The sequence below is a fragment of the Streptomyces yokosukanensis genome (genome assembly GCF_001514035.1).
GTDB classification, from domain to species: Bacteria; Actinomycetota; Actinomycetes; order Streptomycetales; family Streptomycetaceae; genus Streptomyces; species Streptomyces yokosukanensis.
This window is the reverse complement of the sequence record NZ_KQ948214.1, coordinates 1-55,683: the sequence shown is the minus strand read 5'-3', so window position 1 is coordinate 55,683 and position 55,683 is coordinate 1. Positions and strand designations below refer to the sequence as shown.

The 55,683-nt window shown below is 72.7% G+C and carries 50 protein-coding genes (1 of these 50 only partly in view); 23 read left to right on the top strand and 27 right to left on the bottom strand.

Features of this window, described 5'->3' with window-relative positions; genetic code table 11:
* Positions 1 to 166, top strand: partial view of a TetR/AcrR family transcriptional regulator gene (locus AQI95_RS22485; RefSeq protein WP_067126516.1) — the 3' end only. Its footprint begins 449 nt before the window's first position; 166 of the gene's 615 nt are visible here — the last part of the coding sequence; its start codon lies off the left edge, out of view; it ends in the stop codon at positions 164 to 166.
* Positions 167 to 349: 183 nt separating this feature from the next.
* On the opposite strand, the gene AQI95_RS22480 is transcribed toward AQI95_RS22485, so the two are convergent.
* From AQI95_RS22480 to AQI95_RS22470, 3 genes are all read right to left on the bottom strand, one after another.
* On the bottom strand, positions 350 to 1,447 hold the full coding sequence (locus AQI95_RS22480) for a DUF2510 domain-containing protein (RefSeq protein ID WP_067126514.1): 1,098 nt from the start codon (positions 1,445 to 1,447) through the stop codon (positions 350 to 352).
* Positions 1,448 to 1,607: 160 nt separating this feature from the next.
* A complete protein-coding gene (locus AQI95_RS22475) occupies positions 1,608 to 2,801 on the bottom strand; it encodes an anhydro-N-acetylmuramic acid kinase (RefSeq protein WP_067126511.1) in 1,194 nt (397 codons plus the stop codon).
* A 3-nt stretch (positions 2,802 to 2,804) separates the two neighbouring features.
* Positions 2,805 to 4,094 carry an MFS transporter gene (locus AQI95_RS22470; RefSeq protein ID WP_067126508.1) on the bottom strand — a complete coding sequence of 430 codons (1,290 nt, stop codon included), beginning with the start codon at positions 4,092 to 4,094 and terminating at the stop codon, positions 2,805 to 2,807.
* A 172-nt stretch (positions 4,095 to 4,266) separates the two neighbouring features.
* Between AQI95_RS22470 and AQI95_RS22465 the strand changes: the two genes are divergently transcribed.
* The gene (locus AQI95_RS22465) at positions 4,267 to 6,951 is read left to right on the top strand and encodes an ATP-binding protein (protein ID WP_067126505.1); all 2,685 of its coding nucleotides are present in this window, start codon (positions 4,267 to 4,269) and stop codon (positions 6,949 to 6,951) included.
* Positions 6,952 to 7,054: 103 nt separating this feature from the next.
* Here AQI95_RS22465 and pcaDC read toward each other — a convergent pair whose 3' ends face one another.
* The 6 genes from pcaDC to AQI95_RS22435 form a co-directional block, all read right to left on the bottom strand.
* The gene (pcaDC, locus tag AQI95_RS22460; protein ID WP_067126502.1) at positions 7,055 to 8,197 is read right to left on the bottom strand and encodes a bifunctional 3-oxoadipate enol-lactonase/4-carboxymuconolactone decarboxylase PcaDC; all 1,143 of its coding nucleotides are present in this window, start codon (positions 8,195 to 8,197) and stop codon (positions 7,055 to 7,057) included.
* Positions 8,194 to 9,504 carry a 3-carboxy-cis,cis-muconate cycloisomerase gene (pcaB, locus tag AQI95_RS22455; RefSeq protein ID WP_067127443.1) on the bottom strand — a complete coding sequence of 437 codons (1,311 nt, stop codon included), beginning with the start codon at positions 9,502 to 9,504 and terminating at the stop codon, positions 8,194 to 8,196. Before pcaB ends, pcaDC begins: the two co-directional genes overlap by 4 nt.
* 68 nt (positions 9,505 to 9,572) lie before the next feature.
* Complete coding sequence (gene pcaG / locus AQI95_RS22450) at positions 9,573 to 10,175, bottom strand: protocatechuate 3,4-dioxygenase subunit alpha (protein ID WP_067126499.1); 603 nt, start codon at positions 10,173 to 10,175, stop codon at positions 9,573 to 9,575.
* A 6-nt stretch (positions 10,176 to 10,181) separates the two neighbouring features.
* Positions 10,182 to 10,955 (bottom strand): protocatechuate 3,4-dioxygenase subunit beta, encoded by a 774-nt coding sequence (gene pcaH, locus AQI95_RS22445; RefSeq protein WP_067126496.1) that lies wholly within the window; start codon positions 10,953 to 10,955, stop codon positions 10,182 to 10,184.
* 116 nt (positions 10,956 to 11,071) lie between these two features.
* Positions 11,072 to 11,716: a CoA transferase subunit B gene (locus AQI95_RS22440; RefSeq protein ID WP_067126493.1), complete on the bottom strand. Its 645-nt coding sequence runs from the start codon at positions 11,714 to 11,716 to the stop codon at positions 11,072 to 11,074.
* Entirely contained in the window at positions 11,716 to 12,471 is a 756-nt protein-coding gene (locus tag AQI95_RS22435; RefSeq protein WP_067126490.1) for a CoA transferase subunit A, read from the bottom strand. Before AQI95_RS22435 ends, AQI95_RS22440 begins: the two co-directional genes overlap by 1 nt.
* Before the next feature lie 210 nt (positions 12,472 to 12,681).
* On the opposite strand from AQI95_RS22435, the gene AQI95_RS22430 reads away from it, so the two are divergent.
* The gene (locus AQI95_RS22430; RefSeq protein ID WP_067126487.1) at positions 12,682 to 13,146 is read left to right on the top strand and encodes a MarR family winged helix-turn-helix transcriptional regulator; all 465 of its coding nucleotides are present in this window, start codon (positions 12,682 to 12,684) and stop codon (positions 13,144 to 13,146) included.
* Positions 13,147 to 13,155: 9 nt separating this feature from the next.
* Here AQI95_RS22430 and AQI95_RS22425 read toward each other — a convergent pair whose 3' ends face one another.
* Together AQI95_RS22425 and AQI95_RS22420 are read right to left on the bottom strand one after the other, a co-directional pair.
* A complete protein-coding gene (locus tag AQI95_RS22425; RefSeq protein WP_244188812.1) occupies positions 13,156 to 14,127 on the bottom strand; it encodes a DUF3048 domain-containing protein in 972 nt (323 codons plus the stop codon).
* Between the two features lie 194 nt (positions 14,128 to 14,321).
* Positions 14,322 to 15,398 carry an ATP-dependent DNA ligase gene (locus AQI95_RS22420; RefSeq protein ID WP_067126485.1) on the bottom strand — a complete coding sequence of 359 codons (1,077 nt, stop codon included), beginning with the start codon at positions 15,396 to 15,398 and terminating at the stop codon, positions 14,322 to 14,324.
* A 73-nt stretch (positions 15,399 to 15,471) separates the two neighbouring features.
* Between AQI95_RS22420 and ligD the strand changes: the two genes are divergently transcribed.
* Positions 15,472 to 16,491 (top strand): non-homologous end-joining DNA ligase, encoded by a 1,020-nt coding sequence (gene ligD, locus AQI95_RS22415; RefSeq protein WP_208614239.1) that lies wholly within the window; start codon positions 15,472 to 15,474, stop codon positions 16,489 to 16,491.
* Positions 16,492 to 16,726: 235 nt separating this feature from the next.
* Positions 16,727 to 17,665, top strand: coding sequence for an ornithine cyclodeaminase family protein (locus AQI95_RS22410; RefSeq protein WP_067126482.1), 939 nt, complete (start codon positions 16,727 to 16,729; stop codon positions 17,663 to 17,665).
* A 48-nt stretch (positions 17,666 to 17,713) separates the two neighbouring features.
* Here AQI95_RS22410 and AQI95_RS22405 read toward each other — a convergent pair whose 3' ends face one another.
* Positions 17,714 to 18,637: a hypothetical protein gene (locus AQI95_RS22405; RefSeq protein WP_067126479.1), complete on the bottom strand. Its 924-nt coding sequence runs from the start codon at positions 18,635 to 18,637 to the stop codon at positions 17,714 to 17,716.
* Between the two features lie 214 nt (positions 18,638 to 18,851).
* Here AQI95_RS22405 and AQI95_RS22400 point away from each other — a divergent pair, with 214 nt between their 5' ends.
* Positions 18,852 to 19,946, top strand: a complete 1,095-nt coding sequence (locus AQI95_RS22400) for a LacI family DNA-binding transcriptional regulator (protein WP_067126475.1) — start codon at positions 18,852 to 18,854, stop codon at positions 19,944 to 19,946.
* Positions 19,947 to 19,972: 26 nt separating this feature from the next.
* On the opposite strand, the gene AQI95_RS22395 is transcribed toward AQI95_RS22400, so the two are convergent.
* On the bottom strand, positions 19,973 to 20,764 hold the full coding sequence (locus tag AQI95_RS22395; RefSeq protein WP_067126471.1) for a VOC family protein: 792 nt from the start codon (positions 20,762 to 20,764) through the stop codon (positions 19,973 to 19,975).
* Between the two features lie 269 nt (positions 20,765 to 21,033).
* On the opposite strand from AQI95_RS22395, the gene AQI95_RS22390 reads away from it, so the two are divergent.
* On the top strand, positions 21,034 to 21,279 hold the full coding sequence (locus tag AQI95_RS22390; RefSeq protein WP_067127435.1) for a WhiB family transcriptional regulator: 246 nt from the start codon (positions 21,034 to 21,036) through the stop codon (positions 21,277 to 21,279).
* A 46-nt stretch (positions 21,280 to 21,325) separates the two neighbouring features.
* Here AQI95_RS22390 and AQI95_RS22385 read toward each other — a convergent pair whose 3' ends face one another.
* From AQI95_RS22385 to ssgD, 4 genes are all read right to left on the bottom strand, one after another.
* Positions 21,326 to 22,300 carry an acyl-ACP desaturase gene (locus tag AQI95_RS22385; protein ID WP_067126468.1) on the bottom strand — a complete coding sequence of 325 codons (975 nt, stop codon included), beginning with the start codon at positions 22,298 to 22,300 and terminating at the stop codon, positions 21,326 to 21,328.
* Between the two features lie 272 nt (positions 22,301 to 22,572).
* On the bottom strand, positions 22,573 to 23,349 hold the full coding sequence (ddaH, locus tag AQI95_RS22380; protein ID WP_067126465.1) for a dimethylargininase: 777 nt from the start codon (positions 23,347 to 23,349) through the stop codon (positions 22,573 to 22,575).
* 177 nt (positions 23,350 to 23,526) lie between these two features.
* Positions 23,527 to 25,143 (bottom strand): ABC-F family ATP-binding cassette domain-containing protein, encoded by a 1,617-nt coding sequence (locus AQI95_RS22375; protein ID WP_067126462.1) that lies wholly within the window; start codon positions 25,141 to 25,143, stop codon positions 23,527 to 23,529.
* 332 nt (positions 25,144 to 25,475) lie between these two features.
* A complete protein-coding gene (ssgD, locus tag AQI95_RS22370; protein ID WP_067126459.1) occupies positions 25,476 to 25,892 on the bottom strand; it encodes a spore wall synthesis regulator SsgD in 417 nt (138 codons plus the stop codon).
* Between the two features lie 209 nt (positions 25,893 to 26,101).
* Here ssgD and AQI95_RS22365 point away from each other — a divergent pair, with 209 nt between their 5' ends.
* Complete coding sequence (locus AQI95_RS22365) at positions 26,102 to 27,205, top strand: WD40/YVTN/BNR-like repeat-containing protein (protein WP_208614238.1); 1,104 nt, start codon at positions 26,102 to 26,104, stop codon at positions 27,203 to 27,205.
* Between the two features lie 89 nt (positions 27,206 to 27,294).
* Here AQI95_RS22365 and AQI95_RS22360 read toward each other — a convergent pair whose 3' ends face one another.
* Positions 27,295 to 27,591 carry a YciI family protein gene (locus AQI95_RS22360; protein WP_067126456.1) on the bottom strand — a complete coding sequence of 99 codons (297 nt, stop codon included), beginning with the start codon at positions 27,589 to 27,591 and terminating at the stop codon, positions 27,295 to 27,297.
* A gap of 61 nt (positions 27,592 to 27,652) precedes the next feature.
* Between AQI95_RS22360 and AQI95_RS22355 the strand changes: the two genes are divergently transcribed.
* Positions 27,653 to 28,393: an endonuclease V gene (locus AQI95_RS22355; RefSeq protein ID WP_067126453.1), complete on the top strand. Its 741-nt coding sequence runs from the start codon at positions 27,653 to 27,655 to the stop codon at positions 28,391 to 28,393.
* Between the two features lie 97 nt (positions 28,394 to 28,490).
* On the opposite strand, the gene AQI95_RS22350 is transcribed toward AQI95_RS22355, so the two are convergent.
* Positions 28,491 to 29,690 (bottom strand): saccharopine dehydrogenase family protein, encoded by a 1,200-nt coding sequence (locus AQI95_RS22350; protein ID WP_067126450.1) that lies wholly within the window; start codon positions 29,688 to 29,690, stop codon positions 28,491 to 28,493.
* A 63-nt stretch (positions 29,691 to 29,753) separates the two neighbouring features.
* Between AQI95_RS22350 and AQI95_RS49860 the strand changes: the two genes are divergently transcribed.
* From AQI95_RS49860 to AQI95_RS22335, 4 genes are all read left to right on the top strand, one after another.
* Positions 29,754 to 29,882 carry a hypothetical protein gene (locus AQI95_RS49860; protein ID WP_279617017.1) on the top strand — a complete coding sequence of 43 codons (129 nt, stop codon included), beginning with the start codon at positions 29,754 to 29,756 and terminating at the stop codon, positions 29,880 to 29,882.
* Positions 29,883 to 30,043: 161 nt separating this feature from the next.
* Positions 30,044 to 31,204: a CaiB/BaiF CoA transferase family protein gene (locus AQI95_RS22345; RefSeq protein WP_067126447.1), complete on the top strand. Its 1,161-nt coding sequence runs from the start codon at positions 30,044 to 30,046 to the stop codon at positions 31,202 to 31,204.
* A 43-nt stretch (positions 31,205 to 31,247) separates the two neighbouring features.
* A complete protein-coding gene (locus tag AQI95_RS22340; protein ID WP_067126444.1) occupies positions 31,248 to 32,462 on the top strand; it encodes an acetyl-CoA C-acetyltransferase in 1,215 nt (404 codons plus the stop codon).
* A 50-nt stretch (positions 32,463 to 32,512) separates the two neighbouring features.
* Positions 32,513 to 34,696: a 3-hydroxyacyl-CoA dehydrogenase NAD-binding domain-containing protein gene (locus tag AQI95_RS22335; protein WP_067126441.1), complete on the top strand. Its 2,184-nt coding sequence runs from the start codon at positions 32,513 to 32,515 to the stop codon at positions 34,694 to 34,696.
* Here AQI95_RS22335 and AQI95_RS22330 read toward each other — a convergent pair.
* Complete coding sequence (locus AQI95_RS22330; RefSeq protein ID WP_067126438.1) at positions 34,682 to 35,455, bottom strand: MerR family transcriptional regulator; 774 nt, start codon at positions 35,453 to 35,455, stop codon at positions 34,682 to 34,684. The genes AQI95_RS22335 and AQI95_RS22330 overlap by 15 nt on opposite strands.
* A 236-nt stretch (positions 35,456 to 35,691) precedes the next feature.
* Between AQI95_RS22330 and AQI95_RS22325 the strand changes: the two genes are divergently transcribed.
* From AQI95_RS22325 to AQI95_RS22315, 3 genes are read left to right on the top strand one after another with little or no spacing between them, the layout of a single operon-like run.
* Entirely contained in the window at positions 35,692 to 37,155 is a 1,464-nt protein-coding gene (locus tag AQI95_RS22325; protein WP_067126435.1) for an amino acid permease, read from the top strand.
* Positions 37,156 to 37,208: 53 nt separating this feature from the next.
* Positions 37,209 to 37,697 (top strand): macro domain-containing protein, encoded by a 489-nt coding sequence (locus tag AQI95_RS22320; protein ID WP_067126432.1) that lies wholly within the window; start codon positions 37,209 to 37,211, stop codon positions 37,695 to 37,697.
* Positions 37,694 to 38,671, top strand: coding sequence for a PfkB family carbohydrate kinase (locus tag AQI95_RS22315; RefSeq protein ID WP_079071398.1), 978 nt, complete (start codon positions 37,694 to 37,696; stop codon positions 38,669 to 38,671). Before AQI95_RS22320 ends, AQI95_RS22315 begins: the two co-directional genes overlap by 4 nt.
* A gap of 20 nt (positions 38,672 to 38,691) precedes the next feature.
* Here the strand turns inward: AQI95_RS22315 and AQI95_RS22310 are convergent, their stop codons facing one another.
* The gene (locus AQI95_RS22310) at positions 38,692 to 40,197 is read right to left on the bottom strand and encodes a M1 family metallopeptidase (RefSeq protein WP_067126429.1); all 1,506 of its coding nucleotides are present in this window, start codon (positions 40,195 to 40,197) and stop codon (positions 38,692 to 38,694) included.
* Positions 40,198 to 40,383: 186 nt separating this feature from the next.
* Between AQI95_RS22310 and AQI95_RS22305 the strand changes: the two genes are divergently transcribed.
* A complete protein-coding gene (locus AQI95_RS22305; protein WP_067126426.1) occupies positions 40,384 to 42,366 on the top strand; it encodes a Xaa-Pro dipeptidyl-peptidase in 1,983 nt (660 codons plus the stop codon).
* Between the two features lie 50 nt (positions 42,367 to 42,416).
* On the opposite strand, the gene AQI95_RS22300 is transcribed toward AQI95_RS22305, so the two are convergent.
* On the bottom strand, positions 42,417 to 43,331 hold the full coding sequence (locus AQI95_RS22300) for an FAD-dependent oxidoreductase (protein ID WP_067127417.1): 915 nt from the start codon (positions 43,329 to 43,331) through the stop codon (positions 42,417 to 42,419).
* A gap of 101 nt (positions 43,332 to 43,432) precedes the next feature.
* Here AQI95_RS22300 and AQI95_RS22295 point away from each other — a divergent pair, with 101 nt between their 5' ends.
* Both AQI95_RS22295 and AQI95_RS22290 read left to right on the top strand, forming a co-directional pair.
* Complete coding sequence (locus AQI95_RS22295) at positions 43,433 to 44,497, top strand: oxidoreductase (protein WP_067126423.1); 1,065 nt, start codon at positions 43,433 to 43,435, stop codon at positions 44,495 to 44,497.
* Between the two features lie 35 nt (positions 44,498 to 44,532).
* Positions 44,533 to 46,173, top strand: coding sequence for an ABC-F family ATP-binding cassette domain-containing protein (locus tag AQI95_RS22290; protein ID WP_067126420.1), 1,641 nt, complete (start codon positions 44,533 to 44,535; stop codon positions 46,171 to 46,173).
* Between the two features lie 144 nt (positions 46,174 to 46,317).
* Here AQI95_RS22290 and AQI95_RS22285 read toward each other — a convergent pair whose 3' ends face one another.
* Positions 46,318 to 48,756 carry a Tex family protein gene (locus AQI95_RS22285; RefSeq protein ID WP_067126417.1) on the bottom strand — a complete coding sequence of 813 codons (2,439 nt, stop codon included), beginning with the start codon at positions 48,754 to 48,756 and terminating at the stop codon, positions 46,318 to 46,320.
* A gap of 201 nt (positions 48,757 to 48,957) precedes the next feature.
* Here AQI95_RS22285 and AQI95_RS22280 point away from each other — a divergent pair, with 201 nt between their 5' ends.
* Both AQI95_RS22280 and AQI95_RS22275 read left to right on the top strand, forming a co-directional pair.
* Complete coding sequence (locus tag AQI95_RS22280) at positions 48,958 to 49,917, top strand: GlxA family transcriptional regulator (protein ID WP_067126415.1); 960 nt, start codon at positions 48,958 to 48,960, stop codon at positions 49,915 to 49,917.
* 77 nt (positions 49,918 to 49,994) lie between these two features.
* Positions 49,995 to 50,630 carry a DJ-1/PfpI family protein gene (locus AQI95_RS22275; protein ID WP_067126413.1) on the top strand — a complete coding sequence of 212 codons (636 nt, stop codon included), beginning with the start codon at positions 49,995 to 49,997 and terminating at the stop codon, positions 50,628 to 50,630.
* Here the strand turns inward: AQI95_RS22275 and AQI95_RS22270 are convergent.
* On the bottom strand, positions 50,617 to 51,372 hold the full coding sequence (locus tag AQI95_RS22270) for an enoyl-CoA hydratase/isomerase family protein (protein ID WP_067126410.1): 756 nt from the start codon (positions 51,370 to 51,372) through the stop codon (positions 50,617 to 50,619). The genes AQI95_RS22275 and AQI95_RS22270 overlap by 14 nt on opposite strands.
* Before the next feature lie 117 nt (positions 51,373 to 51,489).
* Here AQI95_RS22270 and AQI95_RS22265 point away from each other — a divergent pair, with 117 nt between their 5' ends.
* Complete coding sequence (locus tag AQI95_RS22265) at positions 51,490 to 52,089, top strand: HdeD family acid-resistance protein (protein ID WP_067126407.1); 600 nt, start codon at positions 51,490 to 51,492, stop codon at positions 52,087 to 52,089.
* Positions 52,090 to 52,263: 174 nt separating this feature from the next.
* A complete protein-coding gene (locus AQI95_RS22260) occupies positions 52,264 to 52,752 on the top strand; it encodes an ATP-binding protein (RefSeq protein ID WP_067127414.1) in 489 nt (162 codons plus the stop codon).
* 86 nt (positions 52,753 to 52,838) lie between these two features.
* On the opposite strand, the gene idi is transcribed toward AQI95_RS22260, so the two are convergent.
* The 3 genes from idi to galE form a co-directional block, all read right to left on the bottom strand.
* Positions 52,839 to 53,432, bottom strand: a complete 594-nt coding sequence (gene idi / locus AQI95_RS22255; RefSeq protein WP_067126404.1) for an isopentenyl-diphosphate Delta-isomerase — start codon at positions 53,430 to 53,432, stop codon at positions 52,839 to 52,841.
* Positions 53,433 to 53,607: 175 nt separating this feature from the next.
* Entirely contained in the window at positions 53,608 to 54,549 is a 942-nt protein-coding gene (locus AQI95_RS22250; RefSeq protein ID WP_067126400.1) for a cation diffusion facilitator family transporter, read from the bottom strand.
* A 150-nt stretch (positions 54,550 to 54,699) separates the two neighbouring features.
* Complete coding sequence (gene galE / locus AQI95_RS22245) at positions 54,700 to 55,671, bottom strand: UDP-glucose 4-epimerase GalE (protein WP_067126394.1); 972 nt, start codon at positions 55,669 to 55,671, stop codon at positions 54,700 to 54,702.
* Between the last annotated feature and the right edge of the window lie 12 nt (positions 55,672 to 55,683).

Sequence of the window (55,683 nt, the reverse complement as noted above, 5' to 3'; positions counted from 1 at the left end):
GGCCCGGGGCGAGGTCCGGGCGGACCATCCGGCGCTGGAGTACATCCCCGCGATGATGTTCGGCGTGCTGCGCATCCGGCCGGTGCTCAGCGGTCAGTACGCCGACGCCGACTACCTCGCCCGGTTCGTGGAGGCCACCGTGCTGCCCGCGCTCGGGCTGACATGAGAGCCGGCACAAGACCCAGGCCGCCGTTCACGGGATGACTGAACGGCGACCTGCCGGCGCCGCACCGTGGGGACGGGAGCGGCGCGCACCCCGGCCGGGTGGGGCTCCTCTTGAGCGGAGGGGAGCCCCACCCGGCCGCAGCATGCCGGGGCCGCGGGACGCGCGTCGTGCCGGGGACTCCGGTCAGACGTCCTGGCCGTTCCCACCGCCGGAGGAGACCTTGATCCCCTTCAGGATCTGGTCGACGACCGACGTCTGCTGCCCGACGTCGATGCCGAAGCGCACCACCACGATCCGCTTGGCGTCGTCCGGGGAAGGGAAGGCGACCGACTCGACATAGCCGTCGGCTCCCTTGCTGGTGACCGCCTTCCAGCGCACCATGTACCCCTTCTGGCCGGCCACCGTCACCGCCCCGGAGCCCAGCACCTGGTGCGAGCTGATGCTGCCGTACGTGCTGCCGCCGTAGGACTCCTTCGCATTGGCCGCGATGTCCGCCTTGGCGACCTCCTCGGCCGTGGTGCCGTGGGTGCCGAGCGCCTCGGCCGGAGCCGAGTAGGCGCCCCCCGAGGTGCAGGTCTGCGCGGAGTTGCCGGGGCACTTGTAGGAGTCGTCGGAGGTCACCTGCGCGCCGACGCTGATCGTCTGCCCGGTCCAGCCCTTCGGCACCGGCAGGCTGATGCCGCTGACCGGGTCGGGTACCGTGCCGCCGCCCTGGATCTTGGGCGCCTGCGACTGGTCCGGCGACGGCGAGGCCCCACCGGACCCGCCCGGCCCGCCGAAACCGCCCGAGCCCCCGGAGCCGCCCGAATCCCCCGGCCCTGCGGACCCCCCTGAACCGCCGGGGCCGCCGAAGCCGCCGTCCGGTCCGCCGTTCTGTCCGCCGGTTGCCCCCTGCCGGGACGCGGCCCGGTCGCCGTCGCTGCCGCCGTCGCCCTTGGCGAGGGCGTACACACCGACCCCGATGCAGGCCAGGACCGCGGCCGCCACCGTGACGGCGATGCCGTTGCGCAGCCCGCGCCGGGACCCGGTCTGCGGCGGGGCGGGGTAGCCCGGATACGCCGGATACCCGGGCTGCGCGCCGTACGCGGTGGGCGCGCCCAGGTGCGGCTGCTGCGGGCCGCCGGTCGTCGGCGGCTGCGCCGGGGCACCCCACGGGGCGGCCGTCCCGGCGGGGCGGGTCCGGTCCGTCCACGCCTTGCCGTCCCACCAGCGCTCGGTGGGAGGAGCGTCGTTCGTCTGCCCGGGGTCGGGGTACCACCCGGGGGGAGTCACCTGCGTCATGCCCCCACCGTATGAGGCGACGGTGAAAGGGGGATGAGAGGATCCGCCGCCAATCCGTCGGAACGGACATTTCGGTGCCGGGAATTCCCGTCGGCACCCGTCGGCACCCGACGGCGACCGGGCGCCCTCGCACACCGGTGCACCGGACCACCCCCGAGTCCTACCCCTCCACCACCATCCGCGCCGGGGCGCACGCCCCGGCCGGTGGCAGTCGGAATCCATCCCTCCCCGGTGTCAGCGACCCCAGCACGCTCGGGTGCCGGGCGCCCGTGCTGCGCGGATCGGTGCCCGGCAGACCGTGCACGGTCAGGAAACCGAGCACCGCGAAGGCGTACGCCTCCTTCGCGGCGGCGGGCAGCCCCAGCGCGTCCGAGACGCGCACCGGGACGGGTGCGAGCCGCTCCCGGAGCATCCCGGTCAGCACCGGGTTCCGCACGCCCCCGCCGGACGCGATCACCTCGGTGGCGCCCACGGACCGCACCGCGTCCGCGATCGTCCGGGCCGTCAGCTGGGCGAGCGTCGCCAGCGCGTCCTCGGGACGGATGCCGTCGAACAGCCCGGCCGTGCGCAGATACCCGGCGTGGAAGACCTCCTTGCCGGTCGTCTTCGGCGGCGCCAGCGCGTAGTACGGGTCCGCGAGCAGCCGGTCCAGCAGCCGCCGCACCGGCCGCCCGCGCCCGGCCAGCGCGCCGTCCACGTCGTACGCCGCGCGTCCGCCGCTGAACTCCCGGACCGCGGCGTCCAGCAGCGCACAGCCCGGCCCGGTGTCGAACGCCGTCCCGTCCGGCGCGGTCACATTGGCGACACCGCCGATGTTCAGGGCCACCACCCGGCCCGGTCTGCCGCGCAGCCACAGCAGGTCGACCAGGCTGACCAGCGGCGCGCCCTGGCCGCCGGCCGCGACGTCGCGGGCCCGGAAGTCGGCGACCACCGGCAGCCCGCTCGCCTCCGCGATCCATGCCGGCCGGCCCAGCTGCAGCGTGCCGTGCACCCGGTTGCCCTCCGCCCAGTGGTAGACGGTCTGCCCGTGCGAGGCCACCAACTCGGCCTGTCCGCCACAGAGTTCACGGTCCGCCCGGACGGCCGCCGCCGCGAACGCCCGCCCGATGCCGGTGTCCAGCCGGCACACCTCGGCGAGCGAAGCGAGCGGAGGGCACCCCTGGCCGGAGGCCGGGGCCGGGGCGGCGGCCGGCGACAGCGCGCGGGTCAGCGCCGCACGCAGACCGTCGTCGTAAGGGGTGCTCACCATCCCCAGGGGGCGCAGCAGCAGCGTGTCGCCGTCGAGCCGGAGCACGGCTGCCGCGGCGTCGACCGCGTCGTACGACGTCCCCGACATCAGTCCGATCACCCGCACCGCTCAACCCACCTCCGTCCGGGGTCGTTTCAGCAGGGCCAGGGCGCTGACCGCACAGGCCGCCGCCGCGTAGTACGCGGGGATGTCGGGATCGCCGGTGCGGCGTACCGCCTCCGTGATGATCAGGCCCGCGCAGCCGGAGAACACCGCGTTCGCCAGGGCGTAGGCGAGGCCGAGGCCGGTCCAGCGCACCCGGGTCGGGAACGTCTCGGCCAGCAGCGCGGGCCCCGGCCCCGCCATCAGGCCCACGACCGCCCCCGCGCCGACGAGAGCCGCCCCCTTCGCGACGCCCGAAGCGCCCTGGTCCTGCAGCAGATCGAGGACGGGGACGGCGGTCACCGTCACCAGCACGGCGCCCGCGAGCAGCACCGGTCGTCGGCCGACCCGGTCGCTGAGCAGCCCCGCCGGCAGGATCGCCGCCGCGAAACCGGCGTTGGCCAAGGCCGCCGAGAGCAACGCCTGCCGGACGTCCGCGTGCAGCGTGACCTGCAGGTACGACGGCAGCACCACGAGGAAGGTGTAGCCGGCCGCCGCCCAGCCCGTCACCCGCGCCGCCGCGAGCAGCAGCACCCCGGGGCCGAGCCGCACCGTCCGCGCCTCCGGGGCCCGTCCGTGGGCCAGGAAGGACGGCGTCTCCGTCAGCCCCGACCGCAGCCACAGCGCGACCAGGCCGAGCGGCAACGCCAGCAGGAACGGCAACCGCCATCCCCAGGAGGCCAGTTGGGCGTCGGAGAGCAGGGTGGCCGTCGCCGCCGCCACGCCCACCCCGAGGAGCAGTCCCAGCGCCACCGTGAACGACTGCCACGCCCCGTACAGACCCCGCCGCCCCGGCGGTGCGAACTCGGTCAGCACCGCCACCGCCCCACCGAACTCCCCACCTGCCGAAAGTCCCTGAATCACCCTCAGGAACGTCAGCAGCCACGGCGCGAGCGCACCCGCCGTGGCGTACGTCGGCAGCGCCCCGATGAGCGTCGTCGTCCCCGTCATCAGGGCCACCACCGCGAGCAGCACCGGCCGCCGCCCCCACCGGTCGCCCAGCCTGCCGAACAGCACCGCGCCGAGCGGCCGGAAGAAGAAGGCCAGCGCGAACGCGGCGTACGCCCGCACCAGCGCCTCGGCGGAGCCGCCGCCCGCCGGCGCGAAGAACCGTTCGGCCAGCACCGTGGCCAGGAAGCCGTAGACCGCGAACTCGTACCACTCGACGAGGTTGCCCACCGCCCCCGCCGCCACCGCGCGCACCGTCGGCGCACGCGTGCGCGCACGGGCGTCCGAAACAGGTGTCGTGCCAGCCATGGTTGACGCTCCGTCCGCTGCTGACCGGCTGCTCCGTCCGGGTGCGCGTCGCCTGCCCGCACCCACTTTCACCCACCGGGGCAACAGCTGCCCCGACCGGCCACCACACATCCCACCGGACGGCTACGCTCGTGGTCTGTACGTCATTCGGGCGACCTGGGGAGGTAACGGGATGACGGAGGGACGGCCGCCGGCGGCTGCCTCGGCTGCCCTGTGGGAGCGGGACGCGGAGATCGCCACCGTCGCGCAGGCACTGGACCTCCTGTGCGGCGACCAGTCGTCGGCGGGCAGTCTGCTGGTCTTCCGCGGCGAGGCGGGACTCGGCAAGACCGCACTGCTGGCCGAGGCGCGCCGCATAGCCGAACGCCGGGGCTGCGCGGTGTGGTCCGCGCGCGGCGCGGAGACCCTGAGGTCCGTCCCGTTCAACGTGGTGCGGCAACTGCTCCAGCCCGCCCTGCTGTCCCTGCTGCCGGAGGAGGCCCGCGAGTACCTCGGCGACTGGTACGACATCGCCGGCCCCGCCCTCGGCATAGTCGACCCGCAGGAAGGCCTCGCCGACCCGCAGTACGTGTGCGACGGACTCGTCGCGGCGGTACGGCGACTGGCCCGCCGCGAATGGCCGCTCGTGCTGCTGGTCGACGACGCGCACTGGGCCGACCAGGAGACCCTGCGCTGGCTCGCCGCGTTCGCCGAACGCCTCGACGACATCTCCGTCCTCGTCGTGGTCGCCCGCCGGCCGGGCGAGGTCAGCGGCGACAGCGCCCGCCACCTCGACGCGGTGGCCGCCGCCGCGGGCCGGCCCGTCAGCAATCTCCGGGCGCTCACCCCCGACGCCGCCGAGGGACTCACCCGCGCCACCCTCGGCCGCCACGCCGACGACGCGTTCTGCCGCGAGGTCTGGGCCGTCACCGCGGGCAACCCCTACGAGACCGTCGAACTCCTCGCCAAGGTGCAGGACAGCGAACTCCAGCCGGTCGAGGCCCGGGCCGGGGAGCTGCGCGCCCTCAACCGCGCCGCCCGCGGCGGGGGACTGGTCGACCGGCTCAAGGGACTCGGCCTGGAGGCCACCCAGTTCGCCTGGGAGGCCGCCATCCTCGGTACCGACATCACCGTCGACATGGTCGCCCGCCTCGCCACCATGGACGAGGCCGTCGCCCGGCACTGCGCCGAACGCCTCTGCGCCGCCCGCATCCTCACCGAACCCGCGCCCCTGCCCGGCACCGAACGGGAAGAGGACGAGCTGGAGTTCGTCCACCCGCTCATCGCCACCGCCGTCTACAACTCCATCCCGTCCGGCGTGTGCACCGCCATGCACGGCGTGGCCGCCCAGATCATCACCGAGCTGGGCCGCGGCGCCGCCCAGGCAGCCCGGCACCTGCTGAAGGTGCACGCCGACGGCGACGAGGAACTCGTCGACCAGCTGCGCGAGGCGGCGCGCGAACACCTCGCCGTCGGCGCCCCCGACGCGGCCCGCACCTGCCTCGAACGTGCCCTGGAGGAGCCGCCGCTCCCCGAGGTGCACGCACACGTCCTGTACGAACTGGGCTGCGCCACTTTGCTCACCGCGCCCGCCGTCACCATCGAACACCTCCAGCACGCCCTCGGCCTGCCCGGCCTCGACGGCGAGCGGCGGGTCGACGCGGTGGTCCGGCTCTCCCAGGCGCTGCTCCACAACGACCAGTTGGAGGAGGCCGTCCGCACGGTCGAGGCCGAGGCCGCACGGCATGAACCGGGCCCGGTCAAGCTGCGGCTGCAGGCCGTGCAGTTCATGTGGGAGGGCATCCACGGTGAGACGGTCTCCCCGGCCCGCTCCGCCCGTCTGGCCGAACTCGCGCGGACCTGCACCGGCCGCGACAACGCCGAGCGCGCCCTGCTCATCCTGCGCGGCTTCGACGCCATGACCCACGGGGAGAGCGCCGACGAGGTCCTCGAACTGTGCGACCGCGCCCTCGTCAACGGCCGCCTGGCGCCCGGGCTCGGCTGGACCGACCAGGAGTGGGGCATCGAGCTGCTGATGATGCTCGGCAGCGCGTACGCCTACGCCGACCGGCTCGACCGCGCCGAGAGCCTCTTCGCCGAGGCCCTGCGCGCCTACACCAGCGCCGGCTGGCGCGGCGGCCACCTCTCCCTCGCCAACGCCTTCCTCGGCCTGGCCTACCGCAGACAGGGTCGGCTGCGCGACGCCGAGTCCACCCTGCGCGAGGCCCTGGTCCTCGCCGAGCGCGTCGGCCGCCGACTGCCGCTGTACTGGTCGGCGACCTGCGGACTGGTGGACACGCTGCTGGCGCGCGGCCGGGTCGACGAGGCCTGGTCGATCGCCGAACAGTACGGCTTCGCACCGCCCTACCCCTCCACGATCGTGCTGCCCGACATCCGCTGCGTACGCGGTCGGCTGCTGCTCGCCGTCGGCCGCACCGAGGAGGGCATCAACGAACTGGAGGCCGCGGAGAAGACGGCCGCCTCGCGCGGCGGCCACAACCCCGTCCTCTCCCCGTGGTCCATCGACCTCGCCAAGGCCCTCGCCGAGCAGGACCCGGCCCGTGCCGCACAGCTCGCCGCCGACGCCCGCCGGCAGGCCGAACGCTTCGGCACGGACACCGCCATCGGCGAGGCCCTGCGCTGCGCCGCCGCCCTGGAGACCGGCGGACGCGCGGTCCAGCTCGCCGCCCGTGCCGTCACCTACCTGGAAGCCTCACCCTGCCAGTACGAACACGCGGCGGCCCGCGTCGAGTACGGCATCGCCGCCCGCTCCGCCACGGAACTCAACCGGGGCCTGGACCTCGCCCGCTCCTGTGGCGCGGAAGGCCTCGTGGCCCAGGCGAGGGAGGTGCTGGAGACAGGGCGCGGGCTGCGGTAGGCGAGGGACCGCAGCCGGGAGACCGCGTCCTCCGTGGGACCGGCAGCGGCGCGGACACGCTCCGGCACCGAGAGAGGGGCTGTCGACGCCACGACCAGCGGGTTCACCCTCCGGCGTCGGTCTCGCCCTCCTCCGCCAGTTCGGCGAGGACCCGCTGGGCCGTCGCGAACGCGGAGTTGGCGGCCGGCACCCCGCAGTAGACGGCGGTCTGCAGCAGCACCGCGCCGATCTCCTGCGGGGTCAGCCCGTTGCGCCGCGCCGCCCGGACGTGCATCGCCAGCTCGTCGTAGTGGCCGTGCGCGACCAGCGCGGTCAGCGTGATCATGCTGCGCTCGCGGCGGGACAGCGTCGGATCGGTCCAGATCTCCCCCCAGGCGTAGCGGGAGATGAAGTCCTGGAAGCGGGCCGTGAAAGGAGTCTGCCGCGCCTGCGCCCGGTCCACGTGCGCATCGCCCAGCACCTCCCGGCGCACCGCCGTCCCGCTCGTCGGCAACCCGTCGAGCTGGGCGCGCAGCGCGGCCAGCACGGCCCGCGGGCACTGTGCGGGTGCCAGATGCGAGGCGCCCGGCAGCTCCACCAGCGTCGAGCCGGGCACCGCGTCGGCGATCTCCCGCAGATGCGCGGGCGGCGTCGCGGGATCCAGCTTGCCCGCCACCAGCAGCGTCGGTACGGCGATGTCGCCGAGTCGGTCCCGCAGGTCGAACACGGCGAGCGCGTCGCAGCAGGCGGCGTACGCCTCCGGATCGACCTCCCGATGGTCCCGGACCAGCCTCGGCACGGTGAACCCCGGCGTGAACCAGCGCGCGTCGGCGCTCTCCACCAGCCACTCCATGCCTTCGCCGCGCACCCGCCGCGCCCGCTCCCGCCAGGGCGCGCTGCCCCCGAAGTGGGCGGAGGAGCACACGATTGCCAGGGAGGTCAGCCGCTCGGGGTGGTGCACGGCCAGATGAAGGCCTACGGCGCCGCCGAGGGAGACGCCCGCGTAGCCGAAGCGGTCGATGCCGAGCGCGTCGGCGAGGGCCAGCACGAGGGCGGCCAGATCGCCGACGGTCGCGCCCGGCCCGATCAGGTCCGGCGCCGACCCGCCGTGCCCGGGCAGGTCCCAGCGCACCACGCGGTGGGCGGCCGACAGTTCGGGCGCGACCGCGTCCCACAGGGCGTACGAGGTGCCGAGCGAGGGCCCGAGCAGCAGCGCAGCAGCGGAGGCCGGGCCCTCGGCCCGGTGGTTGAGGAGTTTCACGGTCAACGTCTCTCCAGCGCACGGTCGGTGAGGTCACCGGCGAAACCGGTGTAGCGGGCGGGGTCGGTGAGCGCGGCCAGGTCCAGGTCCAGTTCCCTCAACTCCACCTCCCCCGCGAGGAGTTCACCGAGCAGACGGCCTTCGCGGACGGTGCGGCGGGCGAGTTCGGTGAGCAGTTCCTTGGCTCGGGAGCGCCCGAGGTGGGGTGCCAGGGCGGCGGAGAGCCGCTCGGTGACGATCAGCCCATGGGTGAGGTCCAGATTCCGGCGCATGGCCCCGGCGTGCACGCGCAGGCCCTCGGCGAGTTCCGCCGCGTCCCGGACCGCGCCCCCGGTCAGCCGGAGCAGCTCGCGCAGCGGCTCCCACTCCGCGTGCCAGGCCCCGGCCGGCCGCTCGTCCCCGGCGGCGACACAGCCGTACAGCGTGGCCGCGAGCTGTGGTGCGCGCCGGGCCGCGGCCACGAGGAGGGTGGAGCGCACCGGGTTGGCCTTGTGCGGCATGGCGGACGAGGCGCCCCCGCTGCCCTCGCTCACCTCACCGATCTCGGTGCGCGACAGCGTCAGCACATCCTCGCCGATCTTGCCCAGGGCGCCCGCGGTGAAGGCCAGCGCACCGGCCAGGTCGGCGACCGGGGTGCGCAGGCCGTGCCAGGGCAACGGCGCTGCGACGAGGCCCACTTCGCGGGCGTAGGCCTCGGTCAGCGCCGTCGCGTCCCAGGTCCCGTACGCCGCGAACGCGGCCAGGGTCCCCGCGGCGCCGCCGAGTTGAGCGGGAAGAGCCTCGCGCACCCGGGCGACGCGGTCCCGTGCGTCGAGGACCAGTGACCGCCAGCCGGCCGCCTTCAGACCGAAGGTCGTCGGCACCGCGTGCTGGGTGAGCGTACGGCCCGGCATCGGGGTGTCCCGGTGAGCGGCGGAGTGCCGGGCGAGGGCGCGCTCGGTGCGCGCCAGGTCGGCGAGGACCGCCTCCAAGGCGCGCGCGGCGACCAGCATCGTCGCGGTGTCCAGGATGTCCTGGCTGGTCGCGCCCCGGTGGACGTACGGGCCGTACGGTTCGCCGACCGCGGCGGTGAGGTCCGCGACGAGCGGGATCACCGGATTGCCGCCGGCGCGGGCGCGACCGGCGAGGGAGCGCGGGTCGAAACGGGCGGGGTCGGCCGCCCGGGTCACCGCGTCGGCGGCCTCGGCCGGGGCGAGGCCCAGCGCGGCCTGGGCGCGGGTCAGCGCGGCCTCGGCCTCCAGGAGGGCTCGCAGATACGCGCTGTCGCCGGTCGCGCGGGCAGCGGGGGACCCGGTCCACCCCGGGCCGAGCAGCCCCGTGTCGCCGTCGCCGTCGCCGTCGAGGTCGTCCGGGGGTGCCTGCCGGCCGACGGGTGGGGGAGTCACTGGTACTCCAGGAAGACCGTCTCGCCCTCGCCCTGAAGACGGATGTCGAAACGGTGGAGGGCCGGGCCCTCGGCGTCGGCGATCAGAGTGTCGCGCCGGTCGCCCAGGCGGCTGAGCAGCGGATCGGCGGCGAGCGCGGCCTCGTCGCCCGGCAGATAGATCCGGGTGAACAGGTGCATGAGCAGGCCGCGCGCGAAGACGCAGACGCTCACGTACGGGGCGCTCCGGCCCCGCGCGCCGGGCCGGAGCGTACGGGCGTACCAGTGGCCGTCGGCGTCGGTCTGGCTACGGCCCCAGCCGGTGAACTCCACGCCGTTGCGGCCCAGATGCCCGCCGGTGGCGGGGTCGGGGCGCAGGGAACCGTCCACCTGGGGGACCGCGCCGTCGGGGCGCGCACCCCACAGCTCCACCAGGGCGTCCGGCAGCGGTTCGCCCGCGCCGTCGACGACGTACCCGTGCACGGTGATCGTGTCCGGGTGGCCGAGCGGTGCGATGTCCTCGCCGCCGCGGAAGGGCAGCGCACAGCCGTAGAAGGGGCCGACCGTGTGGGACGGGGTGGGCGGCAGCTGCTCCGGGCCGCTCGGGTCGATCTGCGTCATGGCGGGTCAGCGTCCTTCTTCGATCCAGGTGGCGGCCGGGCCGTCCAGCACGATGTCCCAGTGGTAGCCGAGCGAGAACTCGGGCACCGACAGGTCGTGGTCGTAGGTGGCCACCAGCCGCCGCCGGGCCGTGTCGTCCGTCACCGACTGCAGGATCGGGTCGTACGGGAACAGCGGGTCGTTCGGGAAGTACATCTGCGTCACCAGCCGCTGGGTGAACGCCGCGCCGAACACTGAGAAGTGGATGTGCGCCGGGCGCCAGGCGCCCACGTGGTTGCGCCAGGGGTAGGGGCCCGGCTGGATGGTGGTGAAGCGGTAGCGGCCCTCGGCGTCGGTGAGCGTGCGGCCCACACCGGTGAAGTTCGGGTCGAGTGCGGCATCGTGCTGCTCACGCCGGTGGGCGTAGCGGCCGGCCGAGTTGGCCTGCCAGATCTCGATCAGCTGGCCGCGCACCGGGCGCCCGGTGCGGTCCAGCAGCCGCCCGGAGACGGTGATCCGCTCGCCGATCGGCTCGCCCCGGTGGTGCCGGGTGAGGTCGTTGTCGATCTCGGTGATGTCGCGCTCCCCGAAGGCGGGGGAGCGCAGCTCGACCAGATCCGGGTCCTGGGCGGTGTCGATGGCGATCAGGGGCTGCTCGGGGTGGCGGAGCACGGAGGAGCGGTAGGGCGCGTAGTCGCGGCGCGGGTGGTGCTCGGCGGGGGCGCCACCGGCGACGCGCTCCTCGTACGCGGCGCGCTTGGCGGCGATCTCCTGGTCGATGTCGCGCTGGGTGAGAGTCATGGGGGGATACCTGATGCTTCCTTGTCGCTGCCGCTCGTGGACCAGGGCGAGGCCGAAGTGGTGCGGGTCGGTCGCGCGGAGGGTCCGCCGGGGATCCGTCCTCGCCTTGACAGGGTTCACTGCGGACTCTCCGCGATCTTCAGTTCGGCCTCGGTCAGGGCGACGACCTCGTCCACCGCCACACCCGGCGCGGTCTCCACGAGCACCAGCCCGGCCTCGGTGACGTCCAGCACCGCCAGATCCGTGACGATCCGGTCCACACACGCCTTGCCCGTGAGCGGGAGCGTGCACTCCTTGAGGATCTTCGGCGAGCCGTCCTTGGCGGTGTGGGTCATCACCACGATGACCTCCCGGGCGCCGTGCACCAGATCCATCGCCCCGCCGATCCCGGTGACCAGCTTGCCCGGCACGGCCCAGTTGGCCAGGTCACCGGAGGCCGAGACCTGCATCGCGCCCAGCACGGCCACGTCGATGTGCCCGCCCCGGATCATCGCGAACGACAACGCCGAGTCGAAGAAGGAGGCCCCCGGCAGGACGGTCACGGTCTCCTTGCCGGCGTTGATCAGATCCGGATCGACCTGGTCCTCGGTCGGGTACGGACCGGTGCCGAGAATCCCGTTCTCCGACTCCAGGACCACCTCCACCCCTTCGGGCAGATGGTTCGGGATCAGCGTCGGCAGCCCGATGCCGAGGTTGACGTACTGCCCGTCCCGCAGCTCTCGCGCCGCCCGCGCGGCCATCTCCTCGCGTGTCCAGGCCATCAGCCGCTCACCGTCCGCTGCTCGATCCGCTTGTCCGCCGCCTGCTGCGGGGTCAGCGCCACCACGCGCTGCACGAAGATGCCCGGCAGATGTACGGCGTCCGGGTCGATCGCGCCGGGCTCGACCAACTCCTCCACCTCGGCGATCGTGACCTTGCCGGCCATGGCGGCCAGGGGGTTGAAGTTCCGGGTGGACCTGTTGAAGACCAGGTTCCCGTGCCGGTCGCCCTTCGCGGCCCTGACCAGTGCGAAGTCGGTGCGGATCGCGCGCTCCAGGACGTACTCCGCGCCGTCGAACTCCCGCACCTCCTTCGGTGGCGAGGCCAGTGCGACGCCGCCCCGCCCGTCGTAGCGCCAGGGCAGTGCGCCCTCGGCGACCTGGGTGCCGACCCCGGCCGGGGTGTAGAAGGCGGGAATCCCGGCGCCGCCCGCGCGCAGACGCTCGGCCAGCGTGCCCTGCGGGATCAGCTCCACCTCCAGCTCACCGGACAGGTACTGGCGGGCGAACTCCTTGTTGGCGCCGATGTAGGAGCCGGTCACGCGGGCGATCCGGCCCGCCGCCAGCAGCACGGCGAGCCCGGTCCCCATCGCCCCGCAGTTGTTCGACACCACGCTCAGCCCGCCGACCCCGCGCTCGTGGAGCGCCTGGATCAGTACGTTCGGCACACCGCTCAGCCCGAACCCGCCGACCGCGAGGGACGCGCCGTCCGCCACATCGGCCACCGCCTCCCCGGCCGTGGCGACCACCTTGTCCATCCGTGAAGCCCCATCTCGTCAATTCATCAGGGCACTGAGTATTTTAGCGAGGTGTCCCTCACGCTGCCACCGGACGCCGAAAGCCGTCAAGACCCCTGCTGGCAGGTGCTTCGAGCGGAAGACAGTCGGACTGATCGCCGGGTATCGTTCAGTACACAGACTAATAAAGTCGATCAGACCGCAATCGATCAAACCATCAGGGGAGCGCACATGGCCGCCGTGGACCTCGGCACCCACCCCGGGCATCTGGCCCGGCGGCTGCAGCAGGCGCACTACCTGCTGTGGAACACCATGGTCTCCGAGGAGATCACCTCGCCGCAGTTCGCTGTCATGAACGCGCTCGTGGCCGAGTCGGGCCTCGACCAGCGGACCGTGGGGGAGCGGGTGGGCCTGGACCGGTCGACCATCGCCGAGGTCATCAGCCGGCTCGGCCGCCGTGGGCTGCTGACCAAGACGCGCGACCCGGAGGACGGCCGGCGCTTCCTGCTCCGCCTCACCGACGACGGTCTGCGCACGCATCGCAGGCTGACCCTGCGCACCGCCCGGATGAACCAGGTCCTCCTCGCGCCCCTGTCGCCCGAGGAGCAGACGGTCTTCTTCCAGCTGATCCGCCGGGTGGCGGACGCGGCGGAGGGGCTGCGGAACCCGGCGGAGCCGGTGGCGGCGCAGGGCTGATCGGACGTCTCACGGCGCCGGCGCGAACACCACCCACACCTGGCCCTCGGCGAAGTTCATCCGGCGGCCGCCGGCCGTCGTGAACGAGGTGCCGTCCGTCGCCCTCGGCCGCGACCAGGACGCGTCGAAGGACCGTCCGTCGCGCAGCACCTCCGCCTTCCCCGAGCCGACCGTCTCGGTGTACGGCGTGGGGTTGCCGAGCACGTCGCGATAGCTGGAGTCACGGATGCGCACATGCTGCACGACGACCGTCGCCGGCTCCACCCGCGCACCGTCCGCCATCGCCGTGGACGTGCCGTCCATGGCGACCAGCCAGCGGTGCCGCTCGGCGGACCAGGTGAACGTGAAGCGCGCGGCCGGGTAGCGCAGGGTGCGTGCGGCCGTGGGCGTGCCGCCGGACGGGGCCGGGCCGTAGCGGTAGCCGGTCGTCAGCGCCGCCCTGCCGGGGGCGGACGTCAGCAGCTTGGCCGGGTGCAGATAGAGGTTGTGCGGGGCGGCCTTGCCGGTGGCGCGGAAGTAGGCGCTCGGGTCCTGGTCGGCGGACTGCGCCCGCAGCGGCGCCTTGCCGATCTGCGGCAGCAGCTTGCGGTGTGCGCCGGAGAAGGCGAGCGTCGGCCGGTGGAACTGGCGCAGCAGCTCCAGGTCGGACTCGCGGGCGCTGCGCACCGGTCCGACGGTCTCTGGAAGCCTGGTCGCGTACACCGCCAGCAGCCGGCTCAGGCCGCCCTCCACCTGCTCGGCGTACACCACGTCCGCCGCATCGAGGCCGTTCTGCGGGCGTGCCGCCGGTACGTTGTCGATCTTCACGACGAGCGGTGAACCGGACGCCGCGACCTGCGGGCCGGGGGCGGGTGGCGCGGCGGGGGTGGCGGTGTGCTGCGGGGCGCGGTTGTCGTCCCCGTCGGAGTGGGCGCAGCCGGCCGTAAGGGAGCCCGACAGCGATGCGGCCAGCACGGCCGTCGTCAGTGCCGTGCGCCTCATGCGCGCCTTGTGTCTCATGCCCACTGCGGCCACCCCGTTCGTGTTGTCGGATTGTGCGTTCATCGGGTCATCGCTGGCCTTACCCGAACGCATACGGTCCTGCGCGCTTCGTGGGCCGAACGGGCCCGAGACATGACCCGTGCGGGCGGCGCGGCCCGTGAACGACACCCGGGTACGCCTGCGGCAGCCCTGTCTCAGTCGCGGTCCCGGTCGCCGAGGATCTCCGCGAGGTCGTACCGCACCGGCTCCTCCAACTGGGCGTAGGTGCAGCTCTGCGGTGTGCGGTCCGGGCGCCAGCGGCGGAAGCGGGCGGTGTGCCGGAAGCGCTGCCCGTTCTCCATGTGGTCGTAGGCCACCTCGGCGACCCGCTCCGGCCGCAGCGGCACCCAGGACAGGTCCTTCTTGCCCGACCAGCGGCTCGGCGCGCCCGGCAGCCGGGCGGTCTCATGGGCGCTCTCGTCCGACCACGCCGCCCACGGATGCCCGGTCACGTCGTCCATGCGCAGCGGTGCCAGTTCCTCGACCAGTTCGGCCCGCTTCTTCATGGCGAAGGCGGCCGACACGCCCACGTGCTGGAGTGCGCCGTGCTCGTCGTACAGCCCGAGCAGCAGCGAGCCGACCACCGGACCGCTCTTGTGGAAGCGGTACCCGGCCACGACCACGTCCGCCGTCCGCTCGTGCTTGATCTTGAACATGGCTCGCTCGTCCTGCAGATAGCGCAGGGTCGGCGGCTTGGCGACCACCCCGTCGAGACCGGCGCCCTCGTACTGCTCGAACCACTGCTGCGCCACGTCCGGATCCGTCGTCGCGGGCGCCAGATGAACCGGCGGCGTCACCTGAGCTAGCGCCCGTTCCAGCAGCGCCCGGCGGTCGGTGAGCGGGGTGTCGAGCAGGGAGTGGTCGTCCAGGGCGAGCAGATCGAAGGCGACGAACGAGGCCGGAGTCCGCTCGGCGAGCATCCGCACCCGGGAGTCGGCCGGGTGGATCCGCTCGGTCAGCGCGTCGAAGTCCAGACGGCCCTCCCGCGCGATCACGATCTCCCCGTCCAGCACGCACCGCTTGGGAACCCGGTCCTTCAACGCCGCCACCAACTCGGGAAAATACCTGGTCAACGGCCTTCCGGTACGGCTGCCCAGCTCGACCTCGGCCCCGTCCCGGAACACGATCGCCCGGAACCCGTCCCACTTCGCCTCGTAGTGCATGCCCGGCGGGATCTTCGCCACGGACTTGGCGAGCATGGGCTTCACAGGTGGCATCACCGGCAGATCCATGGTCCGATTCTGCTCGCATACATCCCCTGACGCCCGGTGTGCGAGGTATGGGGGGTGCGCCTACCGTGGCCGCATGGGTGACGCGGTGGAACTGCAGGCAGGCGGCCGGACCGTACGGCTGTCCAGTCCGGACAAGGTCTTCTTCCCGGAGCGGGGCTTCACCAAGCTGGACCTCGCGCAGTACTACGTCGCCGTCGGGCCCGGCATCCTGCGCGCGCTGCGCAACCGCCCCACCACCCTGGAGCGCTACCCGGACGGCGTGGGTGGCGAGTGGTTCTACCAGAAGCGGGCACCGAAGGGCATGCCCGACTGGATCCCGACCGCCCACATCACCTTCCCCAGCGGCCGCAGCGCCGACGAGATGTGCCCCACCGAGGAGGCCGCCGTGGTGTGGGCCGCCCAGTACGGCACCGTCACCTTCCACCCGTGGCCGGTTCGCGCCACGGACGTCGACCGCCCCGACGAACTCCGTATCGACCTCGATCCGCAGCCCGGCACCGACTACGACGACGCCGCCCGCGCCGCCCACGAACTGCGCGCCGTGCTCGACGAGTTCGGCGGGCTGCGCGGCTGGCCGAAGACCTCCGGCGGCCGGGGGCTGCACGTCTTCGTCCCCATCGAGCCGCGCTGGACCTTCGCCCAGGTACGGCGCGCCGCCATCGCCGTCGGCCGGGAGATGGAACGCCGGATGCCCGACCAGGTGACGATCAAGTGGTGGAAGGAGGAGCGGGGCCGCCGCATCTTCATCGACTACAACCAGACCGCCCGCGATCGCACCATCGCCTCCGCCTACTCCGTACGCCCCCGCCCCGACGCCCCCGTCTCAGCGCCCCTGCGCTGGGAGGAGGTCGGCGTGGCCCACCCCGCCGACTTCGACCTCGCCACCATGCCGGCCCGCTTCACCGAACTCGGCGACGTGCACGCCGACATGGACGACCACGCCTACTCCCTGGACGCCCTGCTGGAACTGGCCCGCCGCGACGAACACGACCACGGCCTGGGCGACCTGCCCTACCCGCCGGAGTACCCGAAGATGCCCGGCGAACCGAAACGGGTCCAGCCGAGCCGGGCCCGCCGGGAGGAGACTTCCTGAGAGGCCCGGCACGGCTTGCCGGACCATCGCCCGCGCCCTGCGGGTCCTGCGCGTAGGAACGGCACCCGCGCGAGCGCGCCGTCGCACACCGACCCCTGGTGGGGCACCGCGCCCCGACGTCCTCGATCCGCTTGAACATGCCGCCCTCCCCCGTGATCCATGACGCCCGTCCGCCACTGATCACAGCATGCACCACGGCACTGACAACGGCCCCGGAGCAGGGGATCATGCGGGGATGACCCGTCTCCTGACCCGAAGCGCCCTGGACTCCGTGCTCGAACCCACGGCCTGTCTCAACGCCCTGCGCGACGGCTTCCGCACGGCCGGCGCGGTCGGCGTACCCGGTCAACGGGTCCGTACCGACCTGCCGTTCCCCGGCACCGCCACCGCGCTGATCCCCGGCCTCCTGCCCGGCGTCGACGCGTACACCGTGAAGGTCAACGCGAAGTTCCCGGGTGCCCGGCCCGCCCTGCGCGGGGTGATCTGCCTGCACAGCGGCGCGGACGGCGAACTGCTCGCCCTGCTGGACTCCGCGACCGTCACGGCCTGGCGGACCGGACTGGCCGCCGCCCTCGGAACCGCGCTCCTGGCTCCGGCCGATGGCGACGTGCTCGGCGTGATCGGAGCCGGTGCCCAGGCCGAGTTGACCCTGCGCGGCCTGGCGAGCGAGCGCCGGCCCGGGCGACTCGTCGTGCACGACACCGACTCCGCACGGGCCGCCGCGTTCGCCGCCCGGCACGGCGGCCGGGTGCTGGACTCGGCCCGCGCGGTGGCCGAGGCCGCGGACACCGTGCTGCTCGCGACCTGGTCCCGGGCCCCGCTGCTCGCCCTCGCGGACACCCGAGCCGGACAGCACTTCACGAGCCTCGGCACCGACGAACCCGGCAAACGGGAACTCGCCCCCGATCTGCTGGACACCGCGCTCCTCGTCGTCGACGACACCGAACTCGCCGTACGGACCGGGGTGTTGGCGGCCACCGGAATCGCCCGCATCGCCGCCGACGCGACCTTGACGGAGGTCCTGCGCGGCGCGCACCCCGGGCGCACCTCCACCCGGCAGCGCACGGTGTACGCCCCCGTCGGGCTGCCCTGGCAGGATCTCGCCCTCACCTGGCTCGCCTGGCGGGAGGCGGAGCGCCGGGGTGTGGGAGCGACGCTCGATCTCCTGGACTGACCCGGCGGCGGCCGACCCGAGCCACGGATCCCGGACCGTGCCCGCGGCTCACGCGAGGTCCAGGACCCACCACTCGGTGCGGGGCCCGTCCTGGACGTAGAGCCGGGCACCGCGCGAGACGATCCGGCTGCCCCGGTCGAGCCGGCTGCCGTCGGGGCGCGTCAGCCGCCGCTCGTCCCCCACTTCGACGGTGTCCCCGGTCAGCCGGCAGTCGGCGATCCGGTCGTGGTCGTCGCCGTACCCGCCGAGGAACACGACCCGTCCGCCGTGCACCGCGAAGCCCTTGGCGCCGCGCAGCAGGTTGCGCCGTACCCGGACCGCACCGGCCGGATCGATCCGCAGCAGCGGAAAGTCGGTGTAGGGGCAGGCCCAGGCCGTCCGGCCGGACACGTTCAACGCGTAGCAGTCGGAGATCCAGTCCGCTCCGGGCACCGGACGGTACGACCACAGGCGTTCACCGGACGAACTCCAGCGGCTCAGGCCCGGCGCGCTCAGCTCGTCGTCGCCGTAGACCCCCTCGTCGAAGTGGCCGACCCACAAGGCGCCGCTCTCGTCCACCAGGCAGTGGGAGACCGCGTCTCCCACACGGAAGGTGTCCGTGGGGCGGCCCAGGGCGTCGAAGACCTGGACCTGCCGCCCGTCGCTCGGGCGGGACCGGGAGGCCAACAGCAGGAAGCCGCCGTCCGGCAGGGCCTCGACACGGGGGAAGCGCGGCGGCACCGCCGTCAGACGGGTCTCGTACGGGGCGCCGTCGCCGACGGTCACCACCAGGAGGTCGCAGAGTGCGTCCCGGTCGCGCGAGCGAGGCGAGCGGGCGCCGCCCCGGACGGAGTCCGCGGGAGGGTGTTCGGTGAGCAGCCAGTGGGCGCGGCCGAAGGCGTCGACCGAGCTGTGGAGGACATGGTGGTCGTGATGGGCGCGCGGCAGTCGCGCGTAAGGCGCGAGCCGTGTCTCGGGCCGGTCAGACGTCATGGGCCTTTCGCGGTGTCGTCATACGATGATCGTCGCCGAGACCACCGCTCGGACGCAAGCCGATTGCGACGCAGGCCGGTTGTGAAGTCGCGTCGCGCGTCGTTCCTCCGGTTGCCGGTCTCGGTCTCCGGTCCTGGCAGGACTCCGTCGGCGCTCCGGCGTCGCGGCCACCGCGCGGTTATCCTGACCGGCAGACTTGAGGAGGAGTCCCGAAGTGACCGAGGCAGCGTCGCGTCCCACGTTGGAGGCCGTGGCCGCGCGGGCCGGTGTGTCCCGGGCCACCGTGTCCCGGGTGGTCAACGGTGGCGACGGGGTGCGCGAACCCGTGGCCGAGCGGGTCCGGCAGGCCGTGGCGGAGCTGGGTTACGTCCCCAACCAGGCGGCGCGCAGCCTGGTCACCAGGCGGCACGACGCCGTCGCGGTCGTCATCGCCGAGCCGGAGACCCGGGTCTTCGCCGACCCCTTCTTCGCCCTCCAACTGCGGGGGATCAGCAAGGAGCTGACCGCCCACGACAACCAGCTGGTGCTGCTTCTCACGGAGGGCCGTGACGATCACGCGCGCGTGGCCCGGTATCTCGCCGGTGGCCATGTCGACGGTGCGCTCGTCTTCTCCCTGCACCTCGACGACCCGCTGCCCGGCCTCATCCACGACGCCGGTGTGCCCACCGTGTTCGGCGGCCGGCCCGGCTGGGGCGACGACGGCCGTACGGCCGACGCCACGCCGTCCTCGGGGCACGACCCGGGCGTGGTGTACGTCGACTGCGACAACCGTGGCGGGGCACGCGCGGCCGTACGGCACCTCGTGGACCTCGGCCGCACACGTGTCGCGCACCTGACCGGCGCCCTGGACCAGACGTCGGCGGTGGACCGGCTCGACGGGTACCGGGACGTCATGGCCGAGGTACCGGGAGCGAGCGATCCCCGGCTGGTCGTGGAGAGCGACTTCACCCCGGGCGGCGGCGAACGCGCCATGCGCGAACTCCTCGGCAGGTGCCCAGACGTGGACGCCGTGTTCGCCGCCAACGACCTCACCGCGCTCGGCGCCCTGCGGGTGCTGCGGGCGAGCGGCCGGCGGGTGCCCGAGGACGTGGCCGTGATCGGTTTCGACGACATGCTCCCCGTCGCCATGGAGACCGACCCGCCCCTGACGACGGTCCGTCAGGACATCGAGGAGATGGGCCGCCTGATGGCCCGCCTGCTGCTGCGCGGCCTGGCCGGCGGCCGCGACCGGACGGCAGCCGCGGAACAACCGCCGGCCGCAGGCGGCGTGATCCTCCCGACCACGCTGATACGGCGGGCCTCCGCCTAGGGTCTGTCCGATGGGTCCGGCCGGGCTCAGCCCTGCTGCGACTCGCTGGTGATCACCGCGAACCGGGCGCCGTACGGATCGCCGAACTTGGCCATGCGGCCGACACCCTCCACGGTCGTCGCCGGCATGCGCACCTCACCGCCGAGCTGCCGCACCTGGTCGACCAGTGCGTCGGTGTCCTCGACCTCGAAGTACGGCAGCCAGTACGGGCCGCCGCCGGCCTCGGACGGGTCGTCGGCCAGCGGCACCATCCCGCCGAACATCGTGTCGTCCCCGCCGCCGGCCGGGTTGACGCAGGTGTACGTCCCGCCCGGGAAGGGCACGGCGGAGGTCTCCAGGCCGAGCACCTGGTGGTAGAAGGCGGCGGCCGCCGCGATGTCCGGGGTGTACAGCTCGACCCAGCACAGCGCGCCCGGTTCGTCCGCCGCGCCGACGCCCTTGGTCCGCCCGGGCTGCCAGATCCCGAACGGCACGCCCGCCTGGTCGGCGAGGACCGCCATGTGCCCCTGGCCCATCACGTCCATCGGCTGGAACAGCACTCTGCCGTGCGCCTGCTCGGCCTTCTTGGCGGTGGCCTGCGCGTCCTCGCTCTGGAAGTACACCGTCCAGGCCGGTGGGCCCTGCTCGGGGCCGGTCTGCATGCCGCCCGCCACGGTCCTGCCGTCCAGCTGGAAGAAACCGTAGCCGCCGGCGTCCGGTCCCGCCGACTGGAACTGCCAGCCGAAGAGGGCGCCGTAGAAGGATCGGGCGCCGTCGATGTCGGATGTGCCGACGTCGATCCAGTTCGGAGCGCCGTCGACGAAACGGGTGGTGAGCATCTTCGCCCTCCTCGGAAGGGGCCCGTCCTGTGCACTGCCGAGTCTGGCACCGCCCACTGACAATCGCCGCCGGAGCACCGCGACGCGCGGGACCGGCCCGGTTCTCACCCTGGGTGACCGGGCGCGTTCTCCGGGTTTTCGTACCGCTCCGCGCGCCGCCGTGCACGGATACCGTCCGGGGGAGCATCATCAAGGCGGCCGGAGGCCCTGGCGGCGGCGTTGACCCGGCGTTGATCGAACGTTTTTCGCGGCGCGGCACGATCCTGGTCATGCACTTCGACACGATCACCCCGGCCGACGACACCTGGCAGGCGCAGGCCCTGTGCGCGCAGACCGGGCCGGACTTCTTCTTCCCCGAGCCCGGCAGCTCGGTGCGCGAGGCGAAGCGCATCTGCGCCATGTGCGAGCTGCGCCCGGCCTGCCTGGACTACGCGCTGGCCAACGACGAGCGCTTCGGCGTCTGGGGCGGTCTGTCCGAGAAGGAACGCCTCGCCCTGCGCCGCACGTCGAACTGAACCGGGACCGGCCGAGCCACCCGGCCGGTCGCGGGGTCCGTGTGCGTCAGGCTCCGTCGCGGGTCGCCATACGGGCCTTGCGTGCGGCCAGCTTCTCGTCGAACTTGAGGGCCTCCGCGTTCAGGCCGCCCATGAACAGGCCGAGTTCCTCCTGCGCCTGGCGTCCCTCGGGGCCGAGGCCGTCGATCTCCAAGACCTTCAGGAAGCGCAGCACGGGCTGCAGCACGTCGTCGTGGTGGATGCGCAGGTTGTAGACCTCGCCGATGGCCATCTGCGCGGCGGCCCGCTCGAAGCCGGGGATGCCGTGGCCGGGCATGCGGAAGTTGACCACGACGTCCCGCACGGCCTGCATCGTCAGGTCGGGCGCGAGCTCGAACGCGGCCTTCAGCAGGTTGCGGTAGAAGACCATGTGCAGGTTCTCGTCGGTCGCGATGCGGGCCAGCATCCGGTCGCACACCGGGTCGCCGGACTGGTGGCCGGTGTTGCGGTGCGAGATCCGGGTGGCCAGTTCCTGGAAGGCGACGTAGGCCACCGAGTGCAGCATCGAGTGCCGGTTGTCGGACTCGAAGCCCTCGCTCATGTGCGACATGCGGAACTGTTCCAGCTTGTCCGGGTCCACCGCGCGCGAGGCGAGCAGGTAGTCACGCATCACGATGCCGTGCCGGCCCTCCTCGGCGGTCCAGCGGTGCACCCAGGTGCCCCAGGCGCCGTCGCGGCCGAAGAGCGTGGCGATCTCGTGGTGGTAGCTCGGCAGGTTGTCCTCGGTGAGCAGGTTGACCACGAGGGCGATGCGGCCGATCTCGGTCACCTTCGACTGGCCCTTCTCCCAGGCCTCCCCGTCCTCGAACAGGCCCGGGAAGTTGCGGCCGTCGCTCCAGGGCACGTACTCGTGCGGCATCCAGTCCTTGGCGATCTTCAGATGCCGGTTCAGTTCGTTCTCGACCACTTCCTCCAGTGCGAACAGCAGCCGGGCGTCGGTCCAGGCGGACGGGCTGCCGAGGTGAGGGGTGGTGATCGTCACGGGAACTCCAGGGGGACGCCGTACAAAGGGGAGGCATGCGGGACGGTCCGGCGAGCGGTGCCGGAAAACCTACGTGATCGTAGGCTACGAATCCGTAGGTTACGAAGCCGTAGGTTAAGGGCGTCGTAAAGATCGCTGATCAGGGCGGTCAGACTCACCTCTCCGGCGTTGCCAGGCGCTGTTCCACGTCACCCCCGGGCACGCTCCTCGGCATGTCGGCGGCCCCGTAGTTCGTCGGATCCCGGGGCCGTCGAAGTGACGGGTTCACCCGATCAGGCGTACAGCTCCCGCAGTCGTACCGAGAGACAGGTCACACAGCCCTCCAGCTTCTCGAACTCGCCGATGTCCACCGTCACCACCTCGTGGCCGAGGTCGGTCAGCAGTTCCGCGGTCTTCGGGGCGCTCGCCGCCATCAGCAGCTTGTGGCCGCCGAGCAGCACCACGTGCGAGCCGGACTCCTCGGGAACCGACAGGAAGCGCGGGAACAGCGACGGCCGGTCGACCTTCGGTATGTGCCCGATCACCGTGCCGTTGGGCAGCGCGGTCACCGCCGACTTCAGGTGCAGCACCTTGCTCACGGGGACGGCGACCACACGCGCGCCCAGCGGTTCGAAGGCGGCCCGCACCTGCTGCACACCGGCCGCGTTGGTGCGCCCGCCGCGGCCGACGTACACCGTGTCGCCGACCTTCAGGACGTCACCGCCGTCCAGCGTGCCCGGCTCCCAGATCCAGTTCACCGAGCAGCCGAGGCGGGCCACCGCCTCCTCCACGCCGACGGTCTCCAGGCGCCGGGACTCCGCGCCGGGCCGGGTGATCAGCGCCACGTTCTTGTACATGACGACGGTGTCCTCGACGAACACCGAGTCCGGGCAGTCGTCCTCCGGGTCGACCTCCACGGTCTCCCAGTCGTGCGCGCGCAGCGCCTCGACGTACGCCTCCCACTGCTCGACAGCGAGCCCCACGTCGACCTTCTCCCGCTCGACGTGCGTCACCAGGCCTTCGGCGAGACGGGGGCTGGGGCGGCGGACGAGGGCCTTCTTGCTGGGCACGAGGGGCCTTTCGAATCGGGGGTGCGGCTGCCGGCACCGCTGAACGCGGTGCCGGTTGGCCATCATGCAGTCCGCCCCGGCCAGGACAAAACCCCTCGTTGTCAGGCTGTGCCCCTCCTGAGACGTCACCTCTTCCGAGACGTCACCCGGCCGTCCTGCCCACAGGGCAGGCGCCGGCTACCCGAGATCCTCCGGCGCGATCTCCGTCAGTTCCCCCTTCTCCATCAACAGCCAGCGGGTGATGCCGATCGACTCCAGGAACGGCAGGTCGTGGCTGGCCACGAGCAGCGCGCCCTCGTACGCGTCGAGGGCCGAGGTCAGCTGCCGCACGCTCGCCATGTCGAGGTTGTTGGTCGGCTCGTCGAGCAGCAGCAGCTGGGGCGCCGGTTCGGCGAGCATCAACGCGGCGAGAGCCGCCCGGAACCGCTCGCCGCCCGACAGCGTGGCCGCCTGCTGGTCGGCCCGCGCGCCCCGGAACAGGAAGCGGGCCAGGCGCGCCCGGATCCGGTTGTTGGTGGCGCCCGGCGCGAACCGGGCCACGTTCTCCGCCACCGTCAGCGCGTCGTCCAGCACGTCCAGCCGCTGGGGCAGGAAGCGCAGCGGCACGTGCGCCTGCGCCTCGCCGGCCACCGGTGCCAGCTGCCCGGCGACGGTCCGCAGCAGCGTCGTCTTGCCGGCGCCGTTGCGGCCGACCAGCGCGATCCGCTCCGGGCCGCGCAGATCGAGGACGCCCTCGATCCGTGCTCCGTAGGCCATCGCCAGGTTCTCCAGGGTGAGCACCTGCCGACCGGGCGGTACGGCCGTGTACGGCAGGTCGACGCGGATCTCGTCGTCGTCCCGCACCGCCTCCGCCGCCTCGTCCAGACGGTCCCTGGCTTCGGCGAGCCGCTCCTCGTGCATGATGCGGTGCTTGCCCGCGGACTCCTGGGCGGCGCGTTTGCGGCCGCCCATGACGATCTTCGGCTCGCGCTTCTGCTCGAACATCTTCTGGCCGTACCGCTTGCGGCGGGCCAGCTTGACCTGGGCGTCGGCCAGTTCGCGCTTCTGCTTGCGCACATCGGCCTCGGCCACGCGCACCATCCGCTCGGCCGCCTCCTGCTCGACGGCCAGGGCCTCCTCGTAGGCCGAGAAGTTGCCGCCGTACCAGGCGACCTCCCCGGAGCGCAGTTCCGCGATCTGGTCGACGAGGTCGAGCAGTTCGCGGTCGTGGCTGACCACGACCAGCACGCCCGGCCATGCGGCGACGGCCTGGTACAGCCGGCGCCGCGCGTACACGTCCAGGTTGTTGGTGGGCTCGTCCAGCAGCAGTACGTCGGGGCGGCGCAGCAGCAGCGCGGCCAGCCGCAGCAGCACCGACTCGCCCCCGGAGACCTCGCCGACGGTGCGGTCCAGGCCGATGTGGCCGAGCCCCAGCTCGCCGAGGGTGACGAGGGCGCGCTCCTCGACGTCCCAGTCGTCGCCGACCGTCTCGAAGTGCTCCGCGGCGACGTCGCCCGCCTCGATGGCGTGCAGCGCGGCCCGCCGTTCGGCGATGCCGAGGGCCTGGTCGATGCGGAGCGAGGTGTCGAGGCTGACGTTCTGCGGGAGGTAGCCGACCTCGCCGGAGATCTTCACGGTGCCGTCGGCCGGGGTGAGTTCACCGGCGAGCAGCTTCAACAGGGTGGACTTCCCCGAGCCGTTGACGCCGATGAGTCCGGTCCGGCCGGGCCCGAAGGAGATGTCGAGACCGACGAAGACGGCGGTGCCGTCGGCCCAGGAGAAGGACAGGGACGTACAGGTGAGGGAAGATGACATGAGGGCCTCGCAAGGGGGGTGTCGTGCGATCTGGTGGGCGCATGTCGAGACACCGCGAGGCGGGAACCGAAAGGTCGTGCGGCACGAAGAGGCCACGAGAAAGGGCCTGTGCCGGGAGGACGGCTCGGACGCCGAGGTCGAACGCCACGCACACCTCAACCGGTGTGACGCGGTGCCTCAGGACCTCAGACGAGCAACGTCCTTCTCCAATCGACGACAACAGGACCGTGTAAACGGTACGAGGGGGCCCGGGGGCTGTCAACGCGATTGATGCGCGCGCGTCGGCGAGGTGATCGACCCCGGGCCGTCGAACGGAACGACGCGCGTGGCGTTCAGCAGGCGTCCCGCATCAGTTCGGCCAGATCGTGGTCCAGGTCGAGCTGGAGGTGTTCCAGGCCGACGGGCACCAGTTCGTCGGCCGCCGCGAGGAAGCGCCGGATCTCGCCCGAGCGGACGTGCACGATCGCCGTGCCCTCGGGGGCGTGGAACTCCAGCACGGTGCGGTCGTAGCCGTACGGCCGCACCCGGACGTCCCCGTGGCCCTCGGGCCCCTGGAGCCCGGCCGCGAGCAGCTCGCGCGAGAAGGTCCAGCACACCTCGACCCCTTCGAGGGTGGCCGGGGCCGGAAAAGTCATGACGACGGCGAACGGGTCACGTCGGTCGTAGCGCAGCGTCGCGGGAATGCTCGGCATGCGCGGTGCGGCGGCGACGAGACGGGCCTCTACGGGCTGCTCGATGACGGTGGACAACGCCTTGCTCCCTCGTGACAGCTGGACTACGCCCGGGTGTGTGGCACCCGACACTGGAAGAGACGTCGGATCCGGCCGATCCGTGCACATGGAGTACGAGTGACCTCGGTCACCGCGTTCCTGTGCGGCGCCGGGAGCGCCGTGCGGCCCGTGAGGAGGGGCATGCGCCCTCTGGACGGCGCCGGGCCGGTGGGCTACCTTCGCCCGCCATGAGGCGCTCGGGGAGCACACGGCGGGGCAGACGTACGAGCAGGCTGGTGGCGGCGGGAGTGGCGTGCGGGGCGGCGCTGGCCGCGCTGACCGTGCCCGCGGCCGAGGCCGGGCCCCTTGGCCAGGGCAGCCCGCACTGGGCGTCGAAGGATCCGGGGACCCCGCAGGTCCGCTTCCGGGGCCTCGCGGCCGTGGACCGGCGCACCGCCTGGCTGGCCGGCACCGCCGGCACCGTACTGCGCACCACGGACGGCGGGGCGAGCTGGCGGAACGTCTCTCCGCCGGGTGCGGGGAGCCTGGAGTTCCGGGACGTCGAGGCGTTCGACTCGCGACGCGCGGTGGTGCTGGCCATCGGCGAGGGCGAGGCGTCCCGGGTGTACCGCACCGACGACGGCGGGGCGACCTGGACGGAGTCCTTCCGCAACACCGACCCGAAGGCGTTCTACGACTGCCTGGCCTTCTTCGACCGCCGGCACGGCCTCGCGTTGAGCGACCCCGTGGACGGAAAGTTCCGCATCCTGTCCACGCGCGACGGCGGTCGCTCCTGGCAGCTGCTGCCACCGGCCGGCATGCCGCCCGCCCTGGACGGCGAGGCGGGCTTCGCCGCGAGCGGTCAGTGCCTGGTCACCTCGGGCCCGAAGGACGTCTGGCTGGCCACCGGCGGCGGCGCCCACGCGCGCGTGCTGCACTCCGCCGACCGGGGAGTGACATGGACGGCCGCCGACACGCCGGTCCCGGCCGGTGATCCGGCCAAGGGCGTCTTCGCGCTCGCCTTCCGTGACCGCGGCCACGGCCTCGCCGTCGGCGGCGACTACCGCCCCGACCAGCCCTCGCCGCGGTCCGCGGCCGTCACCGCCGACGGCGGCCGCACCTGGACCCCGGCCGCCACGCCCCCGCCCGCCTACCGCTCCGGAGCCGCCTGGCTGCCGCACAGCCGTGGCGCCGCGCTCGCCGTCGGCCCCAGCGGCACCGACCTGACCACCGACGCCGGCCGCACCTGGCGCACGATCGACACCGGTTCGTACGACACCGTGGCCTGCACGCCCGACCTCAGCTGCTGGGCGGCCGGCGAGCAGGGGAGGGTGGCGCGGCTGGAACGCTGACGTGAGCGTCCGGCACCTCGATCGAGGACATATGGACAAGCCGCGACTGCGACGCGCGCTGAACGCGCGGAAGAGCCGGCCCCCGTCGCTCAGGCCGGCGTCTGCCGGTGGCGGTCCAGCTCCGGGGCCGTCTTCGTCGCGATGAACTCCGTGACGCGGTAGGTGCACACCCCGCCGACGGTGAACGGGTCGCCCGCGACGATCTCCTCGATCCGGGCGCGGTCCTCGGCGACGGCGAGGATCACCCCGCCGTCCCGGGGGTTCTTGCGCCCGGAGGCCAGGAAGAAGCCCTTCTCGTACTGATCCTCCAGCCAGGCCACATGGTCGGCCAGCAGCGCGTCGACGGCGTCGAGGGGTGCGGTGTAGGTCAGCTCCAGTACGAACATGATCGCGAGCCTACCCCCCTGCGCCGACGGCCCGCCACGGACCCGTAGAGTCGAGATCACCATGACGACCGTAGGCGTACCCGCGGGCTGGCCCGCGACCGAGGAAGAGGCCCGCGCGGTACAGGACGAGCTGCGTGGCCGGGTGGTGCTCGACGAGCCCGGACCGGAGCCCGGGGCGGGCCGTGTGACGGGCGTCGACGTCGCCTACGACGACGATCTCGACCTGGTCGCCGCCGCGGCCGTCGTGCTGGACGCCGCCACCCTGGAGGTGGTCGCCGAGGCGACGGCCGTCGGCCGGGTCTCCTTCCCGTACGTGCCCGGACTCCTCGCCTTCCGCGAGATCCCCACCGTCCGGGCCGCACTGGACCGGCTGCCCTGCCCGCCCGGACTGGTCGTCTGCGACGGCTACGGACTCGCCCACCCGCGCCGCTTCGGCCTCGCGAGCCACCTCGGCGTGCTCACCGGCCTGCCCGTCATCGGCGTCGCCAAGAACCCCTTCACCTTCGCGTACGACGATCCCGGTGCGGAGCGGGGCGCTTGCGCCGCGCTGCTCGCGGGCACCGAGGAGGTCGGCCGCGCGCTGCGCACCCGGGACGGTGTCAAACCGGTCTTCGTCTCCGTCGGCCACCGGGTGAGCCTGGACAACGCCATCGCCCACACCCTGGCCCTGACCCCGCGCTACCGGCTGCCGGAGACCACGCGCCGGGCGGACGCCCTGTGCCGCCGGGCACTGCGGGAGGCGGCACAGGGCGGTGCGGGCGGGGCTCAGGAGGCGACGAGGCGCCAGGCGTCGGCCTCCTGATACGCCGAGTCGTGGACGGCCGAGCCGTCGCCCGGTTCGAGGTGAGACTTTCGAGGCGGTGACCGCAGGCAGACCCGGGGCGACGGGCGGGCAAGTCTCAAACCGGGGAGGAGGTGACCGAGCCGGTGGCCGCCACCCGGAAGGTGATCCCCGCGGCGCGCAGCCGCCCGGTCAGGGCGTCGCCCATCGCCTGCGCCGTGGTGACCTGCCCGGCCGTCGGCGGAAGGTCGTCGAAGGCCAGGCACAGAGCCGCCTCGGCGAGCATCTTCGCCGTCTCGTCGTAGCCGGGGTCGCCGCCCGAGACCTCCGTGAACACACGCCGCCCGCCGCCCTCTGCGACGAACCGGACCGCGAAGCTGCTCCTCGCCCGCTGCTCCGCGCTCGGCCCGTCCCCGGGCCGCAGCCGGTTCGACAACCAGCGCCGCGCGGGCGGCAGTTGGGCCGCCGCCAGCACCGCGCCGACGGCGACGACCCCGCCGAGGGCGACCGGCAGGCGGCGCACCGCCGCGTAGTGCCGGTAGCGGAAGTCGGGGCCGTAGCGGTCGAGGGCCTTGGCCGAGCGACGCACGATCTGCGGGTCGAGGGTCGGCAGCGGCAGCGCCCAGGCGCCGACCTCCGGGGCGAATCGGGGCGCGCCCGTGGGCGCCGCCGCCCGGCGGCCCATCAGCCGCGGCTCGTGCCGGCCGCGCTCGCGTGCGGCGGCCAGCAGGTGCCGGCCGCGCGCGAACTGGTTCAGCGCCGAGGCCAGGGTGCCGCCGGAGAAGGAGGCGTCGGCGGTCACATAGCCGTCCACGGTCAGCGGCACTCCTTCCGGCAGCTGCCCGACCGTGAAGTACACGCCCAGGTCGTGGGGTACGGAGTCGAAGCCGCAGGCGTGCACCAGTCGCGCGCCCGTCTCCCGCGCGCGTGCGTCGTGCCGGACGTACGTCAGGTCCACGAACTCCGGCTCGCCGGTCAGGTCCAGGTAGTCGGTCCCGGCTTTCGCGCACGCGGCGACCAGTTCCTCGCCGTACAGCACATACGGCCCGACGGTCGTGGCCACCACGCGCGCGTGCTCGGCGAGGGCGCGCAGGCTCGCGGGTTCGGCGACGTCGGCCCGCAGGACACCGACGTCCGCGCCGCCGGGCAGGCGCTCGCGCAGCCGCTCCAGCTTGCGTGCGTCGCGGCCCGCCACCGCCCAGCGCAGGTCCTTCGGCGCGTGTGCGGCGAGATACTCCGCCGTGAGGGCACCGACGAAGCCGGTGGCTCCGAAGAGCACCAGGTCGTAGGGACGATCCGTCCTGTTTAGCCTGCTCATGACACCCCTTGGTCCCGGAACTCGCGCCGCTGTCGGTGGCTGAGGCTAGCGTGAGGAGAGCGAGTGACGACGACCAGCCCGGAGGCAGTGGTGGCCGCAGCAATGAGCGCTCCGAAGAAGCCGGGGAAAGTACGCGAGTTCGCGTTGACCGCCCCGGACCGCCGGACAGCCCTGGACGCACCCGCCTCCTAGGCCCTGTCGTCGAACTCCTGCCTCTCACTCTTCCGGGTGATCCGTGCCGAGCCGGGCACTTGGCTAAGCGCTTGCTCGTTGGGGCTTGTGTCCGGTGGAACGTGTTCTTAGCATCGCCGGTGTTACATCAGTTGTGTCACACATGTCTGGGGGCAGGACGCATGACGACGGCAGGGACGCCGGCGACGCCGGGCAGCGGTCCGCTCTCCGGTGTGCGCGTGGTCGAGCTGGCCGGCATCGGGCCCGGCCCGTTCGCGGCCATGCTCCTCGCGGACCTCGGCGCCGACGTCGTCCGGGTGGACCGCCCGGGCGGCCCCGGCCTCGGGATCGATCCCGCGTACGACATCACCAACCGCAACAAGCGGTCGATCGTGGTCGACCTGAAGGCACCGGACGGCCCCGCGCGCGTGCTGGACCTCGCCGAGCGGGCCGACATCCTCGTCGAGGGCTACCGCCCGGGCGTCGCCGAGCGCCTCGGCGTCGGCCCCGAGGACTGCCACGCCCGCAACCCCCGCCTGGTGTACGGCCGTATGACCGGCTGGGGCCAGGACGGCCCGCTCGCCCACCGCGCGGGCCACGACGTGGCCTACATCGCGCTCACCGGCACCCTCGGCATGATCGGCCGCCCGGACGAGCCCCCCGCCTTCCCCGCGAACCTGCTCGGCGACTACGCAGGCGGTTCCCTCTACCTGGCCGTGGGCGTCCTCGCCGCCCTGCACCACGCCCGCGCGACCGGCACCGGCCAGGTCGTCGACGCCGCCATCGTCGACGGCACGGCCCATCTGTCCACGATGATCCACGGCATGCTGGCGGCCGGCGGCTGGCAGGACCGGCGCGCCGCCAACCTCCTCGACGGCGGCTGCCCCTACTACGGCACCTATGAGACGGCCGACGGCAAGTACATGGCGGTCGGCGCCCTGGAAGGGCAGTTCTACGAGGAGTTCCTGCGCCTTGTCGGCCTGGAAGAGATGGCCTCCGCCCACAAGGACTGGACCCGCTGGGGCGAGCTGCGCGAGCGCGTCGCCGCCCGCTTCAAGTCCCGCACCCGCGACGCGTGGACGGCCGTCTTCGAGGGGACGGACGCTTGTGTGGCTCCCGTGCTCTCCCTGCGCGAGGCCCCCCATCACCCGCACCTCGCCGCCCGCGGCACCTTCACCGAGCAGGGCGGCATCATCCAGCCGGCTCCCGCCCCCCGGTTCTCCGCCACCCCCACCACCGTCCGTACCGGTCCCGCCCTGCCCGGCGCGGACACCGAGGCGGTGGCGCGGGACTGGGGGACACCCGCACCCGTGAACGACGGGCCGGTCGCCGACGCCGACTGACCCCGCCCACCCCGCTCGGCCCACCCTCCCGAAAGGCACACCAGTGAGCACCGAAGCGTACGTGTACGACGCGATCCGCACCCCGCGCGGCCGCGGCAAGGCGACCGGCGCCCTGCACGGCACGAAGCCCATCGACCTCGTCGTCGGACTCATCCACGAGATCCGCGACCGCTTCCCCGGCCTCGACCCGGCCGCCGTCGACGACATCGTCCTCGGTGTCGTCGGACCGGTCGGCGACCAGGGCTCCGACATCGCGCGGATCGCCGCCATCGCCGCCGGGCTGCCGGACACGGTCGCGGGCGTCCAGGAGAACCGCTTCTGTGCCTCGGGCCTGGAGGCCGTCAACCTGGCCGCGGTCAAGGTCCGTTCCGGCTGGGAGGACCTGGTCCTCGCGGGCGGTGTGGAGTCCATGTCCCGGGTTCCGATGGCCTCCGACGGCGGCGCCTGGTTCAACGACCCCATGACCAACCTCGCCGTGAACTTCGTGCCGCAGGGCATCGGTGCCGACCTCATCGCCACCATCGAGGGCTTCTCCCGCCGCGACGTCGACGAGTACGCGGCGCTGTCCCAGGAGCGTGCCGCAACCGCCTGGAAGGAGGGCCGCTTCGACCGCTCGGTCGTCCCCGTCAAGGACCGCAGCGGCCTGGTCGTCCTCGACCACGACGAGCACCCGCGACCCGGCACCACCGCCGACTCCCTCGCGGGGCTCAAGCCGTCGTTCGCGGACATCGGCGAACTGGGCGGCTTCGACGCCGTGGCGTTGCAGAAGTACCACTGGGTGGAGAAGATCGACCACGTCCACCACGCGGGCAACTCCTCCGGCATCGTGGACGGCGCCTCGCTCGTCGCGATCGGGTCCAAGGAGGTCGGCGAGCGCTACGGCCTCACCCCACGCGCGCGGATCGTCTCCGCCGCCGTCTCCGGCTCCGAGCCCACCATCATGCTCACCGGCCCCGCCCCCGCCACCCGCAAGGCCCTCGCCAAGGCCGGCCTCACCATCGACGACATCGACCTGGTCGAGATCAACGAGGCGTTCGCCGCGGTCGTCCTGCGCTTCGTGAAGGACATGGGCCTCAGCCTCGACAAGGTCAACGTCAACGGCGGCGCCATCGCCCTCGGCCACCCGCTCGGCGCGACCGGCGCGATGATCCTCGGCTCGCTCGTGGACGAACTGGAGCGCCAGGACAAGCGCTACGGCCTCGCCACCCTCTGCGTCGGCGGCGGCATGGGCATCGCCACCATCGTCGAGCGCATCTGAACTCCCCGCGGAACCAAGAGACTTCAGAGACTTCAACGGAGACGACTGTCATGACCGAGAGCACGACCATCCGCTGGGAGCAGGACGACACCGGTGTCGTCACCCTCGTCCTGGACGACCCCAACCAGTCCGCGAACACCATGAACCAGGCGTTCCGCGACTCCCTCGCGGCGATCACCGACCGCCTGGAGGCCGAGCGGGACTCCGTCCGCGGTGTCATCTTCACCTCGGCGAAGAAGACCTTCTTCGCCGGCGGCGACCTGCGCGACCTGATCCGGGTCACCCCCGAGACCGCGCAGGACCTCTTCGACGGCGGCCTCGCCATCAAGCGCAACCTGCGCCGCATCGAGACCCTCGGCAAGCCCGTCGTCGCCGCGATCAACGGCGCAGCCCTCGGCGGCGGGTTCGAACTCGCCCTCGCCTGCCACCACCGGGTCGCCCTCGACACCTCCGGCACCAAGATCGGCTGCCCCGAGGTCACCCTCGGCCTGCTCCCCGGCGGCGGCGGTGTCGTGCGCACCGTGCGGCTGCTCGGCATCGCCGACGCCCTGCTGAAGGTGCTCCTCCAGGGCCAGCAGTACAACGCGCGCCGCGCCCAGGAGAACGGCCTCGTCCACGAGGTCGCCGCCACCCCCGAGGACCTGCTCGCCAAGGCCCGCGCCTTCATCGACGCCAACCCCGCATCGCAGCAGCCCTGGGACAAGCCCGGCTACAAGATCCCGGGCGGTACGCCGGCCAACCCCAGGTTCGCTGCCAACCTGCCGGCCTTCCCCGCCACCCTGCGCAAGCAGACGGGCGGCGCGCCCTACCCGGCCCCGCGGGGTATCCTCGCCGCCGCCGTCGAGGGCTCCCAGGTCGATTTCGAGACCGCCCAGGTCATCGAGGCCCGCTACTTCGTGGAGCTGGCCGCCGGGCAGACCTCGAAGAACATGATCCAGGCGTTCTTCTTCGACCTCCAGGCCGTCAACTCCGGTGCCAACCGGCCGAAGGGCATCGAGCCCCGCCAGGTCCGCAAGGTGGCCGTCCTCGGCGCCGGCATGATGGGCGCCGGCATCGCCTACTCGTGCGCCCGCGCCGGTATCGACGTCGTCCTGAAGGACGTCTCCCCGGAAGCGGCCGCCAAGGGCAAGGGCTACTCCGAGAAGCTGTGCGCCAAGGCCGTCGCCAAGGGCCGTACCAGCCAGGAGAAGGCGGACGCGCTGCTCGCCCGCATCACGCCCAGCGCCGAGGTGTCCGACCTCGCGGGCTGCGACGCGGTGATCGAGGCCGTCTTCGAGGACACCGCGCTCAAGCACAAGGTGTTCCAGGAGATCGAGTCCGTCGTCGCCCCGGACGCGCTGCTGTGCTCCAACACCTCCACGCTGCCCATCACCGCCCTCGCCGAGGGGGTGCAGCGCCAGACCGACTTCATCGGCCTGCACTTCTTCTCGCCGGTCGACAAGATGCCGCTGGTGGAGATCATCAAGGGCGAGCGGACCGGCGACGAGGCCCTCGCCCGGGCCTTCGACCTGGTCCGGCAGATCAACAAGACGCCGATCGTCGTCAACGACTCGCGCGGCTTCTTCACCTCCCGGGTGATCGGGCACTTCATCAACGAGGGCGTCGCCATGGTCGGCGAGGGCATCGAGCCCGCCTCCGTCGAGCAGGCCGCCGCCCAGGCCGGCTACCCGGCCAAGGTGCTCTCGCTCATGGACGAGCTGACCCTGACCCTCCCGCGCAAGATCCGCAACGAGTCGAGGAAGGCCGTCGAGGAGGCCGGCGGCACCTGGACCGCCCACCCGGCGGAGGCCGTCATCGACCGCATGGTCGACGAGTTCGGCCGCACCGGCCGCAGCGGCGGCGCCGGCTTCTACGCCTACGCGGAGGACGGCAAGCGCGCCGGACTCTGGCCGGGCCTGCGCGAGCACTTCACCGAGCCGGGACACGAGATCCCGTTCCGGGACATGCAGGAGCGGATGCTCTTCGCCGAGGCGCTCGACACCGTACGGCTCATCGAGGAGGGCGTCCTGACCTCGGTCGCCGACGCCAACATCGGCTCGATCCTCGGCATCGGCTTCCCGGGCTGGACCGGCGGTGTGCTCCAGTACATCAACGGCTACGAAGGAGGCCTGCCGGGCTTCGTGGCCCGCGCGCGGGAACTCGCCGAGGCCTACGGCGAGCGGTTCACTCCGCCCGCGCTGCTCGTGCGGAAGGCCGGCGCGGGCGAGTCGTTCAGCGACTCAGTCCGCGCCTGACCCGCTGACCCACCCACTCAGCTCCTCCCGCAGCGAGCGCTGGAACGTCGTCAGCAACGCCTGCACCACCAGCGGGTGCATGTGCGCCGACAGGGACCTCACGTCCTGGGCGTTCCGCTCCGCCACCTCGCCGCGGAAGAGCTGGGAGAGTGCGTGAGCCGCGGCGCGCGAGTGCTCGATGAGCACCTTGCGCGCCGCGAGGATCACCTCCTGCGACAGCGGTACGTCGAGCAGCTCCACCCCGAGCCGGAGCAGCCCCGCATCGACGCGGAAGGCGTCGCCGTGCTCGCTGCCGTCGCTGTCGCCGTCCCCGCTGCCGTCGGCGCACTCCTCGCCCGCCCGGCCGCCCTGCGCCGCCATGACGACGTTCATCGCCATGAGCCGCTCCAGGTCGTCGGCGGTGAGCGACCGGCCGGCCCGCCGCTCCAGCTCCCGCCGCGACACGGTGTCCATCGCGTCCGGCGCCCAGGACGCCACCACCGCGCGGTGGATGGCCAGGTCGTGCGGGGTCAGATCGGCGGGCAGCTGCCGCAGGTACCGCTCGATCGCCGCCAGGGTCATGCCCTGCCGCTGCAACTCCTCGATGAGGGCCAGCCGTGCCACGTGCTCCGGCCCGTAGTGCCCCACCCGGCGGGGCCCGATCACCGGTGGGGGAAGCAGCCCCCTGCTGCCGTAGAAGCGGACGGTGCGGACCGTGACGCCCGCCCGGGCGGCCAGCTCGTCGATGGTGAGGGGCGTCTGCCCGGCATCGGTCGTCATGTGCAGCAGTATCGCTGTCTCACCAATAGTGTGAAACCTCTGCTGAACGCCGCGTGGACTGCAAGTGGACCATGTGAGAAGCGACGCTCTGTGACATGGGCCACCGTGTATCCGCGGATCTTTCTGGGAAGCTGCTGCCTTGGTCTGTGCCGCAGCTCGACAGGGTGGTGCGGGCCGATCCCTGCACGACCCCCGGGCTCGCGAGGCCCGGGCGCACCAGGAAGTGGAACCACCCGATGAGCAAGGACGCCGTGGAATCGGCACAGGCCGCCGCCCCCCAGGTGGCCCAGACGCCCGCGGACGCGGGCGACGCCGGCTACAGCAAGGACCTCAAGGCCCGCCACGTCAATATGATCGCCATCGGCGGCGCCATCGGCACCGGTCTCTTCCTGGGCGCCGGCGGCCGCCTGCACAACGCGGGCCCGGCGCTCGCCCTGGCCTATCTGGTCTGCGGCGTCTTCGCGTTCTTCGTCGTACGCGCCCTGGGCGAGCTGGTCCTGTACCGCCCGTCCTCCGGCTCCTTCGTGAGCTACGCGCGCGAGTTCCTCGGCGAGAAGGGCGCCTATGTCGCCGGCTGGATGTACTTCCTGAACTGGTCGACCACCGGCATCGCCGACATCACCGCCATCGCGCTGTACACGCACTACTGGAGCTTCTTCACCTCGATCCCGCAGTGGTTGCTGGCGCTGGTCGCCCTCGCGGTGGTCCTCGCCGTGAACCTGATCTCGGTGAAGATCTTCGGTGAAATGGAGTTCTGGTTCGCGATCATCAAGGTCGCCACCCTGGTGAGCTTCATGTTCGTCGGCATCTTCCTGCTGGCCACCCAGCACGACGTCGACGGCACCAAGCCCGGCCTCAGCGTCATCACCGACCACGGCGGAGTCTTCCCGCACGGCATGATGCCGGTCGTCCTCGTCATGCAGGGCGTGATCTTCGCGTACGCCGCGCTGGAGCTGGTCGGTGTGGCCGCCGGCGAGACCGCCGAGCCGGAGAAGGTCGTCCCGCGCGCGGTGAACTCGATCATGTGGCGCGTGGGCCTGTTCTACGTCGGCTCGGTCGTGCTGCTCGCGCTGCTGCTGCCCGGCTCGGTGTACTCCGCCGACCAGAGCCCGTTCGTGACCGTGCTGTCCAAGATCGGTGTTCCGGCCGCCGGTGACGTGATGAACCTGGTGGTGCTGACCGCTGCCATGTCCTCGCTGAACTCCGGCCTGTACTCCACTGGCCGCATCCTGCGCTCCATGGCCATGGCCGGCTCCGCGCCGAAGTTCACCCGCGTGATGAGCCGCAGCCAGGTCCCCTACGGCGGCATCCTGCTGACCTGCGGCGTCTGTGTGCTCGGCGTCGGCCTGAACTACTGGGTGCCCAGCCAGGCCTTCGAGATCGTGCTGAACGTCGCCTCTCTCGGCATCATCAGCACCTGGGTGATCATCATGGTCTGCCACATGATCTTCGTCCGCCGTGCCCGCGCCGGCCTGGTGACCCGGCCGCACTTCCAGCTGAAGTTCAGCCCGGTCGTCGAGATCGCCACGATCGTCTTCCTGCTGGTCTGCCTGGGCATGATGTGGAACGACCCCGATGTCGGCCGCAAGACCCTGCTCCTCATCCCGGTGATCGCCCTGGCGCTGGTCGGCGGCTGGTTCGCCGTCCGCCGCCGGGTGGCGCAGAGCACCGACCAGGAGCTGACCGAGCTGACGAAGTAGCGGCCCGGGAAAACCCGAGAGCCACTGTCAGTGGCATCGCCTACGGTGGCGTCATGTCGGAGATCACGTATGTCCGGGGTGACGCCGCCGTGCCGTCGGTCAAGGGCGCCAAGGTGATCGCCCATGTCTGCAACGACCTCGGCGGCTGGGGGAAGGGCTTCGTGCTCGCGCTCTCACGACGCTGGCCGGAGCCGGAGACGGCCTGCCGCTCCTGGCACCGCGACCGCGCTCGCAACGATTTCGGCCTGGGCGCGGTCCAGCTGGTCCGGGTCGAGTCGTCGGTGTGGGTGGCCAACATGATCGGCCGGCGGGGCGCCGGACGGGGCAGCAAGGGCGTCCCCGTCTGCTACGAGGCCATCGACACGGCCCTCGCCTGCCTCGCCGACGAAGTGATCGAACGGGGTGCGTCGGTGCACATGCCCCGCATAGGCTGCGGCCTGGCGGACGGCCGGTGGTCCCGCACAGAGCCGCTCATCACCGAGCGGCTCACAGGACGAGGGATCACGGTGACGGTGTACGACCACGGGGATGGTGGCGCATGACCTCACGCCCCCCGGTGACACCGACCCCGGTGACGCAGACCCCAGTGACACCGAGCCCTGCGACACAGCCCCCTGCGACGGACGTCCTGGTGCTGGGCGGATCCGGCGTGGACACGATCATCCACGTCCCCGAACTGCCCCTCCCGTACGCCGACAGCTACATGATCGACTCCGGGATCCGCACCCGGGCCGGACAGACCGGCGACTTCGTCGCGCTGGGCCTCGCCGCACTCGGCCTGCGCACCCACCACCTCGACCTCGTCGGCGACGACCCCGAGGGCGACCTCGTGCGGACCCTGCACCGCGAGCACGGCATCGGACTGACCGCACTGCCGCAGCCCGCCGGCACCAGGCGCGCCGTCAACCTCGTCGGCCCGGACGGCCGCCGCCTGTCCCTGTACGACACCAGCCGCGCCCGCCCCGGCGACCGCTTCCCGCCGCGGACGCTGCGGTCGCTGGCCGCGGCGAGCCGGCACATCCACGTGACGATCACCCAGCCCTGCGCCGAGGCCCTGCCCCTGCTCACCGCGGCGGGCGTGCCCCTGTCCACGGACCTGCACGACTGGGACGGCGAGAACCCGTACCACGAGCCGTTCGCCCACGCGGCCGACGTCGTCTTCCTGTCGGCCGCCGCGCTGACCGACCCCGAGCGGACCCTGCACCGCATCGCCGAGCGGGGCCGGGCCCGGGCCGTCGTCGCCACCGCCGGAGCCGAGGGCGCGTATCTGCTGTCCGACGGCGAGCTGACCCGCGTTCGCGCGGTGTCGCCGCCCGCACCGGTGGTGGACTCCAACGGCGCGGGCGACGCCTTCGCCGCCGCGTTCCTCTACGGCCGCCTCAGCGGTGAGACGCCCGAGACGTGCGCGCGCTACGGCGCGATCGCGGGCGCCCACGCCTGCACGGTCCCGGCCTCCCGAGCGGAGTCGATAGGCCGGGACGAACTGCTGGAGCGGGCCGCCGGGCCAAGACCCTGAGCGGGCTTCCCCGAGACCGCTTAGCGCGCCGCTCCGTCGCTGTGGCCCCCGTGGGCCGCCTCGATCTTCTTCCACGACTTCGGCTGAGCCACCGCCGTGCCCGCCTTCACCAGGGACGCGGCACGTCCCGCCGAAGCGGCCGGCTTCGACGGCTGGAACAACCAGGTGCCGAAGAGCGCCGCGAGCGGCTTGCCGGACACCTTCTCGGCATACCGCTGGAAGTCGGCCACCGAGGCGTTGCCGTACGCGTGCTCCTTCGGCCAGCCCTTCAGGATGGCGAAGAACGCGTCGTCACCGACCTCCTTGCGCAGCGCCTGGATCGCGAGGGCGCCCCGGTCGTAGACCGCGTCGTCGAACTGCTTGTCCGCGCCCGGGTCGCCGGGCTCGACCGTCCAGAACGGGTCGTCGGCCGGGTGCGAGGCGTACACGTAGTCGGCCAGCTCCTGCGTGGTGCCCTCGCCCTCGTGCTCGGACCACAGCCACTGCGCGTACGTCGCGAAGCCCTCGTTGAGCCAGATGTCCTTCCACTTCTTCAGCGACACGTCGTCGCCGTACCACTGGTGGGCCAGCTCGTGCACGACCACCGAGACGTTGGAGCCCTTCGCGAACTGCTTCGGGCTGTAGTAGACGCGGCTCTGGGTCTCCAGCGCGTACCCGGTGGTGGTGTTCGGCACGTACCCGCCGGCCGAGCTGAACGGATACGGCCCGAAGTAGTCGCTCAGCCAGTCGACGATCTCCCCGGTGCGCTCCACGCTCGCCCGCGCGGCCCCGTCGTTGTCGCCGAGGTCCTTGCTGTAGGCGTTGACGACCGGCACCCCGCCTTCGGAGGTGCTCGTGGTGATGTCGAACTTGCCGATGGCGAGGGTGGACAGATAGGTCGCCTGCGGCTTGTTCTGCCGCCAGCTGTAGCGGGTCCAGCCGCGCTGCGACGCGGTCGACTGCAGGGTGCCGTTGGAGATGGCCTGGGTGCCGTCCGGCACGGCCACCGACACGTCGTAGGTGGCCTTGTCGCTCGGGTGGTCATTGCTCGGGAACCACCACCAGGCGGCCTCGGGCTCGTCGGCGGCGACCGCGCCGTCGGGCGTGCGGTGCCAGGTGTTGAAGCCGTAGGCGCTCTTCGTGGACGGCACCCCGCTGTAGCGGACGACGACCGTGACCGGTGTGCCCTTGGCCAGCGGGGTCTTCGGCGTGATCACCAGCTCGTGCTGCTGGGAGTGCGTGAACGCCGCCTTGGCGCCGTTGACCCGCACCTCGCTCACGTCCAGCAGGAAGTCCAGGTCGAAGCTGGACAGGTCCTGCGTGGTCTTCGCCAGGATCGTCGCCGTGCCCTGCAACTCGTCCGTCTTCGGCTGGTACCGCAGCCTCAGGTCGTAGTGCGAGACGTCGTAGCCGCCGTTGCCGTAGTACGGGTAATAGGGGTCGCCGATGCCCGGCGCGCCGGGGGAGTAGCTCGCGGCCGATGCCGGGATCGCCAGCAGGAGGGAGGCCGCCGCGAGCACGCCCGGCGCGATGATTCTGCGGTGCACGTATGCTCCAAGTCGTCGGGACTGCAGGTCCGTTCGGAGAACTCTGTTCGGAGCCTATTCAGTCCCTGTGGCCCCTGACCTGTCCATGGCCCCTGCTGTCACACGATCGCCATTCAGCCGTCATGGGCCCGCGTGCCGCCGTAAAGTGCTCTTCTGTACGGGAGTTCACCGGAGTACCGTCCGCGCATGCTGATTCGCACCTTCATCCGCAGCCGCTTCACGATCTGGAGACCGCTCGCGACAGCGGTCGTCGCCATCCTGACGGCCGCCCTGCTCACCCCGGTCGCCGCGCAGGCCGCCACCCACCAGAGCCGGACGACCCGCGAGAGCCGGCCCGTCTACTCCTACGCCCACGCCATCCGCGAGTCCGTATGGGTGGACACGGGCCTCGACGGGGACGGCGACGGGAAGACCGACCGGGTCGCCGCCGACATCGTCCGGCCGGCCGAACCCGCCCACCAGGGCCGCAAGGTGCCGGTCATCATGGACGCCAGCCCCTACTACTCCTGCTGCGGACGCGGCAACGAGAACCAGGTCAAGACGTACGACGCGCAGGGCCACCTGGTCCAGATGCCGCTGTTCTACGACAACTACTTCGTGCCCCGCGGCTACGCCGTCGTCGGCGTCGACCTCGCCGGCACCAACCGCTCCGACGGCTGCGTCGACGTCGGCGGCCGCTCCGACGTCCGATCCGCGAAGGCCGTGATCGACTGGCTGAACGGCCGCGCCACGGCCTACACCAGCCGGACCGGGACACACACCGTCAAAGCCGGCTGGACCAACGGCAGGACGGGCATGATCGGCAAGAGCTGGGACGCCACGATCGCCAACGGCGTCGCCGCCACCGGCGTCAAGGGCCTGAAGACCATCGTCCCGATCAGCGGCATCTCCTCCTGGTACGACTACTACTTCGCGCAGGGCGCCCCGCTGTACGACGGCGGCCCCGCCGGCCTCGCCGGCTACGTCGAGAGCGACGCGGCCAAGGCCCACTGCGCGGCCGTGCAGAAGAAACTCACCGACGGCAGCCCGCGCAGCGGCGACTGGACCTCGCTGTGGACCGAGCGGGACTACGTCAAGGACGCGGCGAAGGTACGCGCCAGCGTGTTCCTGGTGCACGGCATGCAGGACCTCAACGTCCGCACCAAGCACTTCGGCCAGTGGTGGGACGCTCTCGCCCGGCACGGTGTCGCGCGGAAGATCTGGCTGTCCCAGACCGGGCACGTCGACCCCTTCGACTACCGGCGCGGCGCCTGGGTCGACACCCTGCACCGCTGGTTCGACCATGAACTGCTCGGCTACGACAACGGCATCGACCGCGAGCCGATGGCCGACATCGAACGCCACCCCGACCAGTGGGTCACCTCCCCTGTCTGGCCCCCGCAGGCCACCCGCACCACCGTCCTGCACCCCGCCCCCGGCACCCGGCCCGGCGTCGGCACGCTCGGCCTGCGCCCGGCGGCCGGCACCGAGACGTTCACGGACGACCCCAAGCTGAGCGAGACCGACTGGGCGGCGCACCTGACCACGTCCACGCCCGAGAAGACCGGATTCCTCTCCGCGCCGCTCACCCGCGACCTGCGGCTGTCCGGCTCGTCCACCGTGACGGTGACCGCGACACCGAGCACCGCGTCGGCCCACCTGTCCGCCGTCCTGGTCGATCTCGGCCCGGACACGATCCGCGACTACGCCGACGGCGCCGAGGGCATCACCACCCTCGCCGACCGCACCTGCTGGGGCGAGAGCACGGCCGGGGACAGCGCCTGCTTCAAGGAGACCAAGGCCAAGACGACCAAGGTCGACTACACGGTGTTCAGCCGCGGCTGGGCCGACCTCGGCCACTACGCCTCCCCCGCCAAGGGCGTTCCGCTCACCCCGGGCAAGGCGTACACCATGACCCTGCGCCTCGCGGCCACCGACCATGTCGTCCCCAAGGGCCACCGCCTGGCCCTGATCATCGCGGGCACCGACAAGGACCTCATCGACCCGCCGTCCACGAAGCCGACCCTCGCCGTGGCCCTGTCCGGTACGACGGCCAGGCTGCCGCTGGTCGGTGGCGCGGCGGCGTTCGCCCGCGCCACCAGCGGCGCCGCGGCCACGGCCCCGGCTCACGCGCCCGGCCCTCTGCAGGGGCTGCGCGCACCCCGCGCGGCGGGGCACCTCCCGCAGTAGCCGCCGGGCGGCACGTGCCCGGGGGCGCTCGGCCGTCCCCGGGCGTCCTGTCAGGCGGCCGGGAACGCCAACCCGGCCGCCTCCCGGGCGCACCCCCACGCCACCGTGATCCCGGCCCCGCCGTGCCCGTAGTTGTGCACCAGCACGCGGCCCCCGGAGAGGGGGCGGCGCTCCAGCCGTACCGCGTCCCGGGCCGGGCGGAGCCCCACGCGATGGCTCAGTACCGGGGCGCCGGCGATCTCCGGCCGTACCGCCGCGCACCGTGCGACGATCGCCGCGGCCGTGACCGGGTCGGGCTCCAGGGACCAGTCGTCGTCGTCCGCCGTGCCGCCGAGCAGCAGGCGGCCCGGCTGCGGAATGAAGTACGTGGAGGCGCCGGAGCTGTGGTCGGCGGAGGTGAACCAGGTCGTGACGCCCGGGTTCGCCACGACCACCAGCTGTCCGCGCACCGGACGCACCCCGGGGTCCGGCACCAGCGAACGAGCCCCCAGACCCGCGCAGTTGACCACGACCGGCGCCGGCACGGCGGCGAGGTCGTCGACCTCGCGGGCCTCCACCGCACCGCCCGCCGCGCCGAGCCGCGCGCGCAGCCACGCCAGATGCACCGGCATGTCGATCACCGGCAACCGCGCCGCCAGCCCCTCGGCCACCGTCCGCAGTCCCGCCGTCCGGCCCGCCCACGCGCCCAGTTCGTCCAGCCGGATCCCCTGGTGTACACCGTCGACCAGGCGTACGCCCGTCTCCTCGGGCCGCTCGGCGAGATCCTCGTACACGGCGAGGGACGCCAGCGCCCACGCGCCGACCCTCGCCTCGGGTGCGATGCGGTACGGCCACCACAGGCCGCCCGCGACCGCCGAGGTCGTACGCTCGGCGTCCTCTCTCGCCCAGACCCGTACCCGCCGCCCGGACTCGGCCAGCAGCACGGCCGTCGTCAGCCCGGCGACCCCGCTCCCGACCACGATCACTTCGTCTCTCGGCTCGCTGTCCACGCCAGGACGATAGGCCCAGTCCGGCCGACTCTCCTCCGGCGCGCTCACATCCGTACCGTGGTGGGGATACTCACAGCATGTCTGGCGCATACGCGACCTTCGACCTGGCTCCGGCGATCCGCGCCGGAGGTGTGCTCGCCGACGGCGGCTACCAGGTCCACCGCGATTTCGTGGACTTCGTCGTGGACGGGCGTCCGCTGCTCTTCCAGCTGTCCGACCTGGACGCCGTCTCCCCGCTCGCCTCGGACGTCCCGCCCGCCATCTTCACGGAACAGGTGCGCGCGCTGCTGCTGGAGGCCGAACCGCCGCTCCCGGACGGCCGGTTCGTCATCTACGGCTGCCCGGAATGCGCGGACCTGGGCTGCGGGGCGGTCACCGCCGTCATCGAGCGCGACGGCGAGGACTACATATGGCGGGATTTCGCCTGGCAGACGGACGAACACGCCGACCTGGAACTCAACGGCTACCAGGGAGTGGGGCCGTTCCGCTTCCACGGCGCCGAGTACCGGGCCGCCCTGACCTCGCTGAGCGAAGGCCCGCCCCGTCGACGCGTGCTGCTGATCGGCGCCCGTGTCGCGGTCCTGGCCAAGCTGGCCGCCGCGCTGCGCACCATCGGCATCGGCGCCGACATCACGCAGGACGCCCGCGCCGTCCCCGCCGAGGAACTGCGCGGCTACGGCGCGGTCGCCTTCGGGCGCGCGGTCACCGAGACCGAACGGGCCGTCGTACTGGACACCTTCGAGCATGCCGGGGTCGAGGTCGCCCGGGTGGACGGCCTGGCCCCGATCGTGCCGCTGCTCGTCGCCCAGATCGAGCACGCCCTGGACCGCAGCCCGCTCCCGCAGCGCCGGCTCACCGGACTGGCCGCCGCGAGCGGAGCGAGCCGGGGGGCCTTTCGGGCGAAGTCCGGGGAAGGCGCCGCGGATGTCGAGGTGACCTCGGCCTGCCGGGTACGGATCACCGCCTACCGCCTCGACCGGCTCTACCGCACCCACACCCGCGAGGTGTACGACGGGGTCCTGGAGCCCGGCCGGCACCGCGTCCCGCTGGACCCGCGGGCGGTCAGGGGACAGGCGTACGTCGTGGCCCGCACGACGGCAGAGGTGCTGGCGGCACCGGTCACCGGCGCACCGGGCGGCTGAGCCGCAGGTGCCGGCCGGTTAGGATCGGCGTCCTGATGACTGCCACCCTCGTCGCCAAGAACCTCGCCGCCGGGCACGGAGACCGTTCCCTCTTCTCCGGGCTGGACCTCGTCGTCGCACCCGGCGACGTGATCGGTCTCGTCGGTGCCAACGGCGCGGGCAAGTCCACCCTGCTGCGGCTGCTCGCCGGACACACCGCGCCCGAACTGGGCGAGCTGCGGCTGTCCCCGCCGACCGCGGCCGTCGGTCATCTGCCGCAGGAGCCGGAGCGCAGGCCGGGGGAGAGCGTCCGGCAGTTCCTGGCCCGCCGCACCGGCGTCGCCGAGGCACAGCGTGTGATGGACGACGCCACCCAGGCCCTCGTCGAGGGCGCGCCCGGCGCCGACGACGCCTACGCGAGCGCCCTGGAGCGCTGGCTGGGCCTCGGCGGCGCCGACCTGGAGGAGCGCGCCGATGACGTCGCCGACTCCCTCGGCCTCGCCGTCGGCCTGGACCAGCCGATGACCTCCCTCTCCGGCGGTCAGGCCGCCCGCGCCGGCCTCGCCTCCCTCCTGCTCTCCCGCTACGACGTCTTCCTCCTGGACGAGCCCACCAACGACCTCGACCTGGACGGCCTGGAACGCCTGGAGCGCTTTGTCACCGGGCTGCGCGCGGGCACCGTCGTCGTCAGCCACGACCGCGAGTTCCTCACCCGCACGGTCACCAAGGTCCTCGAACTCGACCTGGCCCAGCGGCAGATCAACCTCTACGGCGGCGGCTACGCGGCCTACCTGGAGGAGCGCGAGGTCGCCCGGCGGCACGCCCGCGAGGAGTACGAGGAGTACGCCGACAAGAAGTCGGCTCTGCAGGACCGCGCGCAGATGCAGCGGGCCTGGATGGACAAGGGCGTGAAGAACGCCCGGCGCAAGGGCGGCAACGACAACGACAAGATCGGCCGCAAGTTCCGCAGCGAGTCCAGCGAGAAGCAGGCCGCCAAGGCCCGGCAGACCCAGCGCATGATCGAGCGGCTGGAGGTGGTCGAGGAGCCCCGCAAGGAGTGGGAGCTGCAGATGGAGATCGCCGCCGCCCCACGCTCCGGCGCGGTCGTGGCCACCCTGCGCGACGCCGAGGTCCGGCGCGGCGACTTCGCCTTCGGCCCGGTGTCCCTGCAGATCGACTGGGCGGACCGGGTCGCGGTCACCGGAGCCAACGGCGCCGGCAAGTCGACCCTGCTCGGCGCGCTGCTCGGCCGTGTCCCGCTCGACTCCGGACACGCGGCGCTCGGCTCCGCAGTCCTGGTCGGCGAGGTCGACCAGGCGCGCAAGCTGTTCCACGGCACCGAGACCCTGCTGGACGCCTTCTGCGCGGCCGTCCCGGACACCGAGCCGGTCGAGGTCCGCACCCTGCTCGCCAAGTTCGGCCTGAAGTCCGACCACGTACTGCGCCCGGCCGCGTCGCTCTCGCCGGGCGAACGCACCCGCTCGGCCCTGGCCCTCCTCCAGGGCCGGGGCGTCAACCTCCTGGTCCTGGACGAGCCCACCAACCACCTCGACCTGCTCGCCATCGAGCAGCTGGAACAGGCCCTCGACGCCTACGAGGGCACGCTGCTCCTGGTCACCCACGACCGCCGCATGCTGGACGCGGTCCGGGTGACCCGCCGACTGGAGGTCGCGGACGGCAAGGTGACGGAACACTGACTCCGGTGGTGCGCGGGAGCGTCGGCTCCGGCGCACCGCGGCGTACCGTGCCGCCCGCTCCACCCGCCCGAGGTGCCCGGCGCCGTACGGCATACGGCCACATGGGGCACGGGGCCGGAGCCGTACGGCCCCGGCCCCGCCCGGTCAGCGCTTCTTCGGGTCGAGCAGACCCGCGCGGCGGAGCGCGTCGGCCATCGCGCTGTTGGCTGGGGCCGGCGCCTGCCGCCCGCCCCGGTCGCCGCCGCCACGGCCCTCGCGCCGGCCCTGGCCCTGGCCGCCTTGGCCCTGGCCGCCCTGGCGCTGGCCGCCTTGGCGCTGCTGGGGCGGCCGTCCGCCGCCGCGCTGCTGCCGTCCGCCGCCCTGGCCTGCCTGGCCGCCCTGCGGGGCCGCCTCGTCGTCCAGGCGCAGGGTCAGCGCGATCCGCTTGCGCGGGATGTCCACGTCCAGGACCTTCACCTTGACGATGTCACCGGGCTTGGCGACATCGCGCGGGTCCTTGACGAACGTCTTCGACATCGCCGACACATGCACCAGACCGTCCTGGTGGACGCCGACGTCCACGAACGCGCCGAAGGCGGCCACGTTCGTCACCACGCCCTCCAGGATCATCCCGGCGGACAGGTCGGAGATCTTCTCCACGCCCTCCTTGAAGGTGGCCGTCTTGAAGGCCGGACGCGGGTCACGCCCCGGCTTCTCCAGTTCCTTGAGGATGTCCGTCACCGTCGGCAGACCGAAGGTGTCGTCCACGAAGGCGGCGGGCTCCAGTGAGCGCAGCACGCCCGTGTTGCCGATGAGGGAGGCCATCTGCTGGCCCGTGGTCTTCACCATGCGGCGGACCACCGGGTAGGCCTCGGGGTGCACGCTGGAGGCGTCCAGCGGGTCGTCGCCACCGCGGATGCGCAGGAAGCCCGCGCACTGCTCGAACGCCTTCGGGCCGAGCCGCGCCACCTTCTTCAACTCCGAGCGGGAGGCGAACGGGCCGTTCGCGTCCCGGTGCGCCACGATGTTCTCGGCGAGGCCCGAGGAGATGCCCGACACCCGCGCGAGCAGCGGCACGGACGCGGTGTTGACGTCCACCCCGACGCCGTTCACACAGTCCTCGACCACCGCGTCCAGCGAGCGGGAGAGCTTCACCTCGGACAGGTCGTGCTGGTACTGGCCGACGCCGATGGACTTCGGGTCGATCTTCACCAGCTCGGCCAGCGGGTCCTGCAGCCGCCGTGCGATGGACACCGCGCCGCGCAGCGACACGTCCATGTCGGGCAGCTCCTGCGAGGCGTACTGCGAGGCCGAGTACACCGACGCGCCCGCCTCGGACACCATCACCTTGGTGAGCTTCAACTCCGGGTGCCTGGAGATCAGTTCACCGGCGAGCTTGTCGGTCTCGCGGGACGCCGTGCCGTTGCCGATGGCGACCAGGTCGACCCCGTGCTCCTGCACGAGCCGGGCCAGCTTGGCGAGGGCCTCGTCCCACTTGTTGGCAGGGACGTGCGGATGGATCACGTCCGTCGCGACGACCTTGCCGGTCGCGTCGACCACGGCGACCTTCACGCCCGTACGGAAACCCGGGTCCAGGCCCAGCGTCGAGCGTGTGCCGGCCGGGGCGGCCAGCAGCAGGTCGCGCAGGTTCGCCGCGAAGACGTCGACCGCCTCGTCCTCGGCGGCCGTGCGCAGCCTCAGGCGCAGGTCGATGCCGAGGTGGACCAGGATGCGGGTGCGCCAGGCCCAGCGGACCGTGTCCGCGAGCCACTTGTCGGCCGGCCGGCCCCGGTCGGCGATCTCGAACCGGTGCGCCACGATTCCTTCGTACGACGACGGTCCGGGCTGCTCGGAGGGCTCCTCCGGCTCCAGGACGAGGTCGAGGACCTCCTCCTTCTCGCCGCGCAGCATCGCGAGGATCCGGTGCGAGGGCAGCTCGGTGAACGGCTCGGCGAAGTCGAAGTAGTCGGCGAACTTGGCGCCGGCCTCCTCCTTGCCCTCCCGCACCTTCGCGGCCAGCCGCCCACGCACCCACATGCGCTCGCGCAGCTCGCCGATCAGGTCGGCGTCCTCCGAGAACCGCTCGGTGAGGATCGCCCGCGCGCCCTCCAGGGCGGCCTGCGGATCGGCGACGCCCTTGTCGGCGTCCACGAACGCGGCGGCTGCCGCCAGCGGCTCCACCGTCGGATCGCCCAGCAGGCCCTCCGCCAGCGGCTCCAGGCCCGCCTCGCGCGCGATCTGCGCCTTGGTGCGCCGCTTGGGCTTGTACGGGAGGTAGATGTCCTCCAGCCGCGCCTTGGTCTCGGCGCCGCGGATCCGGGCCTCCAGCTCGTCGGTGAGCTTGCCCTGCTCGCGCACCGACTCCAGGATCGCGGTCCGCCGCTCCTCCAGCTCCCGCAGATAGCGCAGCCGCTCCTCGAGCGTGCGCAGCTGCGCGTCGTCGAGCATCTCGGTCGCTTCCTTGCGGTAGCGGGCGATGAAGGGCACGGTCGAACCGCCGTCGAGCAGTTCCACCGCGGCCTTCACCTGCCGCTCCCGTACGCCGAGTTCCCCGGCGATTTTGCCTTCGATGGATCCTGCTTCGATGGATCCGGGTGTCGTCACGATCCCGTACCGCCTTCTCCACTGAGGTTGCGCGGCAATTGTGGCAGGTGACACCGACAACCTGGGATCAGGGCGGCATCACCGGCGGGCCGCCCGGCCCGGGGGCCGGGCGGGGGCCCGGCGCCGCGTGCCCTGCGCATGGCAGAAAAGGTGGGAAACATGTCGTTGCGGACATGCCGGGGGCGGCGAAGAATCGAAGGCATGGCGCAGCGCACCCTCCTCTTCGTCCTCTTCGACGGCGTCCAGAGCCTCGACGTCACCGGTCCGCTCGAGGTCTTCGCCGGCGCCGAGAAGCGGACGCCGGGCACCTACCGGGTCCGTACGGCCTCGCTGGACGGCGGCCCGGTGCGGACCTCCAGCGGTCTGACCCTCGTACCGGACGAGGCGCTCACCACGGTCCCCGACCCGCACACCCTGCTGGTGCCCGGCGGCGAGGGCACCCGGGCGCCCGACCCGCGGCTGATCGACTGGCTGCGGGCCCGCGGGCCCGGCGTCCCGCGCCTGGTCTCGGTGTGCACGGGCGCCATCCTGATCGCCGCCGCGGGTCTGCTCGAGGGCCGCCGCGCGACCACCCACTGGGCCTACTGCGACAAGCTCGCCCGCGACCACCCGCAGGTCGCCGTGGATCCGGAGCCCATCTACGTCCGGGACGGGCACGTCGCCACCTCGGCCGGGGTGACCTCCGGCATCGACCTGGCCCTCGCCCTGGTCGAGGAGGACCTGGACCGGGACGTGGCCCTCGCCGTCGCCCGGCACCTGGTGGTCTTCCTGCGCCGGCCCGGCAACCAGGCGCAGTTCAGCGCCCAGCTCGCCGCCCAGACCGCCCAGCGCGCACCGCTGCGGGAGGTCCAACGATGGATCACCGAGCACCCGGCCGGCGATCTCACGGTCGAGTCGCTCGCCGCCCGCGCCCGGCTCTCACCCCGCCACTTCGCCCGCGCCTTCCGGGAGGAGACCGGCATGACACCCGGCCGGTACGTCGACCGGGTCCGCCTGGAGCACGCGCGCCGTCTGCTGGAGGACACCACCGACGGCATCGAGGAGGTCGCCCGCGCCAGCGGCTACGGCACCCCCGAGGCGATGCGCCGCGCGTTCGTCAAGGCGCTCGGCGCGGCCCCGGCGGAGTACCGCCGTCGCTTCCGCCCCGCCGTCGCCCGCTGATCCCCGCCCGCACCGACCGCCGGACCCGCCTCCTGCCGCCCACCGGCGACAGGCTTCATCCGAGGAAGGGACACACCATGCAGATCGCCATCGTCGTCTTCGACCGCTTCACCGCCCTGGACGCCGTCGGCCCCTACGAGATCCTCTCTCGACTCCCCGGCGCCGAGACCGTGTTCACCGCCGAGCGCACCGGTGCCGTCCGTACCGACACCGGAGCGCTCGCGGTCGTCGCGGACCGGGCTCTTGACGAGGTCACACGCCCGGACGTCGTGGTCGTACCGGGCGGGCCGGGCCAGCAGGCGCTGATGGAGCACCGGCCCCTGCTCGACTGGCTGCGCGCCGTCGACGCCACGAGCACCTGGACGACCTCGGTGTGCACGGGCTCGCTGCTGCTCGCCGCCGCCGGGCTCCTGGACGGCCGGCGCGCGACCTCGCACTGGCTGGCCCTGGACCAGCTGAAGCGGTTCGGCGCCGAGCCGGTGGAGGAGCGGGTGGTGTCGGACGGGAAATACGTCACCGCCGCCGGAGTCTCGGCCGGTATCGACATGGCGCTCACCCTGTCCGGTCGCATCGCCGGCGACGAGCACGCGCAGGCCGTCCAGCTGGCCACGGAGTACGACCCGCAGCCGCCCTACGCCGCCGGATCCCCGCGCAAGGCGCCCGCCCATGTCGTCGAGGCGCTGCGTGGCCGGAGCCGTTTCATCCTGACGTAGACGCGTTCCAGGTGAAGCGCGGCTGGCGCCGCTCCAGGAACGCGGCGACCCCTTCCGCGGTGTCGGGGTTGCCGCGGGCCCGCTCGGCCCAGTGTGCGTCCCGGTCGGTCCGGCCGTCCGCGAACTCCTTCGCGGCGGCCTGCGTGAGCTGCGAGCGGGAGACCAGTACCCGGGCCAACTCCGCGACCCGCTTGTCCAGTTCGCCCTCCGGCAGCACCTCGTCCACCAGCCCGGTGGCGAGCGCCCGCCCGGCGTCGATCAGCTCGGCCGTGAACAGCAGGTACTTGGCTGCGGCCGGTCCCACCAGCGACACCAGCCGCCGGGTGGACGACGCCGGGTACACGATCCCGAGCTTCGCCGGCGTCACCCCGAACAGCGCGCCCTCCTCCGCCAGCCGCAGATCGCAGGCCGCCGCGAGCTGCGCCCCGCCGCCCACGCAGTGCCCGCGCACGGCGGCGAGGGTCGGCTTGGGAAACGCGGCGAGCGCCTCCTCGGCCGCCACCGCGAGCGTCTGGGCCTCGGCCGGCGAGCCCTGGAGCGTACTGATGTCGGCACCCGCGCAGAAGGTCCCGCCCGCCCCGGTGAGCACCAGCGCGCGCACGCCCGGGTCACGCGCGAAGCCCTCCAGCAGGGGCGGCAGCGAACGCCACATCGCCGCGGTCATGGCGTTGCGCTTGGCCGGGTGGCGGATCACGACGGTGGCGACAGCGCCTTCGATCTGATGCGACAGCTGGGGCTCCATGCGCGGATCGTATCGGGGGTCCCGCCAGGACCTGGGGGGTAGCGAGTTACGGAGTCCGGCTCAGCGGGGACAAAAGGGGAAGGGGGGATGAAAACAGCGCCGATCGAGGAGCTGGCGATGGTCAAGGCCGGCACGCGCACGGACAGGGCGACGTCGATGCACCGCGGCTTCGGCTGGCTCGCCGCGCTCGGCGTGGTCCTCGTGCTCGCCGGGCTCGTCGGACTCGTCTACACCGCGGCCGCCACGCTGACCTCGATGCTCCTGTTCGGCTGGCTGCTGCTGATCGGCGGGATCGTCGGCCTGCTGCACGCCGTCCAGGCCCGCGGCACCAACTTCTTCTGGCTCGGCGCCGTCGTGGCCGCCCTGAACATCGCGGCCGGCATCGTCGTCATCCGCCTGCCGCACGCGGCCGCCGCCGCGCTCAGCATGTTCGCCGCGCTGCTGTTCCTCTCCGCGGGCCTCTTCCGGGTGGTCGGCAGCGTGGTGGTGCGCGGACCGCAGTTCGGCTGGACCCTGCTGCTCGGCGCCTTCGACCTGCTGCTCGGGGTCCTGGTCCTCGGGCACTGGCCGAGCAGCAGCCAGTACGTCATCGGGGCCTTCTTCTCGCTCGCGCTGCTCTTCGACGGCCTCGGCCTGGTGGCCGCCGGCTACGGCGGGCGCCGTATCGTCGGGCTCGTCTCCGAGCGGGGGCAGTCCGGACCCATACCACCCGACTAGTTCGCGAATCGGCGTCCGGGCGACAGGAACAGTCCCACACGTGACCGTGTCATACGCGCTCGATCAGAAACCGCCCGATACCCGCTGACTTGTGTTCAGGCATGCGGACCGGAGCGGATTGTTACCAACACTCGACGTGTGGTGACAATCGAGCGCGAGGGTGGCGACCGGACGATGGACAACCACGGGCGCGGGGACGGCCCGCGCCCAGCGGGGGGCGCCGGTCGGCAGCCCGATCCACTGCCGTACGAGGGCGTCTGGCGCTTCACCGCGGCAGCGGTGGACGCCTCGGTCCCGCAGGCCCGGCACGCCGTCCGGGACCTGCTGCTGCGCCAGGGAGTGCCGGTCTCCGACGAGCTGGAGTACGGCCTGCTGCTGATCGTCTCCGAGCTGGTCACCAACGCGGTCCGGCACGCGGCGCTGCTGTCGCCGACGCTGGCCGTGGAGGTCGCCGTCGGAGCCGAGTGGGTGCGGGTGTCCGTGGAGGACAACCACCCCTACCGCCCCACCGCCCTGGAGGCCGACCACGGCCGGACCGGCGGCCGGGGCCTGCTCCTGGTCCGTGAGGTGGCGCGGGAGGCGGGCGGAACGGTCGACGTGGAGCACACGGCAAGCGGCGGCAAGGTGATCTGGGCCGCCCTGCCGCTCAAGCCCGCGACCTGAAGCCGGTGGCTCCGGAGCCCCGCGCGACCTGAAGCCGGAGGCTCTGGAGCCCGCGTAGCCCGCGCGTCCTGGAGCCGGAGCGTCGCTCACCAGCCCGCGGACGGGCCCGTCAGTTCCCTGATCGCCGGACGGGCCGCGTCCAGGACGGTCATGAACCATGCCGAGAACGGGTCGCGGGCGTGCCGCTCCGCCAGCTCGGCCGGAGTCACGAAGGCGCTCGCGCCGACCTCCTCCGGGTCCGGGGCGGGCGGCGCCTGCACCAGGCCCACGAACAAGTGGTTGTACTCCTGCTCGACCAGGCCGGAGTCGGGGTCCGGGTGGTTGTAGCGGACCCGGCCCGCCTCCGCCATCAGCGACGGCGACACGCCCAGCTCCTCGAACGTGCGCCGGGCCGCGGCGGCGAACGGCGCCTCGCCCGGGTAGGGGTGGCCGCAGCAGGTGTTGGACCACACACCGGGGGAGTGGTACTTGCCGAGCGCCCGCTGCTGCAGCAGCAGCCTGCCCTGCTCGTCGAAGAGGAACACGGAGAACGCGCGGTGCAGCTGTCCCGGCGGCTGGTGGGCGGCCAGCTTCTCCGCCGTACCGATCGTCACACCCTTCTCGTCGACAAGTTCCAGCAGAATCGCCTCTTCGGTGCCATTCGACGAGCTGTGTGTCGCGGTGGCAGGTGTGATCGGCATACCCATCCTTCGCCTCGGTCTTCGCACCCCAAGTCTGCCGTACGAATCCGGCACTCCCGGCACTTTGCGCCACGTCCGCGCGCGGCGCGCTGCGGGAAGCCGGACCCGGTAGATCATCGTGCCCGGCCGAAGGGGAACGGAATCGTCCGGGCGTCTCGCACACCCGAGCGGGGCGTCAGTGGCAGAGCCGGGCCTCGTGCTCCGCGTGTCCGCCGGGCTCCAGCTGGAAGGTGCAGTGCTCCACGTCGAAATGATCGCCGAGGCAGCCCTGCAGCTCGTGCAGCAGTTTCTCGTGGCCGATGGCGCTCAGCGCCTCCGAGCTGACCACCACGTGCGCCGAGAGCACCGGCATGCCGGAGGTGATCGTCCAGGCGTGCAGGTCGTGTACGTCCTCCACGCCGTCCAGCGCCAGGATGTGCTCCCGCACCTGGGCCATGTCGACGTTCTTCGGGGCCGCCTCCAGCAGCACGTCCAGCGTCTCGCGCAGCAGCTTCAGCGTCCTCGGCACGATCATCAGGCCGATGACGATCGAGGCCACCGGGTCGGCGGCCTGCCAGCCGGTGGTCAGGATCACCGTGGCAGAGATCAGCACCGCGACCGAGCCCAGTGCGTCCGCCGCCACCTCCAGGAAGGCGCCGCGCACATTGAGGCTCTCCTTCTGCCCGCGCATCAGCAGGGTCAGCGAGACCGAGTTCGCGACCAGGCCGATCAGACCGAACACGACCATCAGGCCGCCGCGGGTGTCCGCGGGTGTCATGAACCGCTCGATCGCCTCGTACAGGACGTATCCGCCGACCCCGAGCAGCAGCAGGCAGTTGGCCAGCGCGGCGAGGATCTCGGCGCGGGCGTAGCCGAAGGTGCGGTTGGTGCTCGGCGGGCGGTTGGCGAAGTGGATCGCGAGCAGGGCCATGCCGAGCCCCACGGCGTCGGTCGCCATGTGCGCCGCGTCCGCGATCAGCGCGAGCGAGTCCGCGACCAGGCCCCCGATGATCTCGACCACCATGATCGTGAGCGTGATGCCCAGCGCGATCCGCAGCCGGCCCCGGTACGCCGCCGCGGCCGTACCCGTGGCCGGCGCGTGGCTGTGCGCGTGCCCGTGGTCGTGCCCTGCCCCCATGACAACCGCCCTTTCCGTGTTCTGTTCGGCAGGCCCAGTGAACTACGGGTGGGGGGTATGGGGCAACGCGGCACTGAACACCGTTGTCATGTGCCCTGACCTGCGGAAACGTTCCGCAGGTCAGGGTGGGTACGGCTCACCCCGACCGGCTCACCGGTCGTGGTGCAGCTGCCAGCCCCGCCAGGCCGACTCCACCATCTCGCGCACCCCGCGTGAGGCCCGCCAGCCCAGCTGCTCGGCGGCCCGCTCGGCCGAGGCGACCGCGCGCGGCGCGTCCCCGGGCCGGCGCCCCTCCACCACCGGCTCCCGACGGTCCCCGGTGACCTCCCCGACGACGGTGATCAGCTCGCGCACCGAGACCCCCGCGCCCCGCCCGATGTTCAGCGTCAGATCGCCGGACAGGTCCCCCTCGGCGAGCCGCCGCGCCGCCGCGAGGTGGGCCTCGGCGAGGTCGGCGACATGGATGTAGTCCCGGACGCAGGTGCCGTCCGGTGTCGGGTAGTCCGCGCCGAAGATCCGCGGGGCCTCGTCGCGGGTGAGCCGGTCGAAGACCATCGGCACGATGTTGAACACCCCCGTGTCCGCCAGCTCCGGCGCCGCCGCGCCCGCCACGTTGAAATAGCGCAGGCACACCGTGGAGATGCCGTGCGCCCGCCCGGCCGCCCGCACCAGCCACTCCCCGGCCAGCTTGGTCTCGCCGTAGGGGTTCACCGGCGCGCAGAGGGTTTCCTCGGTGATCAGGTCCACGTCGGGGTTGCCGTACACCGCGGCCGACGAGGAGAACAGCAGCCGCCGGATGCCGGCCCCGGCCACCGCGTCCAGCAGCGTGGCGAGGCCGCCCACGTTCTCGCGGTAGTAGCGGATGGGCTCGGCCACCGACTCGGCGACCTGCTTGCGCGCCGCGAGATGGACGACGCCCGTGACGCCGTACTCCTTGAAGACCCGCTCCAGCAGCGCGCCGTCCAGCGTCGAGCCCACGACGAGCGGGACGCCCGGCGGGAGCCGCTCGGGCACCGCCGCCGACAGGTCGTCCAGCGCCACGACACTCTCCCCGGCGCCGGCCATGGCCCGTGCCACATGCGCCCCGATGTATCCGGCTCCGCCGGTGATCAGCCACGTCATGGTCGACCACCC

Excerpts from the sequence above, each read along its gene's own strand:
- AQI95_RS22390 (WP_067127435.1), top strand. The coding sequence starts at position 21,034 with ATGCACTTCGACACGATCACCCCGGCCGACGACACCTGGCAGGCGCAG.
- AQI95_RS22270 (WP_067126410.1), bottom strand. The coding sequence starts at position 51,372 with ATGGAGCCCCAGCTGTCGCATCAGATCGAAGGCGCTGTCGCCACCGTC.
- AQI95_RS22320 (WP_067126432.1), top strand. The coding sequence starts at position 37,209 with ATGTCGGAGATCACGTATGTCCGGGGTGACGCCGCCGTGCCGTCGGTC.
- AQI95_RS22425 (WP_244188812.1), bottom strand. The coding sequence starts at position 14,127 with ATGAGGCGCACGGCACTGACGACGGCCGTGCTGGCCGCATCGCTGTCG.
- AQI95_RS22335 (WP_067126441.1), top strand. The coding sequence starts at position 32,513 with ATGACCGAGAGCACGACCATCCGCTGGGAGCAGGACGACACCGGTGTC.
- AQI95_RS22420 (WP_067126485.1), bottom strand. The coding sequence starts at position 15,398 with ATGGATCTGCCGGTGATGCCACCTGTGAAGCCCATGCTCGCCAAGTCC.
- AQI95_RS22470 (WP_067126508.1), bottom strand. The coding sequence starts at position 4,094 with ATGGCTGGCACGACACCTGTTTCGGACGCCCGTGCGCGCACGCGTGCG.
- AQI95_RS22395 (WP_067126471.1), bottom strand. The coding sequence starts at position 20,764 with ATGCTCACCACCCGTTTCGTCGACGGCGCTCCGAACTGGATCGACGTC.
- AQI95_RS22430 (WP_067126487.1), top strand. The coding sequence starts at position 12,682 with ATGGCCGCCGTGGACCTCGGCACCCACCCCGGGCATCTGGCCCGGCGG.
- AQI95_RS22275 (WP_067126413.1), top strand. The coding sequence starts at position 49,995 with ATGCAGATCGCCATCGTCGTCTTCGACCGCTTCACCGCCCTGGACGCC.
- AQI95_RS22480 (WP_067126514.1), bottom strand. The coding sequence starts at position 1,447 with ATGACGCAGGTGACTCCCCCCGGGTGGTACCCCGACCCCGGGCAGACG.
- AQI95_RS22330 (WP_067126438.1), bottom strand. The coding sequence starts at position 35,455 with ATGACGACCGATGCCGGGCAGACGCCCCTCACCATCGACGAGCTGGCC.
- AQI95_RS22440 (WP_067126493.1), bottom strand. The coding sequence starts at position 11,716 with ATGGCCTGGACACGCGAGGAGATGGCCGCGCGGGCGGCGCGAGAGCTG.
- galE (WP_067126394.1), bottom strand. The coding sequence starts at position 55,671 with ATGACGTGGCTGATCACCGGCGGAGCCGGATACATCGGGGCGCATGTG.
- pcaG (WP_067126499.1), bottom strand. The coding sequence starts at position 10,175 with ATGACGCAGATCGACCCGAGCGGCCCGGAGCAGCTGCCGCCCACCCCG.
- AQI95_RS22405 (WP_067126479.1), bottom strand. The coding sequence starts at position 18,637 with ATGACGTCTGACCGGCCCGAGACACGGCTCGCGCCTTACGCGCGACTG.
- AQI95_RS22375 (WP_067126462.1), bottom strand. The coding sequence starts at position 25,143 with ATGTCATCTTCCCTCACCTGTACGTCCCTGTCCTTCTCCTGGGCCGAC.
- pcaH (WP_067126496.1), bottom strand. The coding sequence starts at position 10,955 with ATGACTCTCACCCAGCGCGACATCGACCAGGAGATCGCCGCCAAGCGC.
- AQI95_RS22250 (WP_067126400.1), bottom strand. The coding sequence starts at position 54,549 with ATGGGGGCAGGGCACGACCACGGGCACGCGCACAGCCACGCGCCGGCC.
- AQI95_RS22345 (WP_067126447.1), top strand. The coding sequence starts at position 30,044 with ATGACGACGGCAGGGACGCCGGCGACGCCGGGCAGCGGTCCGCTCTCC.
- AQI95_RS22290 (WP_067126420.1), top strand. The coding sequence starts at position 44,533 with ATGACTGCCACCCTCGTCGCCAAGAACCTCGCCGCCGGGCACGGAGAC.
- AQI95_RS22315 (WP_079071398.1), top strand. The coding sequence starts at position 37,694 with ATGACCTCACGCCCCCCGGTGACACCGACCCCGGTGACGCAGACCCCA.
- AQI95_RS22435 (WP_067126490.1), bottom strand. The coding sequence starts at position 12,471 with ATGGACAAGGTGGTCGCCACGGCCGGGGAGGCGGTGGCCGATGTGGCG.
- AQI95_RS22365 (WP_208614238.1), top strand. The coding sequence starts at position 26,102 with ATGAGGCGCTCGGGGAGCACACGGCGGGGCAGACGTACGAGCAGGCTG.
- AQI95_RS22265 (WP_067126407.1), top strand. The coding sequence starts at position 51,490 with ATGGTCAAGGCCGGCACGCGCACGGACAGGGCGACGTCGATGCACCGC.
- AQI95_RS22410 (WP_067126482.1), top strand. The coding sequence starts at position 16,727 with ATGACCCGTCTCCTGACCCGAAGCGCCCTGGACTCCGTGCTCGAACCC.
- idi (WP_067126404.1), bottom strand. The coding sequence starts at position 53,432 with ATGCCGATCACACCTGCCACCGCGACACACAGCTCGTCGAATGGCACC.
- AQI95_RS22465 (WP_067126505.1), top strand. The coding sequence starts at position 4,267 with ATGACGGAGGGACGGCCGCCGGCGGCTGCCTCGGCTGCCCTGTGGGAG.
- AQI95_RS22295 (WP_067126423.1), top strand. The coding sequence starts at position 43,433 with ATGTCTGGCGCATACGCGACCTTCGACCTGGCTCCGGCGATCCGCGCC.
- AQI95_RS22350 (WP_067126450.1), bottom strand. The coding sequence starts at position 29,690 with ATGAGCAGGCTAAACAGGACGGATCGTCCCTACGACCTGGTGCTCTTC.
- AQI95_RS22355 (WP_067126453.1), top strand. The coding sequence starts at position 27,653 with ATGACGACCGTAGGCGTACCCGCGGGCTGGCCCGCGACCGAGGAAGAG.
- ligD (WP_208614239.1), top strand. The coding sequence starts at position 15,472 with ATGGGTGACGCGGTGGAACTGCAGGCAGGCGGCCGGACCGTACGGCTG.
- AQI95_RS22325 (WP_067126435.1), top strand. The coding sequence starts at position 35,692 with ATGAGCAAGGACGCCGTGGAATCGGCACAGGCCGCCGCCCCCCAGGTG.
- AQI95_RS22280 (WP_067126415.1), top strand. The coding sequence starts at position 48,958 with ATGGCGCAGCGCACCCTCCTCTTCGTCCTCTTCGACGGCGTCCAGAGC.
- AQI95_RS22305 (WP_067126426.1), top strand. The coding sequence starts at position 40,384 with ATGCTGATTCGCACCTTCATCCGCAGCCGCTTCACGATCTGGAGACCG.
- AQI95_RS22360 (WP_067126456.1), bottom strand. The coding sequence starts at position 27,591 with ATGTTCGTACTGGAGCTGACCTACACCGCACCCCTCGACGCCGTCGAC.
- AQI95_RS22260 (WP_067127414.1), top strand. The coding sequence starts at position 52,264 with ATGGACAACCACGGGCGCGGGGACGGCCCGCGCCCAGCGGGGGGCGCC.